At 56.5% G+C, this 57,671-nt stretch carries 48 protein-coding genes and 4 pseudogenes (1 of these 52 running past the window's edge); 24 read left to right on the forward strand and 28 right to left on the reverse strand.

What is annotated here, in order from left to right:
- Positions 1-25: 25 nt before the first annotated feature.
- The gene (locus AMR74_RS18700) at positions 26-304 is read right to left on the reverse strand and encodes a hypothetical protein (protein WP_139043020.1); all 279 of its coding nucleotides are present in this window, start codon (positions 302-304) and stop codon (positions 26-28) included.
- Positions 305-460: 156 nt separating this feature from the next.
- Complete coding sequence (locus tag AMR74_RS15235) at positions 461-1,453, reverse strand: hypothetical protein (RefSeq protein WP_053772915.1); 993 nt, start codon at positions 1,451-1,453, stop codon at positions 461-463.
- 174 nt (positions 1,454-1,627) lie between these two features.
- Here AMR74_RS15235 and AMR74_RS15240 point away from each other — a divergent pair, with 174 nt between their 5' ends.
- Together AMR74_RS15240 and AMR74_RS15245 are read left to right on the forward strand one after the other, a co-directional pair.
- Positions 1,628-1,978 carry a hypothetical protein gene (locus AMR74_RS15240; protein WP_053772916.1) on the forward strand — a complete coding sequence of 117 codons (351 nt, stop codon included), beginning with the start codon at positions 1,628-1,630 and terminating at the stop codon, positions 1,976-1,978.
- Between the two features lie 5 nt (positions 1,979-1,983).
- Complete coding sequence (locus tag AMR74_RS15245) at positions 1,984-2,478, forward strand: zinc ribbon domain-containing protein (protein WP_053772917.1); 495 nt, start codon at positions 1,984-1,986, stop codon at positions 2,476-2,478.
- A gap of 64 nt (positions 2,479-2,542) precedes the next feature.
- On the opposite strand, the gene AMR74_RS15250 is transcribed toward AMR74_RS15245, so the two are convergent.
- The 3 genes and pseudogenes from AMR74_RS15250 to AMR74_RS19965 form a co-directional block, all read right to left on the reverse strand.
- Complete coding sequence (locus tag AMR74_RS15250) at positions 2,543-3,424, reverse strand: hypothetical protein (protein WP_053772918.1); 882 nt, start codon at positions 3,422-3,424, stop codon at positions 2,543-2,545.
- Position 3,425: 1 nt separating this feature from the next.
- Positions 3,426-4,376 (reverse strand): ArsR family transcriptional regulator, encoded by a 951-nt coding sequence (locus AMR74_RS15255; protein WP_053772919.1) that lies wholly within the window; start codon positions 4,374-4,376, stop codon positions 3,426-3,428.
- Positions 4,377-4,546: 170 nt separating this feature from the next.
- A pseudogene (locus AMR74_RS19965) lies at positions 4,547-4,744 on the reverse strand (hypothetical protein); the annotation flags it as partial.
- Between AMR74_RS19965 and AMR74_RS19240 the strand changes: the two are divergent.
- Positions 4,724-5,017: a hypothetical protein gene (locus tag AMR74_RS19240; RefSeq protein ID WP_167551928.1), complete on the forward strand. Its 294-nt coding sequence runs from the start codon at positions 4,724-4,726 to the stop codon at positions 5,015-5,017. The pseudogene AMR74_RS19965 and the gene AMR74_RS19240 sit on opposite strands and share 21 nt — an antisense overlap.
- Here AMR74_RS19240 and AMR74_RS15260 read toward each other — a convergent pair.
- Positions 4,997-6,259: an orc1/cdc6 family replication initiation protein gene (locus tag AMR74_RS15260; protein WP_082356899.1), complete on the reverse strand. Its 1,263-nt coding sequence runs from the start codon at positions 6,257-6,259 to the stop codon at positions 4,997-4,999. The genes AMR74_RS19240 and AMR74_RS15260 overlap by 21 nt on opposite strands.
- A gap of 781 nt (positions 6,260-7,040) precedes the next feature.
- Between AMR74_RS15260 and AMR74_RS15265 the strand changes: the two genes are divergently transcribed.
- Positions 7,041-7,472, forward strand: coding sequence for a TRAM domain-containing protein (locus tag AMR74_RS15265; RefSeq protein ID WP_053772920.1), 432 nt, complete (start codon positions 7,041-7,043; stop codon positions 7,470-7,472).
- 66 nt (positions 7,473-7,538) lie between these two features.
- On the opposite strand, the gene AMR74_RS15270 is transcribed toward AMR74_RS15265, so the two are convergent.
- The 4 genes from AMR74_RS15270 to AMR74_RS17695 form a co-directional block, all read right to left on the reverse strand.
- Positions 7,539-7,886, reverse strand: a complete 348-nt coding sequence (locus AMR74_RS15270) for a DUF6788 family protein (RefSeq protein WP_053772921.1) — start codon at positions 7,884-7,886, stop codon at positions 7,539-7,541.
- 232 nt (positions 7,887-8,118) lie between these two features.
- Positions 8,119-8,283, reverse strand: a complete 165-nt coding sequence (locus AMR74_RS20075) for a DUF7837 family putative zinc-binding protein (RefSeq protein ID WP_449272053.1) — start codon at positions 8,281-8,283, stop codon at positions 8,119-8,121.
- Between the two features lie 1,112 nt (positions 8,284-9,395).
- Positions 9,396-10,169, reverse strand: a complete 774-nt coding sequence (locus tag AMR74_RS18705) for a hypothetical protein (RefSeq protein WP_139043021.1) — start codon at positions 10,167-10,169, stop codon at positions 9,396-9,398.
- Positions 10,170-10,284: 115 nt separating this feature from the next.
- Positions 10,285-10,542: an ArsR family transcriptional regulator gene (locus AMR74_RS17695; RefSeq protein ID WP_240471187.1), complete on the reverse strand. Its 258-nt coding sequence runs from the start codon at positions 10,540-10,542 to the stop codon at positions 10,285-10,287.
- 1,325 nt (positions 10,543-11,867) lie between these two features.
- On the opposite strand from AMR74_RS17695, the gene AMR74_RS19655 reads away from it, so the two are divergent.
- The 3 genes from AMR74_RS19655 (at position 11,868) to AMR74_RS15280 (ending at position 15,638) form a co-directional block, all read left to right on the forward strand.
- Positions 11,868-14,747: a plasmid replication protein RepH gene (locus AMR74_RS19655; RefSeq protein ID WP_240471189.1), complete on the forward strand. Its 2,880-nt coding sequence runs from the start codon at positions 11,868-11,870 to the stop codon at positions 14,745-14,747.
- A 74-nt stretch (positions 14,748-14,821) separates the two neighbouring features.
- Complete coding sequence (locus tag AMR74_RS17710; protein WP_240471191.1) at positions 14,822-14,992, forward strand: hypothetical protein; 171 nt, start codon at positions 14,822-14,824, stop codon at positions 14,990-14,992.
- Positions 14,985-15,638 (forward strand): hypothetical protein, encoded by a 654-nt coding sequence (locus tag AMR74_RS15280; protein ID WP_053772922.1) that lies wholly within the window; start codon positions 14,985-14,987, stop codon positions 15,636-15,638. The genes AMR74_RS17710 and AMR74_RS15280 overlap by 8 nt, the downstream gene beginning before the upstream one ends.
- Before the next feature lie 310 nt (positions 15,639-15,948).
- On the opposite strand, the gene AMR74_RS15285 is transcribed toward AMR74_RS15280, so the two are convergent.
- The 3 genes from AMR74_RS15285 to AMR74_RS15295 form a co-directional block, all read right to left on the reverse strand.
- A complete protein-coding gene (locus AMR74_RS15285) occupies positions 15,949-17,121 on the reverse strand; it encodes a tubulin/FtsZ family protein (protein WP_082356904.1) in 1,173 nt (390 codons plus the stop codon).
- A gap of 426 nt (positions 17,122-17,547) precedes the next feature.
- A complete protein-coding gene (locus AMR74_RS15290; protein WP_053772923.1) occupies positions 17,548-17,964 on the reverse strand; it encodes an HVO_A0114 family putative DNA-binding protein in 417 nt (138 codons plus the stop codon).
- Positions 17,965-18,033: 69 nt separating this feature from the next.
- Entirely contained in the window at positions 18,034-18,315 is a 282-nt protein-coding gene (locus AMR74_RS15295) for a toxin-antitoxin system TumE family protein (RefSeq protein WP_053772997.1), read from the reverse strand.
- Between the two features lie 871 nt (positions 18,316-19,186).
- Between AMR74_RS15295 and AMR74_RS18715 the strand changes: the two genes are divergently transcribed.
- The 4 genes from AMR74_RS18715 to AMR74_RS15310 all read left to right on the forward strand — a co-directional run bounded on the left by AMR74_RS18715 (position 19,187) and on the right by AMR74_RS15310 (position 24,654).
- Positions 19,187-20,149, forward strand: coding sequence for a hypothetical protein (locus AMR74_RS18715; protein WP_139043022.1), 963 nt, complete (start codon positions 19,187-19,189; stop codon positions 20,147-20,149).
- Between the two features lie 571 nt (positions 20,150-20,720).
- Positions 20,721-21,104 carry a hypothetical protein gene (locus AMR74_RS18720; protein WP_139043023.1) on the forward strand — a complete coding sequence of 128 codons (384 nt, stop codon included), beginning with the start codon at positions 20,721-20,723 and terminating at the stop codon, positions 21,102-21,104.
- A gap of 97 nt (positions 21,105-21,201) precedes the next feature.
- Positions 21,202-22,476 (forward strand): IS4 family transposase, encoded by a 1,275-nt coding sequence (locus AMR74_RS15305; protein WP_053772998.1) that lies wholly within the window; start codon positions 21,202-21,204, stop codon positions 22,474-22,476.
- Positions 22,477-23,328: 852 nt separating this feature from the next.
- On the forward strand, positions 23,329-24,654 hold the full coding sequence (locus AMR74_RS15310; protein ID WP_053772925.1) for an orc1/cdc6 family replication initiation protein: 1,326 nt from the start codon (positions 23,329-23,331) through the stop codon (positions 24,652-24,654).
- A gap of 212 nt (positions 24,655-24,866) precedes the next feature.
- On the opposite strand, the pseudogene AMR74_RS19900 reads toward AMR74_RS15310, so the two are convergent.
- The 8 genes and pseudogenes from AMR74_RS19900 to AMR74_RS15345 all read right to left on the reverse strand — a co-directional run.
- Positions 24,867-25,039 (reverse strand): annotated as a pseudogene (locus AMR74_RS19900) (RNA polymerase subunit sigma-70); the annotation flags it as partial.
- 70 nt (positions 25,040-25,109) lie between these two features.
- Positions 25,110-26,459, reverse strand: coding sequence for a DUF790 family protein (locus tag AMR74_RS15315; RefSeq protein ID WP_053772926.1), 1,350 nt, complete (start codon positions 26,457-26,459; stop codon positions 25,110-25,112).
- Positions 26,446-27,858, reverse strand: a complete 1,413-nt coding sequence (locus AMR74_RS15320) for a DEAD/DEAH box helicase (RefSeq protein WP_053772927.1) — start codon at positions 27,856-27,858, stop codon at positions 26,446-26,448. Before AMR74_RS15320 ends, AMR74_RS15315 begins: the two co-directional genes overlap by 14 nt.
- 118 nt (positions 27,859-27,976) lie before the next feature.
- Positions 27,977-28,333, reverse strand: a complete 357-nt coding sequence (locus AMR74_RS15325; protein WP_053772928.1) for a calcium-binding protein — start codon at positions 28,331-28,333, stop codon at positions 27,977-27,979.
- Positions 28,334-28,559: 226 nt separating this feature from the next.
- Positions 28,560-29,651 carry a tetratricopeptide repeat protein gene (locus tag AMR74_RS15330; protein WP_053772929.1) on the reverse strand — a complete coding sequence of 364 codons (1,092 nt, stop codon included), beginning with the start codon at positions 29,649-29,651 and terminating at the stop codon, positions 28,560-28,562.
- Positions 29,652-29,713: 62 nt separating this feature from the next.
- Complete coding sequence (locus AMR74_RS15335; RefSeq protein WP_053772930.1) at positions 29,714-30,499, reverse strand: hypothetical protein; 786 nt, start codon at positions 30,497-30,499, stop codon at positions 29,714-29,716.
- Between the two features lie 13 nt (positions 30,500-30,512).
- Complete coding sequence (locus AMR74_RS15340) at positions 30,513-32,300, reverse strand: SWIM zinc finger family protein (protein WP_053772931.1); 1,788 nt, start codon at positions 32,298-32,300, stop codon at positions 30,513-30,515.
- Positions 32,301-32,391: 91 nt separating this feature from the next.
- Positions 32,392-32,679: a hypothetical protein gene (locus AMR74_RS15345; RefSeq protein ID WP_240471193.1), complete on the reverse strand. Its 288-nt coding sequence runs from the start codon at positions 32,677-32,679 to the stop codon at positions 32,392-32,394.
- Between the two features lie 249 nt (positions 32,680-32,928).
- On the opposite strand from AMR74_RS15345, the pseudogene AMR74_RS15350 reads away from it, so the two are divergent.
- Positions 32,929-33,923 (forward strand): annotated as a pseudogene (locus AMR74_RS15350) (hypothetical protein).
- A 12-nt stretch (positions 33,924-33,935) separates the two neighbouring features.
- Here AMR74_RS15350 and AMR74_RS15355 read toward each other — a convergent pair.
- On the reverse strand, positions 33,936-34,604 hold the full coding sequence (locus tag AMR74_RS15355) for a DUF7509 family protein (RefSeq protein WP_053772932.1): 669 nt from the start codon (positions 34,602-34,604) through the stop codon (positions 33,936-33,938).
- Positions 34,605-34,716: 112 nt separating this feature from the next.
- On the opposite strand from AMR74_RS15355, the gene AMR74_RS15360 reads away from it, so the two are divergent.
- Positions 34,717-35,109, forward strand: a complete 393-nt coding sequence (locus AMR74_RS15360) for a winged helix-turn-helix domain-containing protein (protein ID WP_053772933.1) — start codon at positions 34,717-34,719, stop codon at positions 35,107-35,109.
- Positions 35,110-35,139: 30 nt separating this feature from the next.
- Here AMR74_RS15360 and AMR74_RS17720 read toward each other — a convergent pair whose 3' ends face one another.
- The 4 genes and pseudogenes from AMR74_RS17720 to AMR74_RS15375 all read right to left on the reverse strand — a co-directional run bounded on the left by AMR74_RS17720 (position 35,140) and on the right by AMR74_RS15375 (position 40,671).
- On the reverse strand, positions 35,140-35,583 hold the full coding sequence (locus AMR74_RS17720) for an acyl-CoA dehydrogenase (RefSeq protein WP_077152380.1): 444 nt from the start codon (positions 35,581-35,583) through the stop codon (positions 35,140-35,142).
- Positions 35,580-36,575, reverse strand: coding sequence for a ParA family protein (locus AMR74_RS15365; RefSeq protein WP_053772934.1), 996 nt, complete (start codon positions 36,573-36,575; stop codon positions 35,580-35,582). Before AMR74_RS15365 ends, AMR74_RS17720 begins: the two co-directional genes overlap by 4 nt.
- 760 nt (positions 36,576-37,335) lie before the next feature.
- Positions 37,336-38,637, reverse strand: coding sequence for a hypothetical protein (locus AMR74_RS15370; protein ID WP_053772935.1), 1,302 nt, complete (start codon positions 38,635-38,637; stop codon positions 37,336-37,338).
- A gap of 490 nt (positions 38,638-39,127) precedes the next feature.
- Positions 39,128-40,671: pseudogene (locus tag AMR74_RS15375) on the reverse strand (transposase).
- Here AMR74_RS15375 and AMR74_RS19660 point away from each other — a divergent pair.
- On the forward strand, positions 40,576-40,776 hold the full coding sequence (locus AMR74_RS19660; RefSeq protein WP_240471216.1) for a hypothetical protein: 201 nt from the start codon (positions 40,576-40,578) through the stop codon (positions 40,774-40,776). The pseudogene AMR74_RS15375 and the gene AMR74_RS19660 sit on opposite strands and share 96 nt — an antisense overlap.
- A gap of 74 nt (positions 40,777-40,850) precedes the next feature.
- Here the strand turns inward: AMR74_RS19660 and ddh are convergent, their stop codons facing one another.
- Positions 40,851-41,789, reverse strand: a complete 939-nt coding sequence (gene ddh / locus AMR74_RS17725) for a D-2-hydroxyacid dehydrogenase (protein WP_077152381.1) — start codon at positions 41,787-41,789, stop codon at positions 40,851-40,853.
- 246 nt (positions 41,790-42,035) lie between these two features.
- Here ddh and AMR74_RS15380 point away from each other — a divergent pair, with 246 nt between their 5' ends.
- Positions 42,036-44,195, forward strand: a complete 2,160-nt coding sequence (locus tag AMR74_RS15380) for a dipeptide ABC transporter ATP-binding protein (protein ID WP_053772999.1) — start codon at positions 42,036-42,038, stop codon at positions 44,193-44,195.
- Positions 44,196-44,232: 37 nt separating this feature from the next.
- Here AMR74_RS15380 and AMR74_RS15385 read toward each other — a convergent pair whose 3' ends face one another.
- Positions 44,233-44,994 carry a class I SAM-dependent methyltransferase gene (locus tag AMR74_RS15385; RefSeq protein WP_053772936.1) on the reverse strand — a complete coding sequence of 254 codons (762 nt, stop codon included), beginning with the start codon at positions 44,992-44,994 and terminating at the stop codon, positions 44,233-44,235.
- Positions 44,995-45,322: 328 nt separating this feature from the next.
- On the opposite strand from AMR74_RS15385, the gene AMR74_RS15390 reads away from it, so the two are divergent.
- The 9 genes from AMR74_RS15390 to AMR74_RS15430 all read left to right on the forward strand — a co-directional run.
- Positions 45,323-47,479: an acetate--CoA ligase family protein gene (locus tag AMR74_RS15390; RefSeq protein ID WP_053772937.1), complete on the forward strand. Its 2,157-nt coding sequence runs from the start codon at positions 45,323-45,325 to the stop codon at positions 47,477-47,479.
- A gap of 99 nt (positions 47,480-47,578) precedes the next feature.
- The gene (locus tag AMR74_RS15395; RefSeq protein WP_053772938.1) at positions 47,579-48,817 is read left to right on the forward strand and encodes an MFS transporter; all 1,239 of its coding nucleotides are present in this window, start codon (positions 47,579-47,581) and stop codon (positions 48,815-48,817) included.
- A 237-nt stretch (positions 48,818-49,054) separates the two neighbouring features.
- Entirely contained in the window at positions 49,055-50,131 is a 1,077-nt protein-coding gene (locus AMR74_RS15400) for an isocitrate/isopropylmalate dehydrogenase family protein (RefSeq protein ID WP_053772939.1), read from the forward strand.
- Positions 50,132-50,375: 244 nt separating this feature from the next.
- Positions 50,376-51,056 (forward strand): helix-turn-helix domain-containing protein, encoded by a 681-nt coding sequence (locus tag AMR74_RS15405; RefSeq protein ID WP_053772940.1) that lies wholly within the window; start codon positions 50,376-50,378, stop codon positions 51,054-51,056.
- 204 nt (positions 51,057-51,260) lie between these two features.
- Positions 51,261-53,177: an ABC transporter substrate-binding protein gene (locus AMR74_RS15410; protein ID WP_139043024.1), complete on the forward strand. Its 1,917-nt coding sequence runs from the start codon at positions 51,261-51,263 to the stop codon at positions 53,175-53,177.
- A gap of 22 nt (positions 53,178-53,199) precedes the next feature.
- Positions 53,200-54,183 (forward strand): ABC transporter permease, encoded by a 984-nt coding sequence (locus AMR74_RS15415; RefSeq protein WP_053772941.1) that lies wholly within the window; start codon positions 53,200-53,202, stop codon positions 54,181-54,183.
- A 74-nt stretch (positions 54,184-54,257) separates the two neighbouring features.
- Positions 54,258-55,103, forward strand: a complete 846-nt coding sequence (locus AMR74_RS15420) for an ABC transporter permease (RefSeq protein WP_394324741.1) — start codon at positions 54,258-54,260, stop codon at positions 55,101-55,103.
- Positions 55,100-57,220: a dipeptide ABC transporter ATP-binding protein gene (locus AMR74_RS15425; RefSeq protein ID WP_053772943.1), complete on the forward strand. Its 2,121-nt coding sequence runs from the start codon at positions 55,100-55,102 to the stop codon at positions 57,218-57,220. The genes AMR74_RS15420 and AMR74_RS15425 overlap by 4 nt, the downstream gene beginning before the upstream one ends.
- A gap of 3 nt (positions 57,221-57,223) precedes the next feature.
- On the forward strand, positions 57,224-57,671 hold the 5' end (the start) of the coding sequence (locus tag AMR74_RS15430) for a hemolysin family protein (RefSeq protein WP_053772944.1). Its footprint extends 929 nt past the window's final position; only the first 448 of its 1,377 coding nucleotides appear in the window; its start codon is at positions 57,224-57,226; the stop codon falls past the right edge of the window.

The raw sequence follows: 57,671 nt of genomic DNA on the forward strand, positions 1-57,671 counted from the left end.
TCACAGAACAGTGTCCACACTACCCTCAGTCGAACACGTTCGTAAAGTCCTGAAGAATCTCTTGTGACGATTTTCCATCAGCACGAGAGGGGATCGGATCTTCCCAGCATTCAATCTCGAGTGAGTGGGCAGCCGAGACCGAATCCGGCTCCGTTGTCACATTAAAAATCGCCGTCTGATAGATCGCAAGGATGCGGCGATCATGAACACTAACGTGATCGATGCCAGCTCGATTCAGGACTGCTGGGATATCCGTGGGACCAGAAAGAGAGACTGAGACAGTTGGTGAATCTGAGCCACCCATAGCTTCAGTTATTACATCACACTGATAAACGATCCGTGCGTGAGAAAACTTGTCTCCGAGTAGGCTACCACGCTGCTCGGTAGCTCAGGAACACCCATCTCAGAGCTGGTATCGACCGTGGCGTGTCTCGCCTCCTCGTCACATCGCCGGACCGACTCACCGGTCGGCACTCGAGCGCGTGTGATACGAGTGTCCCGACTTGAATTCGGTCAACTCTTCGATCCGCGATTCGAGCTCTTCAACTTCGTCGCGAAGTTGGTCGGCGTCGTCAGCATCGCTCGCTGCAAGTTGGTCTTTCAGCCCTTGGAGCCGTGTCTCCTTGCGATCTTCGTCCACCTCGGCTTTCCGAACGTACTCGGTTTCTTCAGTCTCGTAGACGTCGCTTTCGGCGACGTCAGTCACCTCAAGAGCATCATCAACCTTCCCACGATCAACGCTCACTACCCGGCTACGGTCGATTCCGGCTGCTTCGAGCGTGTCCAGCACTTCATCGTCGTCTTTGAGCGAGCGATTCGTCCGAGCAGTCCGCTGGACCGAGCCGTACGATCCCGAAACGGGCCGATCGTGATGAAGCCGGTCTAAGAGCGTGTCAGCGATCTCCCTGCGGAGGTCGTCGGCATCCCGTTGGACATCCGAGAGCAGAGTATACAGGTCGATGAGTACCCCTGTCTCCACATCTTCGAGCGTTGTAACCTCGTGGCGTTCCAGCGCGTCGACGAGCAAGAGTGTATCCGCGTAGACGTCGAGATCTGGCTCCGTTCGCTCGTCAGGATCTGGGTCAGGAGAGACACCCTCGTCGAGTAACAGCGAGGTGGTTGGCTCTTCGGTCTCGATGATCACACCTCGGTCGTCGTTCACCTCGAATCGTGGATGGAGACTCAATACCGTCGGGTATAGGTCGGCATCTGGTGGCAGTCTGTCGAGTTCGAACCCCTCGTCAGAATCAGTGACCCGTCGGTACAGTGTCTCGAACTGGTCTTGCTGGAGAGGCCGAGATTCACCGCTATCCACGAACTTGATGATGACACGGTGCTCCTGCACGCCAGTGATCCGAAACCGGTCGTTCGAGAGTGGTGTTCGGAGTGTGGCTCCCTCCGGGAGCTCATCTAACCGCTCGAGAAGATTGTGCCAGCTGACCCGAAACGACATATTCGTACTGAGACAGTCGGCTGCTAAATGTCTGAGGTTGCTCACAGAGATTATCTATCGATTCGTCATCGGAGGGTGATAGTCACTTCTTGATTACGGCGACGGAGATGAGACACAACAGGAAGATACGATTGAGTCCACGGATTCAAGGTATTTCTCCACGAATCGTCGCATATGACCGACGGTTCAGAAACCTCACCTTCGTTTCTCTCGTCGCTTCCGAGCCAACCCATTACCGACGACATCGTGAAGCAGATTGGCGAAAGCGACAATCCAAAAATTCGCGGAGCTATGGGTTTTCCGGGATCATCTCCCGGCACGATCGAAGCGTTCCTGCTGGATATGGAAGCGAAGACGCACGTGATCGTCTTTGATCCTAGTGCGGAGCAATGGCACGTCTACAAATCCTTCGAAACCGAGGGAATGAGTCATCAAGAGATGGTCGATCATGCGAGCGAACTCGCCAACGAGTGGCTCGCGCAAAGTCTCCCGGATCGCATCGCCGCCGCAGAAAACACTGAGTAGGACACATGATTCTCCGCTACTACGCTGATGCGGACGTCCGAGAATGGCACGACCATACGCTGCGGCTCTTTCGAACGCTACATGATACGCACGACATCGCTGTCGAGATCGACCGGATCAACGAGCAGCACGGTCCGATCACGGACTTCCCAGGCGAAATACGATCCCCGACACCCGAGGATGTCTACGAGCGTGACCTCAAACGGAACCGTGCTCTCAACCAAACTATCGACCAGACTCCGTCAGAGGCATTCAAACGCTACGGGAAACTCAATATCGCTGGGAACGTTGCGGTCGTCGATGAGGAGGGGACTGTCCAGTGGGCCTCGACACTGCCAGGCTACGCTAACGGCTATCGGCCAGGGGCTGCGTCACTGACCGCGATGGACTTTCTGGAGGATATCGCCACCGATCCAAGCAACCGTCTCTGCGTTGAGTGCCTCTCTCTGCTGGATGGTGACGAAACCTTCTGTCCGAACTGCGGCTACGAATTTCCATAGCACAGTATAGGGTGTCATAGAAGTATTCCCACACTCAGATCAAGAATCGGTCACTACAGGTGAACTACAGATGGTTCAGACGGGGAGAGTCACTGTCACTGCCTCGTTCAAGGATTTGTTTCTCGATGAGCCGTTCAATTGCCTCTAAGACAGCTTGCTGATCATCATCTGAAAGCGCCCGCACGTTCGAGAGCACAGACTCTTGAATAGACGCGTCATCGTGTAGGCCGTCGTCAATCGCTCCCAGTACGAAGTACTCAGTCTCAAATTCGGTTGCGAGCGAACTGATACGCGTTGTGAATGATGTCGGGAGACCAGAGAGCGACTGGACTGCGGTTTCGATAGCGAACAACGGGTGGGATCGGTCGCGGATGTGGCGTGCCTCTGTCGAACTCGTGTTGAACGGGCGTTGTTCCTCTATCTCTTCGATGATTGCTTCGTACGTCAGGCCGCGTTGCGCGTACATTCGCATGTCCTCGATATCTCGCCGTCTTCCACTTCCCAAGTCACCACCGGACACTGCTTTCAGCAAGAACATGTCTTCGTCAGCAAGTACGTACGCGGTCACGTGCTCACCGGTCCAGAACTCATCTGCTCGGTCACGCATTCGTGTCGTGATCCACACCTTTCCGACGACTTGCCGTTCGAACAGGTCAACCCGGAGGCCTCGATCCGGGTGACGTAGTTCGATTGTTTTCCCGACTCTGTCGAATGATTCGGTTGGTTCGTCAATCACCTCGAAGCCGTGCTGTTGAAGCGTCTGATGAACGTGCTCGAATTCGGTACTGACGGCGAGCGCAAGGTCGATGTCTTCAGTCTGGTCTTTGAGTCCGTGGACCGTCATCGCAGACCCACCCAACAGGTACACGTCCACTGGTTCTGAGAGCCAGCCGTCAAACTCAGCGAGAAACTCCGTGATCGCTTCGCCGCCGGTAAATACGGTCATGTTAGGCAATCCCGTATTGGTCTTTCAACGCGGCGTATTCCCGACTGTTCGGAATACTTGGTCCCCCATCGTCTGTGGCGTCGAAGTCCCCTTCGATGAACCGGTACATTCGTTCAATTTCCTCCTTGATGCCGTACCATATCGAGGTCTCGATCAACTCGGCTTCGCTGATCTGTTCCTGTTCGATGAGAAGCATCGCGTAACTCACTCGCCGTGACCCCGCCTCAAGAACGAGTGTGTGACAGACGACATCTGCAGGAGTGAGTTGGTCATCTGGCGCGTACCAGAATGCCGGCTCCCCTGCAAGGAAGAATTGCAGGTCATACGTGTGGAATGCTGCTAACCCGGTCATGTCCCACTCGGGAGCGCGCTGGAGTGCGTCAGTGTCGTCTGCGGTTTGTACCCGGACGAGTGCGCGGGTTGGGTCGCACCACTCTATCGTGGCACTTGGAGCGAGTGTTCGAACCCGGGTTCGGTGTTCATGTGTGACGACCGCCTGAGCGAAGTCACGTAACGGCTGAAGATCGTCGGTGAGGGCGTATTCTGGCCCGGATGGTGCTAACATCGCTCGGTTCTTGAGTGGTCCCAAGGCTTTGTGAACGGCTTGTCGCGTGATTCCGAGCCGGTCAGCGATTGCCGTAATACGGCGGGGTTCATCAAGGTACCAGCAGACACGAATCGTTGCTGGTGAGAGGAGTTCTGACCAGTCTACGTGGCTGAGTTTCGATGTGAGCTGGCGATACGCTTCGACTACGGCGTCATCAGTTGCACGCACGACGCGTTGATTATGATGCTGCCGAGACTCGTCTACCAAGTTTCCTTCGAGTAAGTCGTCAATGACGCGGTAGATCTGCTTCCGGCTGTGCCCGGTTTCTGCTGCGAGCTCCTTCGCAGTCGCGTCCCGCTGAAAACACAGGACATCAAGTATTTCGAGAGCCGTGCCCGAGAGCATCTTTGTAAACTATATTGTCTGAACACTTAAATTGGTTACGGCAGTTTAGTTTACAAACGCTCTACGCATCGAACTCACCGTGGAACACCATCTTTCGAACTATTTCGAATTTTTCTGTATCGTGGATCACAATGCCGTCGCTGAGGATCTCCTGTCGTTCTTTGGTGTGGTTCGAGATGAGTGAGTACGGTGGCGAGTACGTCACGCCACTCATTTGGATAGTATTCGTTCTCGCCTGGCGTCGGTACATCTGGGGACGGATGGAAGTGTTCGTGTGAGTTGTGGTCATTGGGATGGCGGTCCCAGCGGCACTCCCACGAGTTCCCGGCCCGGTATTGCTCGGAGTAATGGATACTGAAGTTATCAGTACTCATCGGAGTGCCGAGCTGTATAGTTGCTCACAGGCCATCAATGTCAGCAACAGTCGTTGCCATCCCGAGCTCGTGCCACGCCTCGTCGACAACACCGAACCAGAGTCACGTATTGCGGTCACCTGCGAGCGCGCCGGGGTCGAACCTGCCATCGCGGAGATGCTCGACAGTATCGTCGGCCGACTTGATCGTCGCGGATCCAGCATCAACATGGACGCAGCCGTCACAATCTGGCGGGTCGTGTTCGGGTTACATCTCGCGCATGACTGATTCCTTGACAACGGCCGGATCTTTCAGGAGCCGGTGTTGTTTGTAGGTCCCGCCGGCCCGGCCGCCACTTTCCAGCGTCGATTCGACGGTGTCGTTAAAAGCGTGTTCTCGGAGGAGGTCGCGAACACGGTCGATCTTGAGGTGGTCGGCGGCCTCTTGCTCGCACACCTCGACGTAAGCGTCGTAGATACGGGTGGTCCGAAACTCCGTTTCGTCAGTGTTCTGCGTCAACTCCGCGAGTGCCAAAAGCACATACCGAGCGTGGGGTGTGTCGGTCGCGAGGAGTTCTCGGAGCCGATCGACCTCGGCTTTCTTCTGAGCCTCGTTGACGTGGTGTTCCTGCACCTGCTCGGCACCTTCCTGTTCGGCGAGCTTTCCCGCATTCTTCAAGATGCGGACAGCCTTGCGGGCGTCACCGTGTTCGCGCGCCGCGAGCGCGGCTGTTCGCGGAATAATCTCCGGGGCGAGAACACCATCGTGAAACGCGTCTTCGCGGGCGGAGAGGATGTTCTGGAGTTGATCGGCATCGTACGGTGGGAATACCGTTTCCTCGTTGCCGAGTGACGATAGGACACGCGAGTTTAATTCGTCGCCCCACTCGACCTTGTTTGAGATGCCGATGACGCCGATGTAGGTCTCTGTCTTCTCGCTTTCCCCAGCCCGGGATAACTGCATCAGGAGTGTGTTGGCGTCCTCGATCGGTTGGAGTTGGTCAATCTCGTCGAGGATGACGATCCCACCGTCGTAGTGGCCTTCGAGCAACGACCAGATGTACGAGTAGTAGTGGGACGGTCCAAGCCCGGTGATTGGGATCGATTCGGGCTCACCAGCAAGCTCATTCAATTCGCGAGCGATTTTCGATGTCGCCTGCGCCTCCGTGTTGTGCTGCGCGCAGTCAACATACACCATTTCCACGTCAGTTCCTCGAGATCCCGACTCACGGACGACACGCCGAGACGTGTGTTTGCTCACGAGGGATTTGCCCGTGCCGGTTTTCCCGTAGATCATCACTGAGGTTGGTTCCGAGTTTGTCACCAACGGCCCGATATTACTTGCCACGTACTGGATCTGTTCGGTGCGGCCAGCAATCCGGTCGCTTCCTGGGACCGTCGAGATTTCGAGCAGTTCGGGGCGTCGGATCAGTTCCGTTCGGTTGAGCACGCCGGCTTCGGTGAACAGCGGATCCCCACCCGTCGGCTCCCGCCCGCCATCAGCGGGATTACCACGCTCGTCATCAGACATAAATGAGGCTATTAGGGCCATCGACATATATCTACCTCGTTCCGACTGTATCTTGTTGAGAAACTCGTTCTTGGAGGGTATATGATGGGAGAAGTTACAGTTGGAACGGGGTTACACCCCCCTTGTTCCAACTGTATCTAACAGGGTGGTTGGAGGCCCCCTCATTCCGAGTGTATCTTGTGGGTTTCAACACCAATTGTCTGACCCGATTGTCTCCCACCCACCCCTCGTTCCGAGTGTATCCTCGGCGCCGTTACTGTACCCGCTTCTCAAACTGCATATCGACCCCGTAACTTTATGTCAGTATATATTGTTTGTTATCGTGACGCACTTTCAATACACTGGTGAGCCGAGACGGCTTTCGGCGACTCCAATCAACATAAACGCTACGTTCACAACCGCTACAGCCAGATAGTAGCCGCTACGGCATTGTATTCAACACTATCGAGACACCCACAGTCCGGTCGACTTACACTCGGAATGAGGGGAGGGGGAGGTAGAGACGACAAGATTGCTGTCGATTCACTTTTCCTCTCGCCACGGTGTGTGCAGAGGTTAATCATCCACCAGCAGTAGGCCGACATGCGGTTCACGGGTCACTAGATACACAATCACATACACGCTCACTTTGTACGTTATCCAGACAATCGGCGACAGAATCAAGAAGGATGCCAATATCGAGCACTACGAGTTTCCCCGCACCCTGACTACTGAGGAAGCCGTAGCCGCGATCAACACACGGGATTTACGTACTTTAGATAGCCTATACTACTGATACTCGATGACTGAAATATCTGATTCGCTTCGCTCTCTGTTCAGTGCTCAAATCGAAGAACGTGATGGGTCATATGTCGTGGATATTCCGGCGAGTGAAATCGAGCATGACGCGCTCGCTGCCGACGAAACCTATCGTATCGCCATTCTTGCGTCGGAATCTCCGACAGAACAGAAGACCCAGCAAGACCAACACCACTCGACTGCACAGGAAGCAGCTCCGATGTCACAGGGCCCCCCTGTGGATGAGGGAGAGGTACGCGACGTGACGATCGAGACGACCGGTGATCAAGGCGATGGCATCGCGAAGGTTGAGCGGGGGTACGTCGTGATCGTTCCTGGCGGACAACCAGGTGACGAGCCGACCGTCGAGATCGAGCAAGTCCAAGAGAACGTCGCGTTTGCCAGCATCGTCGAACACGACTCAAAAGCTCTGTAACGTCGGTTTACTGGTGACCGACTGTTGGCCGGCGTCGTCGAGATACTGACCGTCTCGATCCATCCCCTACTCACTTCCCGGCTTGCCGATGTACTCCGATTTCATCGTCCCGTTCTCACGATAGTAGCGATAGAGATACGGGCCGTGCATATCCGCCGGATTCCCGCTGGCGCACTTGCAACTGTCGTCGCCACAGGTGACTTTCTCTTTGACGACGGTCCCGGTGCCTGAACTATCAGGTTCGTCGACGGGCTCGGCAGTCTCGGGAAGGTCATCGGTGTCAACCGACTGTTCGCGGTACTTGACGAGTGCCTCAACGTAGCTCTGTATCTCTAGGAGTGTTTCCGTATCCTGTTTTGGGAGTCCCTCTGTGAGATACTTCGGGAGCGAGGTCGGCGCCGACGGCTGCTTCATACCTTATGTAACAATTGGAGCCACTTTAGCGCTCGTATGATACATAAGGTATGAGATCTTCTACGCCAGTAGTGAGCGACTCAGCGATCACTCAAGATCGTAGACCGCAATCTCGTGAGATCCACACTGTGGGCATTCATCGACACCCTTCTCCACGCTGTATCCACAGTAGCGGCATTCGTGGTGTGTTGTCGACGGGGGCTTGGGCCTGACGATCTGCTGGATGAATTCTTTACTGAGCATCCATGGGATCGACGATTTCGCCACAGCCGGGACATTCGGCCCACACACCCGGTTCATCGCCAGCGGTCTCATACTGGATGATCGCGTGCCGGCCGGTGACCGTCTCGCCACAGAACGAGCAGGTGCCACGGACCGTCTCTGGATTAGGAGTCATTCTCACGATCTTGGTGGCTGATTTTAGGGGGGAGGGAGCGTGTGACACTGTTTGGGAGTGGTCCAGTCGTAAAGACTAGTCCAGTTTTGCTCCCTCATCTCGGATTACGTACTCTGTGACTTATAGTTCGGGTGAGCGGAGTGAAAGTACTGTTCCATGCCGCTTGATCGTGGTTCGCAAGTGGATCATCTTGTAGTTGTGGTCACCAGCGTTGATCTGTGTTCGAACTCTGTTGATCGACTTTGTTGGTGAAAAGAGCATCATCTCGACCTGAACTTCGCGGTGTATTGGCGTATCGACTGTTTCAATATAGTTACCTTTTCTCCATTCTCCTAGACAGTACCCGGTTCCGGAATCGGATGTTGGTATAGGATGGGGGGAGGGGGGGTCTATGAATAATGGAAGCGGCCAAAAAGGTGGGGTGGGGGGGTCGCCAGAAACTCCCGCTAGACCCCGCCAAACCTCGATATCGCACGCTAGACTCCCCCAAACCCTCATATCCCGAATCTTATCTTTAAAACTAAGGGTTTTATATAGGATTCGAGCGAACCATATCCGCGATGAGGTGTAATCGGGTTGTGTAGTAGACAACGCGATTAGTGGTTGACAGGACGGCCGACCCGTGAGATCGGGTTCGGTCTTCTCCCGTGGTCTGTAGCTACGGTGTCTCTCCCGTGGTATCTTCCGTGTTTACTGGACTCGCTCTCCCGTGAGGGGGACACCTTCTGAGCCCGATCCATTATTCATAGACTCCCCCCCTACCCTTACCGATAATATCTGAGATTGTGTGTGGAATTTCTGTGGTTGGATGGTCGATAGTTATTCCAAAATATCGATAGGTGCCATTGACTGTATCATCTTCTTTTTTTTGATCACCAAGATGTTGGCCGTCCCAAGTGCTCCACGATGAGCAGTGTGGCTGTACTCATCACACGGTTTCACACCGAATCTAAGTGCGGATACAGCAGTGTCGAAGCAGCGCGACAGCTTGTTTCGCCTCAGCTGTCTGGACCATCTTTCAATCAACGTTGCGCAGCGTCAAGAGTCCCAGCTAGGTTCGGCAACTACTGTAAACACCTGGATTCTCTCATAGTAGAAAGATAGTTCGTGTCCTAGCTGGAGTTTTTCACATGGAAGGGAAGGTATTCCCACTGTTGTGATTTCGTTTTCCCTGGAATAGAATAGAGCGCAGCTGGGGTGTAATCTGCGCCATCTTGGGAGTGTTCAGGATCATTCCCTACTGTGGGGTTACTGTCCAACCGAGATGAGTAGAGGGCGCCGATTCCAACTTCAGTGTCGTACTCGTGTCGCTTAGCCAGTCGCCAGGCTACTCTGAGTATCGACTCACTACAGGAGTGCTCGATCTCAGGGAGGTACCCTTTCGACGCAGCCCTGCGAGCACCCTCTGAACGGCCAGTCCGGAGTGGGTCATTGTTTTGGCGATTATGGAATAAATGACCGAATTCTGAGTAATTTGTTGCGATTAAAACAGCGTCAATCGATATATTTGAGTTATTTAACAAATAGATATCGTCGCCTGAGGCTAGCCCTCGCCAGTAGTCTATAATTCTAGGAATTGTATCATAGACCAGACTCCCATTATCTCCAGGCGTGAACTTCACTAAGTAGGAATTTGAATTATCGCACACAAGCAGATCCGGCTGATACTTCGACTTGGCGGAAAACTTTCCGTGTGTGTAGTTTTTCTTACTTCTGGAGAATACCTTAACACCCCTTGTGGCTGAAAGCCACCGTGACAACTCCTGTAGCTGTAATTCACGTTCAGATAGATTCTCCTCTGAGTGGCCTACATCTTCCTCAGAGGGGCCTATATCCTCCTCTGAGAGACCAATACCGAAATCGGATAGATAGGATCGATCGGCCATTATGGGTATGGACTCCACGAGTCGATATATAGTTATCTTCAACTGATAAAATTATTGAGCCAATCATATTAGCTAAATGGTATTTTAGGCTCTACCGTTGGCTTGTGGAGATTAACTACAATTTATTATCCTCGTCACGGGCCATCAGCTCAGTAGCATCAAGCTTTTCATCAAGATATTGTTCTCCATCAGATGTTATGATATAGACACCGTTACCAAGGTGCTCTAATAGACCGTATCCAGCCAATTTTTTTAATCTTTGAGAAATATGTGATTTCTGAACATGAATATAGCTATGCTCAGAAAGTGGAGTTGGGGACCCAGATCCTTCTTCTCGTATAGCTTCTAGAATCCGGTCATCCCAGATAGTCATCCAATTAGCACTTTTTCTCATACAAACACAATTTGGTTTATCGTACTTTGTTTCATCGAATGTATATTTCTCATAAATTTGTTTGGTATGGAAAACACAGTTATCTTTAACACACACCATGTTCTACAGGGTGGTACAGAGCCCGAGCGACGAACCCTTGGCTCGTGAGAAAGTGTAGAACCCCCGGCCGCGGTGTGACAGCACCCGACCGGGACGGGTTCTGTGCCCGAACACAGAACCATGCTAATGCTGGCAACTGCAGGGCTTAAGCCCTGCGAGACGACTAGCGAACCGAGCGATCATAACCACGGCTGTCACCTCTGTGAAAACGCAGCCGACGGGTACGATGCTGTCTTCGAGGGTCCACTCTGTCGTACCTGCGCGACCGCATTCAGAAACTTCTACGAAGCTGTCATGGAGGGCCGCGATGAATAGCCCACACAACGACACCGTCGACTCAGTCGCTGATCTCTCAGCCTGCCATCGCGATCTACTCTGGGTGCTCTCACAGACGGGCCCCAGCGAGAGTCTCCCACTCAAGCGAGCACTCAGCAACTACTACACAGACGGGATTGAGTCCCATCGTCTCTCTACCATTCTCACTGAGCTCGTTGAATACGATCTCGTCGCCGAACACAGACGGGATCAGTATCTCAATGAGTACCGTCTCACCGAGACGGCTCGCCGAGCACTCTCCGCGCGGCAAGCATGGCAAGCTGGGAGTAGTGACGACACCACCGTGGGAGGCCGCAACTGATGTCGAAAGACACCACCGACGAGCTGATCGCCGATAGCCACCGGCTCACGCGTCTCACACTCACTAAGCACCTAGCGTGTCAAGTCTGTGGCCACCCGCTTCACGAGGGAGACGACGTCACCGCCTACGCCTACCGAGCTGCGGGCGAAGACACGTACGAGATCGGCTACATCATGTGTGGGGCCGATATCCACGAACACCCGACGGTCTTCACCCGCGGCGTTCGCGAACACGTTGTCAGTGGCCACATTGGGACCTGTTCGAACACTCGAACCCAATCGACATCGTCGGTTCTGCTCGATCCAACCATCGTTGTCACCAGTCCGACGACGACAAGTGAACCACACGTCCATCCAGACGCCCCCACTGAGCGGCCATCCGGAGCGCAGACACACCAAGGGCCAACACCCCTCCTCACTGCTGTGCGCGGGCCCACTCGCCCGGCTGGTGGCTCCCCAGACGGAGGCTCACCGTGAGCCCTGTGATCGGCACCCACCAAGGGAACACTTCACGGTGATCGCTGGTGACGAGACACCAGCCTGCGACCCGGAAGCGAGGGGTTCATCTCGTGAGTCGCGAGACCACTGTCTCCACCGAGGGGATCGTCTGTGCAGGAATCTCTCCCCGGCTCACCGAGTGGCTGCCGGAGTTGCTCGCCGATCTCCGGTCGCACACCGAGCGGACTGTCCGCCACCACGTTTCAGCCGAGGATCCGTGGCGAGCAAGCGTGGAGATCCTCTCGAGAACGCTGCCTGCATGGCCTACGCTTGACCGGCCACCGAGTGATGACGCCGCAGAGGCCGTCGCATACACACACGCGATCACGGCGCTTACACGTACCTACGGGAACACAGCGGTCGACGCACTCAGTCCGTACCACCACCAGCGCCAGACCGACCTGATCGATACCGTCGAGTCAGTTGGGACGGGGCGCGGTCCCGTCAACGGCGGCCTTGGCGCACTCGCGAAGGGCCCAGTCGCACTCCACCGTGAACTCGACGAGCAGCCCCGTGTCGTCACACTCCTGCTTGACGGCCCTGAGTGGATCAGCCTCGGGGATCGCCGGACTGGCGTCCGTGCGCTCGCCGCGATCGCCGTGCTCGCAGATGCGTTCGATGTCCGGATCGTCGCGTCGCCGGGGCTGCGCCGAGAACTGGTCAAACGCTACCCACGATGGACCAGCGTCCATCTCGATCTTACTGCCAGCCGGGAGAGGTCTCACACCGAAGCCCGCCACGACGACCACCCCGCATGGACGGCGCTTGCAGGATTGGAGAGTACGCCCCGCAAGCGACAGCTCCTCGGCAGCCTCACGACTGCTCGCGAACGCACGTATCGTGACCTCGAGCAGGATCATGAGGTGGACATCGAAGCCGGAACCGTCAGCCGATATGTACTCGATCTAGCGGACCGCGGCCTCGTCACTATCAGTCGAAATGGGGAGTACAACACCGTTCGGCTCACTCCGCTTGGGGAGACCGCCACAGAGCGGTTCCTCACGGCCGAGAATGAGCTCATCCACCCGGACCAGCGTCGCCTTGATGGGTGTCTTACTGCGACCCCTCACGAATCTACAAGTACAGTGTCTCCCCGCCGGGAGGGGCCACCGGGAGCTCCGTCGATCGATGGATGTCTGGCAGCGACTGGCGAGACAGAGACCGCTGCGGAGTACGTCCAGTGGCTCACTGGACCTGAAGACGTCTCTGCCAGCCAGCTTCACCGTCGGTTCGCCACTGTAGCGCACGACGACAGCGTCACGCTCGTCGACGATCATCCACATGCCTTCGAGGACGGCCGCGTCGCGTACCTCAGCCACACGACTGACGAGACGCTCGTTGTCCTCCAGTGGGGTGGACCCTTAGCCACCCTAGGACGTCTCGCGGGAGCCTTACTCAGCGACATCGCACTCTCGAAGATCCTGACGCCATCGCGGTTCGGCCGCGAGTTCGAAGCGATCCATGACTCCGCCACGGATTACGACGCTCCTCGTCTCCTTCGTCGCGGCCACCAAGTCGGATGGTACAGCGATGACGAGGAAACCTACGAGGCGTGGCGCGATCGGATCACGACCGTTCGCGATCGTCTGCTCGCCCGTCTCGCCAAACTCACGGCTAGCGATGACACGGCTGCCCGTCGCAAACTCTTTGAGGATCTCCACGGGCTCGTCGCGTCGGCGACCCACCTGTACCACGCGGTCGGCGTCGATCTCACGACGACCATCCGAATCCCGGATACCGACGCCCTCACACGAAACACCACTCGACTCCAGAACCTCTGTGAGTTCCTCGCCAAGACCGTTCCCAAACAGTCCGTCTACGGGATTCACTCAGGCTACCGGATGCTGTTTGAGGATCGACCCGAAAAACTTCGTCGCCGCCTCCCTTCTCAGGTCGAACCCGACATACAACTCGATCTCACGATGTCGTGGGTGGTTGCTGGTCCGACGGCCACTGCGCTCCAAGACGCCATCACCACGGCGCTTCAGGAGGAACTCACTACTGTTCGGGAGGCGATCGCTGACGGCACCGAACAGGCACCCACCCTGGAAATCCCCGTCGTCGACGGGACGACATACCCCGCCATTCGGCGGGTGATCGACGAGATCGCGATGATCCACGACGTTCAGTGGACACCGCACGAGCGACAGCGGCTCGTGCGGCTCTGTCTGCGCTCGTTCGGCCCGTCAGACACCACACGGCGGGCGTGTCCGTACGACGTCGTGGTGAGCCTCCTGCGAGCGCTGAGCGAGTCACAGCATCCACCGCCTGCTACAGTTGAACGAGCGGCAGCAACCCTGCCGGCCACACGCTTCCGGCCCGATCTCACGCCGACAGCAACGAAACTGTACGCCACACTCCTGCAGGCTGATCGACCACTTGGTCGCACCGACCTGATCGACCGCGCAGGGATCTCCGCGAGCAGCTACGACCGCAGAGTGAGTGACATTCAAGCTCTCGAGCGCGTGCGAGCCGTCCAGGTTGAGGGACGCCGACGGTGGACAATCGATGACGCGACATCCCAGATCCCATCCATCTCGTGGTGGCCAGCACACGTCGGAGCAACGTATCCCTCTACGCCGCTGCTCGCCCTCCGAGACACGAACGCTACTGGGGACATCGTCGTGAACAACATCATGTGGTCACCGAGGCCACAGCGCGTTCATAGACCCGTCGGTGCGCTCAGTCCGCGTTCCACAGCGACCGCCAGCCACAGGATCCGAGACACCTCGTTTCCTGTGAATGTGTTACAGCGTCTAAAACACCAATACATGTTACAGATCTTAATACACCAGAATCTGCGATTGCGAGTACCGGATCGACAACACCGCGACGGACAGTTCGCCAACCAGCCCTCTGACTACTCAATGAGAGACTCACCACACTGGCCGACAGCTGTACCGACGACACAACCGAATTTCCAGATGAAAGACAGGGGTGAGATACAATGACACGACCAGCGATCGATCTCGAAACACGCGTCACACGCGATCGTCCCGTCACACAAACCGAGGGGGCTATCCAGGTGAGCCAAGACGAGGTCGACGCGTCGCTGATCACGCTCAGCTTCGGTGGCACTTGGGGAACGACATACGCGGAACTCACACCCACAGAAGCACGAGCGATCGCGACAGCGCTCGAACACACTGCAGTGCGGGCGGCCGCCGCCCGCTCGGAGGACTCACAAGATGAGTAACCTCAGAGACGATCTCCAAGCACAGATCGACGCATTGGGTGGCACCGACGACCGGGTCGACGTCGATCACGACCCAACAAACGGCCGGTGGCTCGAGAAAAGGTTCGCTGAAACACTCGAAGAGTGGGGCTATCACACAGCTCGCAATGAGTATCTCTTCGGGCTCGAAACGGACGTGATCGGGCGGCGAGAGCAACTCCAAGGCGATCCGGATGACTTCATCGTCGCCGAGTGCAAAGACTGGCACACGACCCTGGTCGGACGTGAGACCGTCGCATCTATCTCGCATCGAGCGCTGCTCGCTCGGGCAATGCCCGTCTTGGTCGTCGCCTGGGGCGTGACCACACCGGCGTGGTGTCTTGCCCAACAGCTCGACGTCAGAATCGTCACCATTGATGACCTGTCTAACGCCTCACTCCCACCGCTGACCGCACATCGGCCGCCCAAGGGCACGTTCCGGACCCGCCGAGAACCACGCGTGAGCGAACTCCGGAATCACATGCCGCACCTGCTGGAGCGACCGAGCGAACTGGACATTGAGGCGCCCGTGTTCTTCGGTGGCGGACACGGGCCATGTTACGTACCCGACCGGACAGGTAACAACGAGTACATCAGCGCCTTTGACAGCGACTACGACTTTGGGTAGTCGAGAATCTCAGTCATGCGAAAATAAGATCTTCAGTGACATGGGACTCAATCTGTGTCTTCAACGAGTTCTTCACCACGAGATCGACTTCTGCTCTTTGTTGCGCTTATTGTCTATTGCATCCTCACTAATATGAATAACAATCGGTTTACTCTAGGTCTTCAATCTTATTGAGCACTTTCTTTTGGAACTTTGTCGTTTTACGGGGCTGGATGTCGATTTATGTCTCTCAATATTCTCTGAAACTCAAAGAATACCTTGACGGAGTTGTTTTCAAGAACATTACCGACAGCGTGAGCTATGTATATCCTCAAAACAGCGATTCCAACTCACCGTCGCTATCCATCAGCTCCGAGAACTTGTCCTCGCTTTCACCGGTGATCTCACCGATATTCTGCTGTGCTTCGATCGCGACTTGCTGGAGTTCTTTCACCCGCGGGACATTCGTCACACCGCCGAGCAACACGATCGCTGCGACTGTCCCCTCTCCGCGACGCGGGTAGTCACCACCCCGAACTTCCATCGATCCGGTCTGCTCTTCGAGCCATTTGCGCCCGTGTTCGATTCCCTTTCGGTTGAGATACGCCGGTGGGCCGGCAACGACCAGTAGCGCCCGCTCGGTACCGTTCACCTCACACGGGAGCGTAAGCCGACCGAGCGTCGCCTTTCGGACAAGACTCGTGATCCGGTTGGTGGCCTCTGTGCTGTCGATCCCGTCATCCGTATCGCCACGAAGCCGCGAAAGCAACCCTTTCCGCTCTGGCTCGTCCACCGCGACGTCGGCGTAGCCCAGCGAGGAGATCCCGCCGCCTTTGAGCGTATTGATGATCTCTGAGGAGTCAACGACACTCTCGGCGATGTCGCTTCCTTCTGTCACCTCACCCGCACTGAAGAGTACACCAAATCGCTGGACAAGCTCTTCGTTGATCGCGTCGAACCCTTCTTCAACGGACTCGCCCGAACTGCGCCACGCATCGTTGTCGAACAGCATGAGGTTGTCCACCTCATCGACGAACGTTTTGAGCGACCGGGCGGCATTCAGCGTGTAGATCCCACCCTCGTCGCTGCCGGGGAGAATGCCCAGTCCATAGACGGGTTCGGTGTAGATCCGTTTGAGATTCTTGGCGATCACGGGCGCCCCACCCGACCCCGTCCCACCACCGAGCCCGGCGACGACGAGGAACGCATCGATCTCGTGGGTCGGAACCGAGTCAAGCGACCCGAGGATCTCGTCGATGTCTTCCTCAGCAACCTCTGCGCCCAGTTCATTGTCTGCACCCACGCCGTGACCCTTCACTCGCGACTGCCCGATCAGGATCCGGCGGTCCGTCGAGAGGTGATCAATGCCCTGGAGATCGGCTTTCGCCGTGTTGACAGCGATCGCCCCACGAACAACATCCGCACCCGTTCGTGCGTCGTAGGCCAAGAACTCGTCGACCACTTTCCCACCCGCCTGCCCGACCCCGATCAGTGCGAGTTTCATGTGATTACACCACATGACACTATGCGGATTGGGGTGATAAAGGTTCGAAGAACACTGGAAAAACGGTGTGGGGGAGATGGAGCGATTGACCCGAAGAACGCCCGCAAATGGAGTCCTCGATCATCGTATATCTGGTCAAGCATCGCAAGTACTGACTGAAACTGGACGTAGTACTCACACGGGTATTTTGCTCTCTGAACCGAACAGGTTCGTTGATGGCTGTGTCAACCTGCCGGTACTCCCATTTTCCAACAGATTCGATGAACTCGGAGAGACGTTTTGCCGCGCTCTTCTGTAGGAGATGGTTGATACAGTCCTCATCAAAGCTCTGTTGAAAACCGATTTTAAACATATTCTCGCAAAACACCCATTCGATGAGAACTGCGAAATGATCACTGAGAATTCTGCCAGTTTGAGACGAACCGACTACGCACTCGCAGGGGCGCTGTCGGCATCGCCGTTATCGATGAGCGGGTAGTCGATGTGAACCTCTATGCGGTCGAATGGGACAACCGGTTGGATCGCGCCGCTCGGGCCGCCTTCTTCGAGCGTAAGGATACCCAGTACTTCCAGCTGCTTCAGGTCAGAGTGGACGTCGGACACGTCTCGATCGACGAGCCGCGCCGCTTCGCGCATGCTTTCGGGAGCTTCCTCGGCGATCGCTCGGGTGAGCTCCAGGCGGAGCGGGGTGAGATTGCTGACGAAGTCGTCGTAGGCCCCGAACTGGAGCGTCGCCTTTCCATCCTGATCGTCGAGATCGTCGGCCTCGACGTCCTGGACGAACTGGAGCGTATCCTGCCGGAGCTGTTCTCGGTCGCCGACGGTGATGTGGAGTGTGGTCATGGTCGGGGTGGCGGTGGGTCGGGTAGTGTTCGGTCAGTGCGGGTGGGGCGGGTCGCCGCCGACAGCGTCCTAGTACTCGTCTGCGCTCGCCCAGAACTCGACGAGTAGCTCCTCCATCCCAGGGAACTCGATGCCGTCGGCATCACCAACTGCGGTGTGATGCTCGTGCCCCTTCGTGTCCTCGTGGGAGTTGTCGTACCGGACGAGCGTGAGATCGTCGAGGGTGCCCAGATGGAGCGTGTACTTCCAGCCCGAGGGGTACGTCTCGGTGTCGTCAGTCGGTCGAAGCACGACGTTCTCGACGAGACCAGTTTCGACGTGCGTGTACTGGAAGAACAGTTCTGAGGGCATCCCGTACGTGTTGGGACACATCCCAACGTCATATGTGTTGGGCAGAAGTCCAACATCGAACAGAACCCCCGCTGGTTGGCGACATCCTCAGCGGATGTCAACTTGTCCGTTGGTTATTGAGAAGGTACATCCGTCTTTAGTTAATACTCTCAGTAATGCTGTCTTGGCCCGAGTTCTGTTCGAATTCTGCCGATTTACTCCCGCTACGGCGAGAAATTCGTGTTTCTAGAGTCGGTATATTGCTTGATTTCAGTGGATACAATGTTTGGCTCGGTTGATCAGTGTGGTCCAACACTACCAAGCATATTTCTACCTAAGTATATTACTCCCAAGCTTAACTAAAGACGAATGACTCAACGACCTCTGGTGACGGCGGTTGTCGCCCACCAATCTGAACGTGGATATCCCTGTAGTGGCCGGCGATCTCCGGCTGGCGATTTTTCAGAATATGTTTGTGTGCCGTCTGAAGGACATTGTGAGTGAGTTTGTGTTGCTGTCGGAGATACGCCCAGGCGTCGAAACTATCAGAGAGAGCGCTTTCGCTGTGAACATCCTCGATCGGTTCGACTCGGTGAGGAATGCTTCGACATCAACCATTGGCGTTGGTGTATCACTACTAAGCCACCATGAAAGCACGTCGGTGATTATGTTCCGGAACGTCCGCTACCAAGGATACTCTTCTTTGAGGTCCTTCCTTGTCACAGTTTGCCGAAAGAGATGGGTCGGTTCGTTTTATTACCTGCCAATATGAACAACATTTCCCAGTGATACGACATTATCTGGAAATATATGGTTCATTTTCCGTTTAAATACGATATATTTCAAATTCTGACCGGGTTGTTTATCATAGCAGAGTGTACACCTAAGACTAATGACCGGACTCAAACTCCCAGACAGAATCGTAGTAAATGGCGTCGACTTGATAAAGAGTGAAAAGCGGCCTGAACTCCTGCTCTCGTACGCGATCGCTCTCTGGTATAACGGTGTTCCGTTTCTGATCGACGGCACGCTGAATCACATCGGCTGTAGTCCCCCTCCCAAACTCCGAACGCTGATTGGCTGTTCAAAGAAACGCTGGGACAATGAGTATGAACCAGTGTTGAAACGGTTCCAAAAGGCCGGAAACATAAAAGAAGAGACAATCCTGCGGAGAAAGGTCAGATGGAGCCCGCAAAAGAAGTACCGACGAACGCTTGGGGAGGCCTTTGGACAAGTGATGATAGACCATGGACTCCAGAGCTCAATCAACGAAAGCGTTGGCCTTGTTGGCGATTGGAATGAGTCTCTCAGACACCGGATGGGCGTTGAAAGACTACAAACGATACACATGCGCGCTGACCACTCTGTGACTCCGTACCCTGACGTCACGAATAAAGTTGCGCCAGATATCTACTGGAAATCAGTTGATTCTGTAGAAATGGTTGGTACGTCTGTGACGACCACGTTTGACACTTGGGGTGGAGAGGTCATAACCAACCACAATAACTACAAGATGTTGTCACGCAAATACAATTCATTCGCGTCCAATCCAGATTGTCGCTACATCTGGGTATTCGACGATCGGCATCACGCGGCGAATGCGCTTAACCAGTTAGATCATGGTGAGAAACAGGGCTGTTCGCTGATTCATGCGCCGTATAGCAAACCGTGGAATTACTCGATCAAGACACTCAACGAGTACATCACTCGAAGCCAGAATAACCCAGACTACGAGTGTACAGGCATCGACCAAGTCACAACGCTAACTGCGCTCCAAGACCAGATTTCTGCATCTGACGGCAGTCACCAGACCATGTATCCCTTAACTGAGACTTCTCCAGTACGAGTCAATTGACCAAATAACCCCATTTTTCTGTGTTTAGGTTCTATTCCCCTACTCTAATACTACTACTGGAAGTGACTGAATTCTCCAAGTGACGATTACGCACAGGTACGAGGGCTACAGGTTGTATCTAGAAGATTGAATGTGCGTACTCGTTTACGCACATTATGCGGATTATATTGCTGGGAAATGACCGTAAAGTGAATTTTACGTGATAATAAAAAGGCGTTTACGCAGTCCATTTTTGCACGGCTCCCAAGATTTTACGCAGTTTTATGACAGATATATTTTATACAGTGTGATTCCGAACGGACCAGCCTCTCCCGAATCGAACTAACAAGATCGACCTAATCTGAAGTCTGCAACTGTCAACCTTCTCATCCCACTTCGCTCAGGTAAATGACCCGGCACTCGCTCGTGGAAACTGAGGCTTGTCGGTGGACATCCACTCGATCTCGACAAACCCTCCGGACGGTGAAGCAGTATGAGCAGAGACAGGTGAACTGTCTCGGGGCTCGGCTCTGAGGCGCTCTGGCTTGAGTTCGGTAGAAGGTTTTTTTGAGAAATGTAATCACAATACGGTATGACCGAGAGCGGCACCGAAAGTGACGACTGGGGGCCACCGCGAAACGTGGTTGAACGTTTCCTCCGGAATGAAGAGTCACTCCGTCGAATATTGGATGAAGTTCACGAGAAACAGATGTTGGGAGACTATGAGGCGGCACGGGAGCAGCTCCGCTCTTTGGCTGGTGAAGAGAACAAAGTGTTTCAGGTCGCAGTCTTCACTGTACTTGAGATAGAACGGTTTTACGACGACCTCAAAGAACAGTACAAAGATGATTCCGCACCGATAGAAGAACTCGAATTGTTCGGTAAGCGATATCAATATCTATCTTCTGAGCTTGAACTTGTCTTCGCTGAGTCGACGTATAGCTACTACAATCCAAGCCTATCCGTCTTTAGTTAAGCGAGAAACCGCGTGACAGCGGCGGCTTATCGAGGCATCTTTCGGAAGGAATGAGGAAGCCGAGTCTGTGTACGACGACGGCTCCTCATCCCGAATTATGCGTCGGCTCACTACACTGTTTCCCTCTGAGTTCCTCGAAGAGCACGCCGAGGAACTCGGCGTGGTCGAACGTGACCGCAAGCTCCAGATCCCAGCCTTCGTCTGGGCATTCGTGTTCGGCTTCGCCGCAGGCGAAAGCCGAACACTCGCCGGGTTCAGACGCTGTTACAACTCTACTGCCGATGAGACGATCTCTCCGGGCGGATTCTATCAGCGGTTGACTCCGACGCTTGCGGAGTACCTCCGCGACCTCGTCGAGCGCGGTCTCGACGAGGTCGCTGTTCCTACCGCTGGTGACGCTGATATCGACCGATTTAGAGATGTAATGATCGCTGATGGAACGGTGTTGCGGTTACACGAATTTCTCTCAGATCAGTTCGAAGCCCGCCACGAGGAGCAGGCTGGAGCGAAGCTCCACCTGCTCCACAATGCCACGGAGCAGACGATTGAACGGCTCGATACTGCTAACGAGAAAACGCACGACAGCACCCTGTCCAAAACAGGGCTGTGGCTTGAGAACCGCCTCGTGTTGTTCGATCTTGCCTACTTCAAGTACCGCCGGTTTGCGCTGATCGACGAAAATGACGGCTACTTCGTGAGTCGGCTGAAGCAGAACGCGAATCCGGTGATTACGGCGGAATTACGGGAATGGCGCGGCCGCGCCATTCCCTTAGAGGGCAAGCAGCTTCGAGCTGTTCTCGACGACCTCGACCGGAAGTACATCGATGTAGAGGTCGAAGTAGAGTTCAAACGAGGGCTGTACAACGGGACACGATCGCTGGATACGAAGCAATTTCGCGTCGTCGGCGTCCACGACGAGGACGCCGACGACTACCACCTATACATGACGAATTTGGCGAGAGAGGAGTTCTTTCCGGCAGATTTAGCGGAGATCTACCGCTGTCGGTGGGAAGTTGAGTTGTTGTTCCGCGAGCTGAAGACGCAGTACGAACTGGATGAGTTCGACACGAGTGACGAACACGTGGTGAAGATCTTACTGTACGCAGCGTTGCTCTCGCTGCTTGTAAGCCGTGATCTGTTGGATCTCGTCACCGAGCAGGCGGATGATGAGCTCGTCTTTCCGACAGAGCGCTGGGCGGCGACCTTCCGGTCGCACGCCCAGCTCATTCTCCACGAACTCGGTGAGTACCTCGGCTACTCACCACCGCCGCTGCTCGAACGGCTGATCGAAGACGCTCAAAAGATCCACAAGCAACGACCGATCTTACAAGAGACGCTCGCTACCGCTACACAACCGAGGTGTGAGGCTTAACTAAAGACGAATGATGCGGAGGGTCACCTCTATCGATTTGTTCAGTGGGAAGTCATCGACGGAAGACCGGTATTGAACCACTGGAGCGGAAATGCCGAAATTGAGTAGAGAGGTGGCTATAGACGTGATCAGATGCATCTATCGCGGCCGTGTCGGCAGGACCACACACCCACCCCTATCGATTTGTTCTGGCGAGAAAGGGTGAGGAGGGGAGAGTTAATCAAAAGGAAATCACGTGAAAATGGCACGTCAGGATGAGGTTCTTCAACAGGATCGGTCCTTATCACCTCGATTCCTACTGTATTCGGTATACTGAAGGGGTATAGAACAAATCGATAGGGGTGAGTGTAGAGTAAGTAGCTTGGGAAACAGCGGGAATAACAAGACACCTCGCCATGGCACCAATAAGCTCTCTGAGTGCGCTCTCCGTCCCCTGATTCTACGACCAGTTTTAAGTATTTGATTAGGTGAGAAAACGATTGCAGGAGTGAAGTTAGAACAAATAGATAGAGGTGCGTTCTACTAGCTAGCTAGTAGCTAGAACTAGAAAGAAGAGAAAAGGAAGATGTATGCAGCTCTCGATCCTGTGTTAATCGTGGCGTAGATGGAGCGTTAGTCCGTTCGGGAATTCTCTCACCCCACCCCTCCTTTGTGGTTAGAACAAATCGATAGGGGTGAGAGGGTGTTCGGGAGTTCTCCTGGATCGGTCGAGACGAGGGAGTTCCTAACAAATCGTCGGAGGTCACGGAAGATAATGGTGTAACCCTCTGATATACTGGTTCTGAATGCCGTACCGGTAGAAAAGAAATCGACAGGGGAATCTTTTAGTGTCCTGATAGAGTGAGATGCGGTATGCCCACGGATCCTGGTCCCGAGGAAACCCCTGAGTCCACGGGTTCTATCAAAGATCTCATTCTCGAGCAGGAGGAAGCCGCGAGTCTCATCGAGAACCGGTCACTCCTCGAACCGAACGAGATCGTCGACGAGGAACGTATCGTTGGTCGCGACACCCAACTCACCGATATCACCCAACATCTTCGCGTCGCGATCAGTAACGAACGACCGCCGAACCTCTTCCTCTATGGACCGTCTGGGACCGGGAAATCCCTCATCATCAACGCCGTCTGTCAGAACATCGTCGAACTCTGCGAAAGTCGTGATATCCGGTTCGGCGTCATCCAGATGAACTGCCAGAACGTGGGAACCCTCGGCGCAGCCGTCTACGAACTCGCACGGAAGGTAGCGAACGACATTGGAACGACTGTCGACGTCCCGGAGCACGGGGTTCCAAACAAGAAAAAATGGCGCGAACTCTACCGACTCATCAACGAACACTACGATACAGTCGTATTCATTCTCGATGAACTCGACATGCTTGTCGGTCGTCGCGATATGGACGAGCCAGCTTTCTCCCGCCTACTCTATCAGCTCTCTCGTGCCGGAAGCACCGATGAGATCACCGCCCAGGTCTCCGTGACCGCCATCACAAACGATACGAAGATGATGGAGAGCGTGGGGAGTCGCGCTCTCAGTTCGTTCACCCCTGAGGACGTTCACTTCAGTGACTACGACGCCAACCAGCTCCGGGAGATCCTCTGGGCTCGGGAGGACGCCTTCCACGAGGATGCGCTCAGTGACGACGTCATTCCACTCGCAGCGGCATTCGCCGCCCAAACCAACGGTGACGCACGGAAGGCGATCGACCTGATGCGAACAGCGGGGTCGATCGCAGAAAAAACAGGAGCGGACAAAGTCCGTGAGGAGCACGTCCGAGAGGCCCAAGATAAGGTCGAGAAGAACCGCGTATTAGAGGTAACGCGTGGGATTAGTACGCAAAAAAAGCTCTGTCTGTTCGCGACTGCAGCTGTGGCCCGTGAGGCTGGAACTGGTGCAGCGAGAAGCCCAATCGGATACCGAGTGTATCAGTACTTGACGGGTACCCTGGATTCGGACCAGTATCATCAGGAGACGTACGTGAACAAGATGAAAGAACTCACGACGTATTCGTTGGTCGAGACAGAGCGGAAGAGTCAGGGACCACACTCGGGCAGCTATCTCGAATTCACGTTTGGTGAGAACCCGGAAACCATTATCGAGACGCTTCGGGAAGATTCGCGGCTGGACGATGTCCACGATGACGAACTCCGTACTGTCGTGAACGCACAGCTCAACCAGTAGGCTGTATCTCGAACAAATCGATAGGGGTGAGGGTGTTCTCGATGACTCAGCATCATCGCTAACTGGAACAAGTCGATAGGGGTGGGTCTACACACTGTGGTGGCCGCTCACACAACAAATCGATAGAGGCGATTGTCCAAGAGTTCGTGTCACCGATATTCTACAGTTGTTGTGGCACTGGGCTCTTCGAACTGGTCGACTTCGTCGAGGAAGACGACGGAGAGGCCGTCGCCATAGGTAATGTAGCCTACGTCTTCGAGACGGTTCACGGCCTGTTTCACCGTCTCCTACGGCGTGTGGAGGTGTGGGCGACACGGCGGATGGAGTCACCACTCCCGATAGCGAGGATGACCTGCGCCGCCGTATCGTCGAGCATCTCGTACATATAGTAGTTGCCAATAATCTATCAATAGCTAAAAATATCACCCGACTGTAGCCTTCGATGTGCTCGCTGTTCAATCAGAAGGATGTGGCGATACCGCAAACTGCTCAGCCAATTCAACCACATCGTAGACATGTACTCCGGTTTTGAACCACAACAGCCGATCAGAGGTACCCCCAAACTCCTCACTTGCGCAATCCAGCCGCTCCGAGACAGCCAGCACGAAATTGTCGGCCTTCACCTGTCGGATCTTCTTTAGCTTCGCGTCCAAGTACTCGGGCGTCCAGAAGCCGACGATCTCGAGAATCGCACGCCTACCATCAGGATGTTCGATCGCGAAGTCGGGAATCATCACCTCAGCACCAAGGTCGAAGACATCGTCTTCCCGCACCAACTCCCAGTCCGTATTCGCTCGCTCCCACTTCTGGGTGAGCGTCCGCTCGACGTCGCTATCGAACTGGTCGCCCGCGCTGTAGTGTGAATCGAGGCCTTCGGTATGATCAAGCTCCAACTGTCGGGTCTCGCCGGTCGTCTCGTCGATGAAGATATCGGCGGTCATCTCCCACCGATTACAGAGCGGCAATGCCGGCAGGAAGTTCGCCATACGAATCCCGTACTTCTGCGATTGCGAGAACAGCGACGCCGGCCCGTCCAGTACGGCCTCATAGCCGGCGGCTTGGTCCGTGCTCGTGACACGCTCGCCGTCGGCGTCGATCGGATAGATCCGGTGCATTAGCCCGAACAGCTTCACGTAGCTGAACACCGTCCCGAAGTGATCCCACACCCGAATCCGCATCTCTGTCGCATCGTAGAGGACTGCCTGTGCGAGCGCGAGATTGTAGCGCGTCAACAGCCAGTCCACGGTGAGATCCGTGTGTTCGTACTCGTCGTCGCTGCTGCCGGTTAGGTTGGTCGTCGACGTCGACCCATCGCCATCATTGGCGTACTTCTCGGCCGTCCGCGTGCCGATCCGGACGAGGCGTTTGTTATCGTCGAGATCAGCGTACATTCCCCGATAGCACTCCTCAAGCGACACCCCGAGGTCGTCGGCGACCGCGCTGTACACCTCCAGTTTCTGTGTATCCTCACCGAGCGTGGGCTGGCGAACGATGGGATACCGATCGTTGGCTTTCTCGAAGAGCCGCCGGCGTATCTCACGCGGTTCGACGGTGGCAACGATCTCGAATTCGCACTCGTCTTTGAGGAGTTTTGCGAGGCCCTGGACGATCTTGTAGTCGGTATCCGAGACGGTCAGTTCGTCAATCGCGTCTTCGAGCTCACCTTTCGACTCGTCGAGATGGTCCTCAAACAGCTGGATGAGTTCCCGAGCAGTCTTCCGGTAGCGCTCTTCGTCGGGATCGATAAATAGCGGCGTCACCGTTTCGTCGGTCGTTTGTGATCGTGCGAGATTAGCCGTCAGCACTGGTGGTCACCCCCTCGCGGCGTCGCTGGGAGACGTACGTCTCCATCGTGTCCTCGGTAATGATCTCGTAGAGACGAGCCGGCTCGCGGTCGTCCGTGGGCCGTAGGATGCGGCCGAGTCGCTGCGCATACTGGCGTTTCGAGGCGTTCCCCGAGAGGATGATTCCGACGTTCGCCGCTGGGACGTCGATGCCCTCGTCGAGGACCTGCGAGGTCACGAGCATCGAGTACTCCCCGCTGCGGAATCGTTCCAGAATCTCGGTGCGTTCGTCGGTCTTCGTCTGGTGGGTGATACAGGGAACGATGAACTCTTGGGAGATGTCGTAGGCGAAGTCGTTATTGGCGGTGAAGATTATCGCGCGGTCGTCGTGGTGGCGCTTGCTGAGATTGTCGAGCGTGTCGAGCTTCTTCTCGGCGGTGCGGGCGATCCGCTCAGCGCGTTGCTTGGCGATGAGTGCCCGTCGCCCCTGTGGATCGTAGGACGTGCGCTTGAGGAACTCCGCATAGCCGTCCTCTTTCCAGAGGTCGAACTCGTGGCTGTCGACGTAGTCGCGATAGATCTGATACTCCTCGTCGTATTCCGAGCGTTCGTCGGCCGTGAGGTCGACCGACATGTGGATTGTCTCGTACTCGCTGAGGTACTCGCCAGCGAGTTCGTCCACGCCCTCCCGATAGACGACGGGACCGAGGAGGTCCTCGAGAAGTTCGTGCTTGCCATCGGGCCGCTCGTAGGTCGCCGTGAGGCCGAGGCGATAGGGGGCGATCATCATTTCGGGGATCTGCCGGTAGGTCGGAGCTGGCAGGTGGTGTTCCTCGTCGACGACGAGCAGGCCGAACTGGTCGCCGTACTCGTTGACGTAGCGATAGGCACTGTCGTAGGTCGTGACCGTGATCGCGGTGACGTCGTGACTGCCGCCACCGAGGACGCCAACCGACTCGGAGAGCTGGTCGCCGAAGGCGTTGGTGAGGGTGGCGTGCCACTGGTTCATCAGGTCAATCGTCGGCGTTACGACGAGCGTGCTCACGCCGGCGTCGGCGATGGCCTGGAGACCGAGGAATGTCTTCCCGCTGCCCGTGGGGAGGACGACACTCCCTCGGCGGTCGTGGTCGATCCAGGCGTCGAGGGCGGCCTGCTGGTAGTCTCGTGGTTCGATGTGGAGCGCCGGCGTGAGGTCGAAATCGGGATAGGTTCGGGCGGCGTCTTCGAGTGCGTGAGCGAAGCCGTCTTGTAACGTTGCCTGCTCGTTTCCGTCCGTCCACGAGCCGGCCCATTCGAGGAGAGATCGATATCGATACGCTTGGGCGCGATACTCGTCGACGCGGTCGTCCCACTCCGCAAAGGGCACGTCGTCGGGGGCATCTTGGAGCAAGAGAGTTCCGTCGTCGAATTCGATTCGCATTCAGTATCGGCACAGAAGTCCCCGACTGGATTCAATATGTGGGTTCTTGGAGTTTCGTTGCGGCGCGGCGCTGTACACGTCTGCGGATGAGGATGGTTCTATCGGGGATTTTGCGTTGTTAGCGGTCGAGCCAGTACTGCCAGTCTGCGATCGCTTGTTCCGTGTCATCACTGGCTTCGACAGGCTCCAGTTGCTCCAGTGGCACGCCAAGCTCCCTGCCCATCCACTCTATCGTCACGAACATCTGGCTGAGGGTCGGATCTGTCGGTGACATTCCAACCACGCGTATCGTTTCGCCTTCCTCTAGAGGTGACTCCTCCCGCTCGGTGACACAGCGCGCTTCGAATGGGAAGTCCATCGTATCTCCCAGATAGGCGGACCATCCCCATGCTTGCTCTTCAGGGCTGTAAGTGTCGACGATGATCCGCGTCTTGATGCGCTCTTCCCGTTCGTTGTCTTTCTCGACTCGTGTCATGCTTACCCGTACTTATCCCGACCTCAAGATGCTCGGGGTGGCCGAAATCACCCGCCGACCGATTTAGGGGGCGCTCAATCCACCCGCAGAACGGCTCTGGGGCACTGGACGAGATTAACCAACAAATACGCGACAACGCTGTTTTGGTGTTGGTTAAGATGATAGTTGGGATTGTCTGCTGACGAGTGGGGTTCGCTCACGGCGTAAACCAGCCGACAGGGACTCCCTATTTCTCTTGTGCCTCGGACGTGTCCACATCAGCTAACCGCCGTTCGAGGTCGCCGATCCGGTCAGAGACGGTTGCTGGCTGTTCGAGGGAGCCTTCGGCATTCAGCGCCTGCTCGTACAATTTCACGGCGCGTTCCAGCTCCTCGGCTGTTGGCTCGTCAGCTCCCTCCCGCCAGTAGCTATCCGCGAGTTTCTTGTACGCCCACGGATCCTCGGGGTAGTCTCGAATGAGCGTCTCGAACTCGCTTCTGCTCTTGACCACTCGTCCTAGCTCTGTCAGCGAGTCAGCGACGAAGTGGCGGAAGTCAAGGAGGAACTCGTCGGGTGCATCCGGAAATTGGGTACAGACCTCGCGACAGAACTCGAGACGTCGCTCGTGATAGGTTGGGTCGTCCGCTGCCAGGGTGGCAAGGTCGTTGTCGAGTGATCGCAGGAATGCTTCCAGAGAGAGTACATTCGGGAGGTAATCGTCAGCCGCTTCGATTGTCGTGATGTCGTCGGGCGTGACGGCGACGATGACCTCCCAGGCACTCAGCCACTGTTCGCAGGCTTCGGCGTCGTCGTCCTGCTCACGGAGTTCTCGACCGTCCTGTACCAGATCGTAGATACGTTCCCGATAGGGGAGATCGGGTGCCCACCGGCTCCAGAGCACTTCAGCTGCCATCCAGATGAAATCCTGATCGTACCCCGACGTGTCGACGTCGTGGTCGTCCTCCCACTGGTCGGCGAGTACCATCGCCGAGTCAACCGCGGCCGCACGGTCACGGAACGACGCTTCGGTCGTGTCGATACCGTGCTCGGCAAGCTTGTCCGTGATCTCCCTCGTCGATAGCGCTTGTACGTCATGTAACTCCCACCGCTCATCTGACTGGCGGTTGGTCGCCGCGGTCATGCCTACCGCTTCGTCCGTGTCTTGCTGCGCACGGGTGGCATCGTCGTCGCTTTCTTCGAGGTCGTGGTCGTCGATGTACTGCTCAACCCGTTTGGTGTCGATCCGACCGAGTTCGTCGGACTCGTGGTCTTCATAGAGATGCTTGCGGATCTCGGATTCGTCCGCGAAGGATCGCTCACAGTACGGGCAGTCGGTCATTGACTGCGCGTTCGAGGAGTGCAGTGAAAAAGAGCGGGGCAACTGTCCGCTCGTGACTATTGTTAGGGTCGTTTCTCGTCGATGATCGCGGCTGTCTCGGTCGCTGCGATCGGGTCACGTTCTTCGAGGAGTTTCTCGATCTCCCCTGGATCGTACACCTCCTTGACGATACAGTAATAGCGCGAGGGGGTTCCAAAATCGTAGACCATGCTGAGTTTGTCGCCGTCCCAGAGTGTCGCACGTTCGGCGACGTCAGCAATCGTTACCTCGCTTGCGTTCGTGTATGAGGGGTCTCTAACCTCGGTAAACTGCTGATCCGGGATGACGTTGAGTGTCGAATCCATGTACTCGTCTTCGAGACCGTACATGCGAAGATGGAGGTCATCGAGCGTGGTGAACCGACAGACGAGCCTGTCGAGTTCCGTTATGGTTGTTTCGGGCCGGACGACGATGTCGTACCACTCTTCGCGGGCACGCCCCTTCTGCTTCCATCGGAGACGGTAGCCGACTGTCCCGATACGGTCGTCGACGTCATCGCGTTCGCGCTGTTCTCCTCGCTTAGCATGTTCGACTACCGCTGTCCAGCAATACGAACATACCTCGTCCGGCGCATCACCTTCGAAGGCCGTCTTGTCGAAACCTTTCCAGTCGGCGTAATCTCGAAGTGTGATGTACTCGCTTGCGGGTGAGCGTGTACTCCGGTCACACAGCTTTCCGCCCGGCAAGTCCTGTCGAGGGGCGTACGGCGACCCGTCCGCTGAGTCCGCTTCGAGGTCGACGATGTGGTCGACAGTGCCCACTTGGCTGACTTCGATGACGAATCGATCTGTGCTATCCGTGTCAGTCATGATCTCCGTTGGGCTATCGATCTTCGAACTCCTCGAGTAACTCTTCCAACATCGGTCGGAGCTTGTACTTTTGAGAGTGTGCATCCCGGAGATCCTGTACGTAGGCCCGCCACCCGTTGAGCTCGCCCGCAGCGTCGGCCGCATTTCCGGCTGCCGCTAGCCAGTCTACGGCGTGTCGATACTGCTGTGATTTCCCCTCCTCGATGATCGGTTCGGCCTGTGCTTTGTAGGTGGCGATCGTCCACTCCGGACGCTCCTCGAAGACGGCGTCGGCGACCGGTTCGACCACCATGTCGTCCGAAAACCGGTCCGCGATGGCGATAGCTTCGTCGTACCGCTCGGTGTACAGGAAGATCCCGACATGTCGTTGCGCATTCCGCTTGGTCGTGTCTCGGTTCGCAAGCGATTCCAGCATCTCCTCGCGAACAGCCGGCCAGTCGTCACCAGCGAGTTCTTCTGTCGCCTGGTAGGCCGCGAGTGTGGGTGCGACTTCGAACGCGGCGACGGCCGCCTCTAGCGCCACCTCCGGTTCGTCCAAGCTGGCGGCTCTGTCGCGGAGCCACTCGGCCAGATCTGCCTTCCCGTTGCCGTCCAGGGACAATCCGTACTGGGCTATCTCCAGGGCTGCCTGTGGTCGGTCGTGTTCTTGGAGTGCTCTGGCCAGCATGAGTGCGTTGTCGGGCACGTGCAGGTTCTGCTGGCCATACTCGATCGCCTCGTCGATACGGCCCTCCTCGACGAGCATCGTAGCGTACGCGTCGATCTGGTCGGTGGCGGCCGCCAGATCCAGATATTCGTCGACGCGGTTCTGTTGTTCGAGGACGTTGAGTCTGGCTTTGATGACGTCCTCGGCATACCACGGCGAGTTACCGTCCCAGAGGGCAGCGTACCTACTGTTTGCTCTCCTCTCTCGCTGGACGACGTCGAGGGCGACGCTGTACGGTGGTCGGTCCGTATAGCTCTCCATCTCACGCTGCCACGTTTGCAGTCTCACCTCCCAGTCATCGCGTTCGGCGTCGGAGAGATCAGCCGTGAGTAGCGCTTCGGCCAGCGCCGTGTCGACCTCATCAAAAAACTCGAAAATGGCCTGGGAATCGTCGTAGGAGAGTGCGAGCCACGCTTCGTTCATCAGCTCATCTGCGAGTGGTTCAAGAACGTCCAGGGCCGTCCCGCCGTCATCTGCTTCGATGGCCGCCCACGCTTGATCGAGTAGGTCGCCAAGTTTCTTGACATCGGTTTCGACTGCTGTATACGGGTCCTGCGTTCGGCCTCCACGCCCCTTTGGGGGCTGGAGGACATACTGAACTTGCTGTCGAATCGAGTCCCGATTTATGTCTGGGCTCTGGTTACCGGAGCTGTCAACAGTGGCGTCCGACTGGGCCGTCTTGAGTCGCGATTCGATCCATTCTTCGAGGTCGGGTTGGCGTTCGACGAGATCAACGAGGAGGTCTCGGAGTTCCGCTGGATCTGTGTCGGCGACCAGTTCGGAGATCGGTGGGCGCTGGCTAACCTCGTCGGGGTTGCGGCTGTATGTCAGGAGGACGGCGACACGATGCTTACAGATTCCGCCCTGATCGTACGGGCAGGAACACGTCGTGTCCACGACGCCAGTCTCATCCAGATTGACTTGGACCTGATAGGGCTCGTACTGACTGCCGTCGACAGTCGCTCCCAACCGGTCGCCTCGACGCGTGATGTCACGGACAGCCCCCTGCTCGTAGTAGTCCTTGCCTCGATCGTATGACTGCGGTCGAGCGAGGGCGCGGACAGCTGCCTCGGTAATCGTCGGTGTCTGTGCCATCGGACCCTCTTCTGCTTCCCTTCTACGATGTCGCTCGATAGAAAAGGCTAGGACATCGCGCTCGATGATAGTCTTCCATCGTCGACGGAATTCAGGACTCTGTGCGAACTGTATCGGTGGTTGCCAGTAGTTCATCGAGGAATGCTGTGACGAGATCATCCGGGTCGCGCGGAAAGCCGTCCGGCGGCTCTTCCCAGAGTTCGACTGTAAATTCCCGTGTTTCTGTTGCCTGTCCCTCACTGGCGATAACCATCAGAATCGCGTGCTGATAGATCACGATCGTCCGCTGGTCGTCGACATCGAGATACTCGATTGCGGCCGCCTCGAGTGCTGTTGGAATATCCCGGCTCGTCCACCGTGCAATGGTGGACCAGCTCATCCTCGTCCGTCATGGCCGATGCTACCACCCGTTCGTACAAGTATGCGCGGACGGCAAGATTTCGGTAGCCGTTCGGCCCGCTTCGCTGTTGATGCGGTCACGCGCACCGACAGTATTGATGAGCTGTTTGGGGGGCGTGGATCGCTTTCGGAGGGTACGCCAGTTTGTCGATCCTCTGTTGACGGCTCTGTCAACACTGCAATCCAGACGAACTGGGGATTTTAAGCTCTCAGCAGTGGGAGTATAGATATGTCGTTCAGCGGGAACTGGCACACGCTCCTCGAAGCGGCCGAGGAGCTTTCTCCGGATGCCACTCTCATCACACCGCTTTCACACACCCAGTTTCGTATCACCGACACACAGGAACACCGCGTCATCATCGAAATTCTGGACTCGGATGATTCTCAACCGCTCCAGCGCGACCAGTTTGAAACGCTATATCGTCGTGTCCAGGATGCGAGCGGCGGCTTTGAGCTTGACCGACTTCCGCCGGATGCCGAACCCTATGCTGCCGTGCTAACGCTTCATCCCCAAGTCGAGATTGACGAGGACGCCGGGATACTCGTTGAAACGGTCGATCCAGCTTCCACCCAGGTGATTGATGAAGTCCCTACCGAGACTGACGATAGAACTGAGCCGGATGTCGGCGTCTATGCTGATGCGCTCCTGTTGATCGACGCATTAGAACGCCACGATCCGACCAGTATGGACACCCTAGATACGGAGACCCTCATCGACCTTTACACACTGCTCTCGGACGTGCAACGTGGCGCGAACGACCTTCGGAAAGATATCGCCGACAGCTCCTTGATCGCGTCCATCACGACCAGCCAGTTCATGCCCAGTACGGCTCCGTCCAGAGAACTTCTCGCCGCTCGAAGTTACTGAAGGACGATACAGAGGTCCTCGCTGCGTTGGAGGATGCCGGTCTCGATCGGGATCGTGTACTCGGCGTTGACCCGGACAAGGTCAATGACGCACTTGACGTGACTGACCTCCACGAGCAGGACGTCTACGACATTGACGAGCGGGCGTACGTCAGGAAATCCGACATCAATGGGGACGTGAAAGAGACACGGTTGTAGGGATTGAAGGACCGACTCGCGGCCACTGAAAACGAGGAGGTAGACGCACTCCGCAGCGAGATTGAGGACTTGGAAGATCGGATCGACGAGCATCGCTGTCGGGTGATTCTCGCAGCAAATCTGGTGGCGACAGCCCCTCAATCGAACGTCCCGGGCTGACTGCGAGTCCGATCAGTCCAAACGGTCAAGCGAGCCGTACAGCTCCCCGTTCTGAATATGGGTGCAGAATTGCGCGCAGAGACGACAGCAGTCCGCGGCATCGGTGAACGTCCGGACGCTGGCGTCCCACCGCGTGTGGACGGCTCCAAGCATTGCACTTCGAACCGATGGTTCGGTCGCGACCATGACCCGCCGTGCGCGCTCTGGTGGCGTCGCGTCGGCCGCCGGCCCCTGCATCCCGTCTGTCGACAGGAGATCCTCGAGCACGCTCCCGATTTCGATCCCGACGCCGAGGTTATCGCCGACCTGTGGGGCGATAAAAATCGTTGCATTACTCGCCTGCGCAAAGGCGATACTCTGCGTGGCGGCATCCATCTCATCGAGCGGGATCCCAACGTCAATAGCTAGGAAGGCATTGAAGCCGCGGTCGCGGAGGCAGTCCCGCGTTTCCTGTAGGAGCCGCAACACCTCGTCTTCGGCGTACTCGCCGCTGGTCTCGTCCCACGTTGCAAATGACGGGGCATCGGTTTCGATATCGGCGTCTGCCGGCAGCAGCGCGTCGACGTCGAACGTCCGGTATGGGCCCATCAGATAGACAAGAAACTGTTCCCGCTGGACTGGAGCGAGCGCCTCCGAGTCACCGACGGCACGGGAGAGATTGTCGATAATCCGTTGCCGCATTCGAGTCGTTGATTCAAAACGGTAGTATATAAATATGGGTATTCTCAGAGATATTCTAGTCGAGAATGACTAAGTACGTGGCGTCCTAACCTGTGGTCTGAGGCGCCCCCAAATGTCCGAAACTGATCGCCCGCCAAAAGAGGACGTTCGTCGGCCGGAGCCGCCGCTTCCCAAGGATAGCGGGCTGACCCTCGAGGAGTATCTCGCGATGCAACAGGCGATCGGCCACCCGACGCGGTTTCGGATCCTCCGCACGCTCGTCGCCAACGACGAACTGAGCGCTGCCGATCTCAAGGCCGCGGTCGACGTCGAATCCCACAACTTCCACTACCACCTCGACGAACTGGTCGGTGTTGGGCTCATTGACAAGCGCCAGCGACGGACCGCTGACAGCCAGGGCTTCTATACGTACTATCGGCCGACAGCGATGGGGCGCGGTATCCTTGAGCACGGTGTTGAGGAGCTGATGCGCCGTGAACAGGAATTCAACGACGCTTATTCATAATATCCTCTTCTGCGTAGTCGCAGGAGGAGGTCAATCGAGGGCACCAAACCCCTCGTTCCGCATCAGTTCAGCGACACGCTTGGGATGGTGAAACGCGGCGAGAAGGGCGAACTCTCGAGCGTCTGTTTTCGAGATCTCGTTCACTCCAAGCTGGTTGGCAAGTGTATTTCGGAATTCAGTTTCCTGATCCGCTACTTTATCTCGAACATGGATTTCGAGCCGTGTGTCGCGTTCGTCACCGACGTTGTTCCGCCGGACAAAATACGGATATTTCTCGGGTGGAGAACCAGCTGCTGCCTCTTCTGTGGCTCCTTGTGTCGGTGCGGTTGAAGAGGTCTGTTCCCTCGGTTTCGATTCAGGCTTTTCGTCCTCGGTTTGAGTCTCCGTTGTTTCGGCGGGAGTTTCGTCTTCTTCGTCAGTTTCGTCGCTCCCCCCGAAATCAAGATTCCCTGAACCGGATTTGAAATTGTTCATGCGGTTGTCACCTCCGTCGTATCAGCCTCTCGTAGGTTGATGATCTTCTTTTTGTGATCCTGAATCTCGAGTTCCAGTACTGGGTTGACGTCGGCGTCGAACGTGTCGGTCGCGATGAACCAGGCGAGTTCATACAATTTCTGTAGCGTCTCTATTTCCCTGTCACGCACCCGCCGCTGACCGGGTTCACTCACCATCTTACCATCCTTCTCGAAGGTTTTCCATCGCTCTTCGATCACCTTGAACGCCGATCCTCTGGCCTCCCACATGGCATCCATGAGACTTTCTCGATTCCCGATGGTGACGGGGGTGGCGAATGCCTCGGTGTCCTCGAACTGTTGCTGGTATTGCCGGTGAGCGTTCGTTTGACCAACACCTGATGGAACGACACAGGACAGTCCAATCTCGATATCCAATTGGCTCTCCATGTTACCGACGAGTTCCTCCAGTCCCTCCAAACTCAGATTCCCCTTCCCAGCTGGTTTGACGGGTGCGACGAGTGTCCGTAGTGCGAAAATGGCGTTATAGAGTAGGTCCTCCGCTCGTGCGTTTGGATCGATAAGGACAGCGTCATATTCGTCGTGTAGTTCCTGCTTGTTCCAGAGCAATTCATATAGCAGTTCATACCGGGGATACTCTTCGCGGCTCATGTTTTGCATCCCTGTTTCGTAGGATATCTTCTGCTCTAGGTTGGATGTAAAGTCGCTGAGCATATCGTGGCTCGGGATGATATCGACGCCTTCAGCAGTTGTTTCGATGAGATCGTGGAAGTCTCCGTCTGGCATGTCGAGGATGTGTTTGACCAGATTATCCGCATCTGGATCACCCCGGCGCTCGCCGACATCGAAGAGACTGGTCAGATTCCCTTCCTGCGGATCAAGATCCAACACGAGGGTGTTCTGACCCATGCGCTTGAGCGCGACTGCGATATTGGCCGTCATTGTCGTCTTGTACGTTCCACCTGACTCCGAGTAAACTACGGCCGTAATCATACGCCTCGTAATCTCACCTCCTATAGTATAAATCTGTGTCAGACATCTGTGCCATATATCTGTAATATATTTCTGCTACAGATATCTGTAATGGATTACTGTAATTGTGAAAACTCCATGATCCGCACCCACTCAATAATTACAGATAGTTGTTATAGATAACTGTTACAGAATTCTGTAATGATGTCCGTGGCGAACTTGGTGAGTATGTAGCTGGCATCTACCAGATTGTTACAGACGGCTGTTACAGGCGTTTATGATGGACAAATAATAGATCGCGATTGATTCCGGGCTTGTATTTGATGGGATGAGACTCTCGTAACTCACGCCGAATCCTATCCCTATGGGACTCCTCCGGTAGAAGATGCGACCGAAGCCGGCTGGGTACAGCTTCTCGAAGAGGTCGACTACTCAAATTCGGTCGTTTCAGCGACCATAGATCTGGTTCGCGAGTATATTTCTGCCGCCACCGACTGTCTCCGAGCACACGATAGAGCAAGCAGATGCGGAAGTGAGTGGGGGGACAGCAACACTCCTCGAACAGGGACGGACAGAATCGATCGCTATCTACACGAATGACTTACCGGCGGGATTGAGCGCGCCCTTTCACAGCATGGCTATGAGGACGCAGTTCAACTCGTCAAGGTCTTCGATTTCGTCACGTTCGTCGAAAATTGGCACCAGTTCTCTGGATGATTCCTTTCTGACGGACTGACCGCAGAGGATATGATCATCATTCGTCGTTGATCTCAACAGGGCTCTACCGGTCACTGATCCGCTGGTCGGTCTGTGAGAACGCCTCGGTCGCCATGTCGGCACGTTCGGCCGCCTCGATGTGCTGGTAGGCCTCACGGACCTGTTCCTCACTGTTATCGAGGTACCGCGCGGCCGCGGCGTAGCCGAATTGTCGAACGAGAACCTCACCCACCCCACGCCGACCGCCGTGGAGTTCGAGATAGTTTCCATCGAGTGAGAGATCCAGCTCGTCGCGACGCTCCACAAGCGCGTCGTGGGTCCAGAGCCGCTCCATTATCGACCGTGCACCGTCCGTGGTGAGTGGCTTTGGCGCGTCGAGGTCGTGTTCGGCAGCGACGATCAGGTCCGGAGCGCCCGCTCGGATGCGCTCGATCGCGTCGTCGTCGAGACCAGCGTCGGCAAGCCCCTCCGTAACGTGCGAGGCGAGCGAGGGGCGGTGAAGAGTCGTGAACACCGGCCACGAGTCCGGGATGTCCAGTACCTCGGCGTACCGTTTCAGCGGCGTAATGATGGGTTCAGGCAGCGACGCCTCCTTCCACTCACGACTCTTCCGGAACACGGTGACGCTGCTGTCCGCGAACGACACGTCGCGCCAGCGGATGCCGTTGCGGCCCTCACGATCCTCTTTCGGCGCAGAAAGGAACTCCGAGCCGCGCAGGCCCGTATAGGCGATAACATATACAAGCGCCTGCTCGCGACACCGCTGGTAGGCCTCGAACCGCGCTCGCTGTTTGGCCTGCCACAGCTCACTCTCAGGGTCACCGCGATCAGTGTGGGGAACTTCGATAGCGCCGAGTTCGTCGAACGCCTCAGAGACGCGGCGGTCGACGAACTGCGTGATCAGGTCGCGGTGGATCGGCTCCCACGCCTGCTGGTCACCTGGACGTCGACCGTCGTTCTCGGGCAGCGGGTCTTCGGCGTCCGATTCTCGAGCGTAGTGACGCGGAAGATACCCCTGTGCGTGCGCCCAGCCGCACCACGACGCGACGTGCGCGTAGTAGGTGAGCACGGTCCCCGCGGCGTAGCCGGCGGTCGAGAGGTACCGCGCGTAGTCCGAGAACACCGTCGTGTCGAGATTCTCAAAGCGGACGGTATCGCCGTCGACGACGCCGGCCCACGACTCGGGCGGCGCGGCGTTCGCGGAATCGGCGGTCTTCCCGAGACACCAGCGGCGGAACCGCTGGAGTTCGCGCTCGGCGTCGGTTCGGTACGTACCCTCCTCGCCGGCGTCGCCCTTCCCCTTGTCCGTGAGGTATTTCGTGAATGTGTCCTCGATCGGTGTCTCGACGGAGCGACGGCCCGTCATTGGACCTCCGGAGTGTGGGGGTTGTGCCGTCGGATCACCGCTGTAGACGCGGTGATCCGGCTGGAGCGACTGTTTGGGGAAGCGTCGGCCATAATTCTGAATTTGCCTTGGTTGGGGCAACGGGTGGCGGTCACTAAGAGTTTACTCTGTCTTACTCAACTAAGACAAAGTAAGTTATTTCCCGTTATTCGCTCGACTGAGAGCGCTCATCGGTCGTTTTCGGACGTTAGAGGGCGTTTATTCGGTATGTGTCCATTTATATATTTTATAACGCTATACGGAATCTGCGGGCGGTCACCACCACAGTTTCGGAGGATAAGCTAGTTTTGGATCGAATCGCCATCAAGTCGTGGTGATTCCCAGCGGTTAGGGATCGATTTTGAATCCTTACTCTCGAACTACCGGACGAGCGTACGAAATTGCGTGGATTTTGGCGCTGCTGAATACGGTTGTCACTCTTGAGCGGCGGACCCAGCGAGAGCTCAGCCGATTAGTCGTGTGGAATCAACGCTGAGGCAACGAGCTCAACACACTCACCCGCAGTAATCACAGGTGCGTAGTCCATCTCACCTCCCACGCCCGCTTTCAGCAAGAAGTCGGTGAGCCGCCAGATATTGTACAAGAGGACCGCGAATATGAAGTAGAACAATCGAACACGGTAGTCTTTCGAGGAGGTCTTCGCGAGAAAGTCGCCCTTATCGATTTGTACTCACTCTCGATCTGCCACCGGCGGCTGTAGCGCTGACAGAACGTCTCGGCTTCCCCGGGACCGACTCGGAGATTCGTCGCGAAGACGGTTGTTCCCTCACCACTCGTCGACGGCACGTACAGGAACCGCATTGAGTGGGAACCCGTTTCGACGTGGACAGAAGACAATTCCACAGCTACGTCCTGACCGTCTTCGTCCATCAGGTCAAACACCTCCCGTTCGGAGCTGGAGACCCGTTTTGGGATGAGATAATTCACACCGAGATTCGAAAGCGTCTGGAACACCCGCATCGAGTCGAATTCCCGATCACACAGCACAGTCTCGATAGGAACGTGTTCTTTCGCTCGTCGAACAAGTCGGCGCACAGTGCGATGAATCTGATTCGGCCGGTTCTCATCCCATTCAGAGCTCTCTCGGACTGGCTCAACGGCGAGAACGAGCGGGATATTCTGTCCGATAATCGAGAGCGTCGCGAATTTGAACGCATGGCCGTCTCTTTCTTTGGTCCCGCTAACCATCGGCATCTCCTCGGTATCCCCGTAGTAGGGAATGGTCGTAATATCGATCGCCGCAGTAACTGGCCTTCGAAAGGATATCTCTGAGGCGATCACGGAGAGCAAGCGGTCTGTACTCTCATTGAAGCCGTTCACGAGTTCTTCGGGATCGAACTGCTTGACAGCGCGGAGGTGCGTGTCGCCGTGGGGACCGTACTCTTCACCACGACGATATTGGAAGCGAGTAGCGCCCTGCGCGGTGCCACAGCGGACCATCCCCATGAACGTCTGTAACTCGAAAAATTGCGTGTCCTCGTACGAGGCGTTCGACGCTCGACCAGAGTCGAAGTGACCGAAGGCGTGATCACGCGCGAGGCGCGTCGTCTGGACAATCTCCTCTTGTGAGAAGGATTCGTCTTCTATTGAGTCTGCGTCTTCTTGCGTGTCGTCGACGATCTCTGCCTTTGGCCGCACCTTCGGAGCTGAGATGTCGCGATCGTGGACTTCTTTAACAACGAAATGGGCAGCAGCGTGGACGTATTCGTGGGCTGCGTCGTCGAATCGACTTCGCCATGCCCGCGAGAACGCTGATTCATCGGGTACTCGACTGAAGCCGAGGATAGTCGCTACTTCCGGTTGCCGGGTGAGTCGTCGAGAAAACTCGGCGTACGAGTCATCCGTTATCTCCGTGAACACGAATGAGAGGATTATCGCGCGAAAGGAAAGTGGCGCAGGATGCCACGCTGGATACCCGTCTTCGATCGTGTCTATCGAGTGATCGAAATTCTCGAACGCGGTGACGAGATCGGTTTCTTTGAGTTTGTTCCGGATGGCAATCCCGAGTTGGTACGCTTCGCACAAAGAGCTCTTTCGCGGATGCTCACCGTGATCCGGGGCGTCAAAACCATTCATACGATTGGTGGGGTAGAGACGTGACAAAGAGACTAACCCACTCTATCCCAGCCATATAGAAAAATTATATAATCTATATTATTAGGTGGTGAAAATAATCAAACGACGCGGTTCCGAAGAGGCTCACCAGACTGGTGTTGGCGGAAGATTTCCTTGGTCAACTCCGCAAGATCGCGATGATATTGGTTTGTAGTCGATCCTTGGTGAGGGGAGACAATTACTTCCTCGAAGTCCCACAGTGGGGAAGACTCCGGAAGCGGCTCGGTGCGAAAGACATCGAGTCCGGCGCCGGCGATAATGTCATCTTCTAGAGCTGAAATTAACGCGTCTTCGTCGACGACGGATCCACGTGCGACATTTATAACGTAAGCGTCAGAGCGCATACACTGTAGTTCCGCAGTGGAGATCAGGTCCTCCGTCTCGGGAGTATCGGGAACCGCAAGGATGACGAACCGGACATCGTTGATTGCCTTCTGGAGGCTATCCGGAGAATAGACAGTCGAAACGCCAGGTACTGACTCGTTTGATCGGCGGACGCCGACGATGTCTACCCCCAGTGTATTCGCGCGGGTCGCGATACCTCGTCCGATCGTTCCGAGTCCGATGACACACGCTGACTCTCCCTCAACGGTGAATGGCCGATCGTAAGACGGTTCGTACCATTGGTGGCGGGTTTGCTTGTCACGATAGACGTGGTGCCGTCGTGCAAACATTAGCATGTACCCGATAACAAGTTCACTGACAGTCGTGCCGTGAATGCCTGTACTATTTGTCAGTGGCGTGCCAGCGTCCTCGTATGCTTGGGTGTCGAACTCATCGTAGCCAGCCCTGATACAGTGGACCCAACCCGCGTCGAGGAATCCATCGCGTGGTCGATATGATGTGATCACGTCGGTTTCGTTAAAACTAGCGTCGTCGCCAACAATCTCGACGGGAACTGAAAGGTCATCGAGTGTGTTGACAAACGATTCGATCGGAACCTTCTCATCGATACTCTCGTGGACACAGAGTCGCTCTGGTGGCGCAGTATCGGACACAGAGGACACACGTCTATATGGAATATTTAATTTTGGTAGGTGGCAACGTGATAAACTCGGTCCGCTCACTTCGGAACATAAATCCACAGACTCTTCGACCGGTACAACCCGAGGGTTCTTAACATAGAATAGGATAAACCGTGATAGAATGGGACAGATTGTCAGTAAAGACGTTCTCTCAACGAATTTCGACCTCCAAGACCGGTGTACGACCGGTCGTTGGGTGACGGATGCTTGGACGAACGGATGACGCTCCTTGAAGTTGAGGACCTCGTAGTGCGATACGAGACGGGTGACGGTCCGCTCCACAGCGTGAATGGCGTCTCGTTCAGCATCGGTGGCGGGGTTAACTATGCGCTTTCTGGCGAGTCGGCGTCAGGCAAATCGACGACCGTGAAAGCAATCCTTGGGCTCTTGCCCGATCACGGCGTTGTCGAATCTGGCCATGTCAGGTTTGATGGGCGGGATCTACTATCGTTGACACCCTCCGAACGTCAGGACCTACTCTGGGAGGAGATCGCCTTCATCCCGCAGACGGCTATCGATGCGCTTGATCCCGTGATGTCTGTTGGCGCACAGATCAGGCAGGCAATTCAGACACACCGGGATGTCTCCGAGCGTACTGCCGACCGCCGTACCCACGAGCTGTTTGAGACAGTCGGGCTCAATCCCGCGCGGGTCGGTGACTACCCACACCAGTTCTCCGGTGGGATGCGCCAGCGTGTTGTCATCGCAATGGCGCTGGCACTTGACCCGAAATTGATTATCGCCGATGAACCGACAACAGGGCTTGATGTCATCGTCCAAGACAAGATTATCGACAACATACTCCAAATCCAAAAGGAGACTGACAGCTCGCTGTTGCTCATCACGCACGACGTGAGTGTGATTGCTGAAACGTGCGACGAAATGTCTGTACTGTACGGTGGGAAAGTGATGGAACAGGGCTGTACCGACAACGTTCTACTCAATCCGACACACCCGTACACGATGGGGCTAAAAAATGCGTTCCCATCGCTTGATGACAACCGGGACACCCTCGCATCAGTGCCGGGGAAGCCCCCTACCCTCGACACCAAGCCGACTGGATGTGTTTTTGAGCCACGTTGTCCGTTCGCGTCCGAGGAGTGTACAACGACTGAACCAGATGTAGAGACGCTTCCGTATCGGAATCACGGCGTTTCGTGCCACAACGCTGATCAAGCAGCGCGGATGCGCCAGGACGCTGAGGACACTACGACATGGGGGGGGCTGACGGAGGGGTCGCGGTCCGACTCGGATGAAATCCTTCTCGAAGTCGACGGGCTATGTAAGTGGTATGAGCGCTCAGAGTCACTGTTAGGAAAGCTCCCTATCGGTGGAGTTTCACCGACGGTGACGGGTGTTTCGAACGGTCTCCGCCGGTGGTACGAAAAGCGAGGTGAGATATTCAGCAAGGTATTGAAAAACGACAGGTCACATGTCCGCGCGGTCGACAGTGTCTCGTTTTCGGTGTCTCGCGGCGAGATTTACGGCGTTGTCGGTGAGTCCGGCTGTGGAAAATCGACTCTTGGCCAGACACTCGCACTCTTAGAGGCCCCGACCAGCGGAGGGTTCACGTTTGACGGGGACTCGCATGAGTTCTTCCAAGGCGATAACCTACAGGAGTTCCGGAAGAATCTACAGATTATCTTCCAGAACCCCTACGACTCCCTGAACCCACGAATGACTGTTGAGCAATTGGTCAGGGAGCCGCTAACGATTCACAATCACCGGCTTGAGGACCGCGACGAAACCGTCCATAAGACACTCGAAAAGGTCGGAATGGCGCCTGCAGACCAATACTTGGATATGTACCCGAATGAACTCTCCGGTGGCCAGCGCCAGCGGGTTTCCATCGCTCGTGCGCTCGTCATTGACCCCGACTTCCTCATCTGCGACGAGCCTGCCTCAATGCTTGACGTGTCACTCCAAGCAGAGGTGTTGAATCTGCTACGGGGATTGGCTAATACCGAAGGGATCGGTGTCCTCTACATTTCTCATGACCTCGCGAGCCTCACACAGGTTGCCGACCGACTGGCGATCATGTACCGTGGACGGTTCGTCGAACGTGGCAGTACCGAGCAGATCGTTTCAAACGCGAAGCACCCCTATACCGAAGCCCTGCTCGCAGCAGTTCCTGAGACAGATCCACGTGGTAGTCGTACTCGTGTGACGCTCGAAGGAAAACCTGCCAATCCCGTCGGAATAACGGGAGGCTGTCGGTTTGCATCACGTTGTCCGAAAGCGACCGATCGCTGTCTTAGTGAGAGTCCAGAACTCGACACATGGACTGAGGGTGACCACAATGCTGCGTGTTTTCACCCGGCAGAATCATCTGATTCCGATAATATTGCTCAATTTGATAATCTAGTTGAGACTGGGTGACTGGTTTTGGTAGAACGATTGCTCGGATCCGAACCATTCACCGAGTCGCTTTGACTAACAGTTTGAGGTTCGCAAATGATTCCACATTGCCGTCAGATTCCACAATTTCGAACGTTTCGGCCGCACCAAGTGGATGGTCAGAAAATGCTGCTTGTAGTCGCGCTCGTCGATCGACCGGCGTATTGACGTTTTCGACCCACTCGTCGAACTCGAGAGTCTTCGTGACGACGCGTGAAGCATCGATCGTCAATCCCGCGCCTGTGAGCCAGGAAAACCAGTCATTGACGCGGTGTGAGCGGACGTGCGTCGGATCGCGGATCCTCTCGATCTCGTTGAGGAACTCGTCCAGCGTGTCGTTGTTGGGTGCGATATTATCCTCGAAGGCGAAGGTACCGCCGGGTTTGAGGACGCGAGCTACCTCTTGGACAAACGCCTGCGGGTCGGGAAAGTGATGGGCTGCGATACGACACGTCACGGCGTCGAACGATTCGGAAGTAAACGGGAGTTTCTCAGCGTCGCAGACGGCTCCAGCTGCATCCGGAAACGCCCGCGACGTTGTCGTGATCATCCCTGGCGCGATGTCAGTCGCCACGACGCTGTTTGCGTCTGCCTCAAGCAGTGCGCCTGCGGTGTGCCCAGCGCCTGTGGCCACATCTAGTGCTCGGTCGGCCGTTCCAACCCACTCGACGAGTTGATCGAGATCGCGTCCCTCACGGTGGATGCGACTCTCTAAGTATGCCTCGGCCTGTTCGCCGAATAGTATCGCCGCAGACTGTTTGCGGTCCAGCCCCTCGTCCATGTTTTCATGTTCGGCCGATTAGACAAAGGTTGTTCGACCAGTTTACTGTCCAAGCTCTCTCGCACAAAGAGTAGTGGATGGTGCCCATTGTATGAGAAATAAAGGTTCACCTTAATAACGGACGTGTATTACGGATATCTTACCAAACCACCACATGTTGGTTGACACTGTTGTTTAGTATTGAATAACTGACAATACGGCTAAACGGATATTCGTTCACGACGATATCTCTTCGCCAATTTATCTACCCCGATATAAATGATGAAGCTCATTGCCCCGGTTCGGGAGTATGATATTATCGGTTCCCGGAGTACGCACCGGCACGCACATGGACGATCAACTCGACAAAGACGAACTGACCTACGAGTCTGTATCGAGTCCCGACTTGGATCCATTGTTCGATCCGGGATCGGTTGCAGTCGTCGGAGCGAGCCCCGACTCATTCTACTCGGGTAACCTTGTGGAGAATCTCCTGGCGTACGGCTTCGAGGGGACACTCTATCCCGTCAACCCAGGACGTGATGAGGTTTGGGGACGGCAGTGTTACGACGACATAGCAGATATCCCCGATGCGGTGGATCTGGCAGTCGTTAGTGTTCCCCGAGAGTACGCCGTCGACGTCGTAGCATCCGCTGGCGAGCGCGGTGTCCCCGTCGCACTGGTGCTGACTGCGGGCTTCTCTGAGGCCGACGAAACCGGTGCCGAGTTGGAGGCGGAGCTAGCTGTGACTGCCGAAGAGGCAGGCATTCGCGTCGTTGGACCGAACTGTATCGGTGTGATGGCTAGCGAAGGAGCCACACTTACCTCAACGTGCTCGCGGAATCCTCAACCTGGCGGTATCGGTCTCGTCAGTCAGTCAGGTGCACTGGCGTTCACAACGTTCTTCGAACGGGCGGCCGATAATGACGTACACTTCAGCCACATCGTCTCGACCGGAAACGAAGTCGATCTGACGGCTGCCGATCACGTTGCTTACCTTGCCGAACAAGACGATGTCGACGTTGTCTGCACTTATATTGAGGGTGTGGAGGAGCCGGAGCGGTTCTTACGGGTAGCAGAAGCGGCAGTTCGGGCCGGCACACCGGTCCTCACGGTAAAAATCGGCTCCTCGGAGTTATCAGAGGCGGCGACGCTCTCCCACACCGGATCGCTCACCGGTGACGACGACGCTTGGAAAGCCGCCTTCGATCAGACGGGCATTGAACGTGTTCCAGACATCCCAGACTTGCTCGCGCGGGCGAGCGCACACACCGCTTATGCTGAGCCGGACGGCGACAGTGTCTGTGTCGCTTCGACTAGCGGCGGCCTAGCAAGCCTGCTGGCGGATATGGCCGCCGAGCGGGATCTTTCGCTTCCCGAAATCGAAGGTGAGACTGAGCGGAGGCTCTTGGACATCGAAGAGTTGCTAACATACGGGGGATTCAACAATCCAGCGGACATCCGTGGGTACGGTGCCCACGCTCTCCCGGAGATAGCGAGTGCAGTCTTAGATGACGATTCCTTCGACGCTTACGTATTCGCCATCGGTCTCCCAGGAGTCGACGAACGTGCAGAGACTATCGCTGAGGATCTGGAACAGATTGCTTCTGAGGCTGATGATCCGGTTTACGTACTGTGGACCGGACGAAAAGAACCCGATGACCCAACCGAAACCCCGCCCTACGCCCGTCTAAGGGAATCAATTCCCGTCTACGAGGATCCAAGTCGGTGCATGGACGCCGTGATGTCAACGGCGGATTTCGTCACTGCTCGTGACCGCCTAGCAGACCGATATTCGCGCGATAAACTCGCCCCTGACGCGCGAGGACCAATTACAGACCTCCCAGAGGACGGGCAGGTGCTCACCTGGACGGAGTCAGAATCGCTGCTCGATGCTTACGACATTCCCGCCGTTGAGACGCACTTGGTGACCACAGCGGACGCGGCGGCTTCGGCGGCCGAGGAGGTCGGTTTCCCGGCCGTTGTGAAGATAGACTCACCGGCACTTCCCCACCGAACGGAAGCTGGTGCGGTGCAGCTCGACATCGGTTCGACAGACGCGGCTCGCAAGGCTTACGAGGAAGTGATAGATGCCGCATCGACTGTTGTCGACGTGGAAGAGATCGAGGGTGTACTGGTTCAACCGATGGTCGATGACGGCGTTGAAGCCATCGCGGGCATCGCTCCCGACGACGTGTTCGGGTCGCTCGTCTCGGTCGGGCCCGGCGGAGTTCTCGTCGAAGCACTTGACGAAACGGCCACGCTCGTACCTCCGTTTTCACGGGCCGACGCACGGACCGCCGTTGAGGACACAGCTCTCGCGGCACTCCTCCAAGACCGTCGTGAAGGCCCCGCCCCAGGGATCGAACCATTCATCGACTTTCTCGTACACGTCGGCGACTTGGCGGCGGGTACCGATGACGTTGCCGAACTGGATCTCAATCCCGTCGTCGTCACGGCTGAGGGTCCTGTCGCTGTTGATGCACTCGTCCGGACCGACCCGTGATACATCGATGGAGATCACAGATGAGCTCCAACGTCCGAACGCACTGGGAGAAAGGCGGCGAGTGGGACCCAACGGTCCCGACCAACAACTGCCAAATCGATGAGGGGAGAGGGTCTCACTGCCGGGTGGCCGGTTTCGCTTCCGGATCTCCGTCGCTACGACGCGCTGGCACTGACAGCACTGGTGTGGTTCCTCGGGAAGTTCCTACGGTATGCATTCCCACCTCTGTTTGGCAAGTTCGAGGTGATCTACGGTGTCTCGAGAACGGCCCTCGGAGCTGCGTTCTCCGGTCTTATGCTGGTGTACGCCGCGATGCAGTTACCTTCGGGACTTATCGCCGACCGGTACGGGTCAGTGGTCGTCATTATGTTCGGTGGGGTGATAACTGGCTCCGGCGCGCTCATGCTCGTGGTCGACGGTCCGTTCCCACTGTTAGTAGTCGCGATGCTACTAGTCGGGGCGGGATCCGGGACCTACAAGACTGTCGCGATAGAGCTCCTCTCGCGTATCTACCCGTCGGAGACCGGACGATCACTGGGCGTGTTCGACACGGTCGGAAGCCTCGCCGGAGTCGCAGCACCTGCGTCGATCGTCGCGGCGACGGCGCTTCCAAGTGTATTCGGTGCCCCGTGGCGGACGCTGTTTCTTGCCGGAGGGCTGGCCACGATAGCGGTCGCCGCGGCGTTTGCTGTCCGCGTGCCACGTCACTTGCCCGACCGTTCGATCACTCCCGATGGACCCGACAGCACTCCGGCGTTCCGCGAGCATCTCGACTTATTCAGTCAACCACGGTTCTCTGCCTTTGTTGCCGTAACAATTCTGTTCTCGTTCACGTACAACGCATTAGTAGCGTTCCTCCCGCTATATCTCACTGCCGCTGGGGAACTCAGTTCAACGACTGCAAACTTGCTGTTCAGCATTCTCTTCGCAGTCAGTCTGGTCCAACTGGCCACCGGAGAGGCGAGCGACCGCATCGGGGTTCTCCCAATACTGGTGGTAACTCTCGTGGCAGCAACTGTCGGCCTCATCGGCCTCGTCGTGCTCTCAGGACACGTAGGAGCGATCGCCCTCGGTGCCTCGATGGTTATCCTTGGTCTTGGGGCACACGGATATCGACCGGTACGTGGCGCTTACCTGATGGAGGTGCTTTCCGGAGATGTCGCGAAAGGAACGCTCGGTGTGGTCCGGACACTACTGGTCGGCGCGGGCGCCGTCGGCCCCGCCGTAGTCGGCTACCTCTCAGATGTTACAAATTTCCGAGTGGCTTTCACCGTTCTCACGGTCGCCTTTGGCGCTGCAACCGGGGTAACGGTCATCCTATGGGTGACTGACCGATGACGGCGTGGCCATTCGGAGCCCTCGGCTGTCGGCTGCCGACTCTGTTTGAAACGTACCGTCAAACACATCGATATCTTCCCGTCACCGATCACCAACACATCCACGTGAATTCGAGCGACATTCGACAATACCGGCGATTATCGTGGAGACGGATCGACGAAAGTCTCGATGAGACGTTATCAAGAGCACAGCATCGAGCAACTACCGTCCCTGCGACGAAACTCAAACTTCAATCCCATGACTTCAGACAAACCATCCAAGACGTACGACATTGAACTGATCCCCGGTGACGGTATCGGCACGGAGGTCGTCAAGGCCGTCATGCCTCTCGTCCGGACAGTCGCCGATCAGCATGGTTTCGAGTTCGAAACCACCCGCCGCGACTGGGGAACGGAGTACTACCTCAACCACGGTGAGATGATGCCAGGCGACGGACTCGACCGCCTTACCGACGCCGACTCGATCTTCTTGGGAGCAGTCGGCCACCCGGACGTCCCCGACCACGTTACACTACACGGACTCCTGTTACCGATCCGCAAGGGTTTCGATCAGTACGTCTGTAAGCGTCCAAACGTCCTCTTTGAGGGGATTGAGAGCCCACTCCGTGGCTACGAGAGCGGTGACATCGACTTCGTGGTCTATCGTGAGAACACGGAGGGAGAGTATGCCGACCTAGGTGGTCGAGAACACCGAGGATTGGCTCATGAGACTGCGATCCAGTCGGCGCTGTTCACTCGTCGCGGGACGGAGCGAATCATCCGAGCGGCGTTCGAGGCTGCGGCCGAACGAGAGAGACATCTGACTAGCATCACCAAGTCTAACGCACAGGCCTATAGTATGGTGTTCTGGGATGATATCGTAGCAGAGGTCAGCGAAGAATATCCCGGGGTGACCGTCGAGCGCCTGTTAGTTGACGCCGCGTCGATGGATCTTATCCGTCGACCACACGAGTTCGACGTACTCGTTGCCTCGAACCTCTTCGGCGACATTTTGACCGACATCGGTGCCCAGATCACCGGAAGCATGGGGCTTGCGCCGTCGGGGAATATCCATCCGGGAGACGAGTATCCCTCGATGTTCGAGCCCGTCCACGGGAGCGCACCAGATATTGTCGGTAAGGGCGTCGCGAACCCGCTAGCGACCGTGTTATCGTGGTCGATGCTATTCGAGGACCTAGGGGAGACGGATGCCGCCGACGCTCTCTGGGATGTAGTCACTGACCAGCTCGCAGACGACGCGGCTCCCCGAACCCCTGACCTCGGTGGGGATGCCAACACCCAAACCGTCGTCGGCGATCTCAGCTCCCGGCTGTGACCCGTCCTTGGATTCGTTCGCACAATCCGAGCGCATCAAGTAGGGCGGCACCAGCTGAGGGTTCCGCCGTTCGATTCGAGAGAACGGCCGTTAGTTATCCGGTCTTGGCGTCTCTGGAACGCCATACCGGTCGTTTAGATGAAAACAAACGCTTATGAGTCGAGGGGAGACTGAATGAACAACGATGGGTTCTGGGTGATCTGATATTCTCCGTATTAAGTTCCAGACGGTGTCTTCAGGCGTCATGGAGACACTCGAATCACACCTTCCGAAAGTCCGACGGATTGAGCTTGAGAACGTCTTCTATGCAGACGAAGGCGACTGGATCGAGTCGCTGCTGATCACATCAGACAGCTCGTTTGACCCCGAAACGGTACTGGAGCCGCTCTCTCAGGTCGAGCTGTTTCATCACGAGCGGATTTCGGATGATCAAGCCGATCATCATGTCCACCGGCTCACGGTGATTGCACACGAACCCTATCCGTTTCTACTGGGGCTAATTCTCCGGGTGAAGGCGATTCCAAACCGTCTAGTACTGTCCCAGGGCCGCTTTGATGGGGTTGCCACCGTCGCCGAGTGGGAGGACTTTCGGGCGCTTGCCGATAGGATACAGGCACAGTTCGGCCGGTTCGAACTCTTGAGCGTCAATCAGGTCCAGACAACTGGTGCGCCACTAGGCAGCGGACAGTTGGGTCGCGTCGTCAGAAACGAACTCTCTCCAGATCAACTGATCGCCCTCCGAACAGCCCACGAGATGGGATACTTCGGCACGCCACGCAAGAGTTCCGCTGACGAGGTCGCAACGGAACTAGACATCGCCCAGTCGACGTTCAGCGAGCGCCTCCGTCTCGCAGAGAAGAACCTGCTCAATCTGATCTTCTCGGCCGATGATAATGGTCTCGAAGTCGACGACCGGCTTCAATAACCGGCCCCGATCCATTTTGTTCGCCAACACACATTAATTTGTACTAAAATTTATAAATAATATCGGATGATAGGATCCTCGACAATCTCAACCGGCCTGGTTAGCCAAAAATACCCTCTGAAAACTCTCCCATATAAAGCATGAACATGATAGATCATTATCGGAAGTAGGTATAGGCATATATGGGTGAACATAGAAGTTGCAATGTCGCAAGACAAGCATTTCGAGATCGAGACAGGTACGGCATCGCGGCGACGATTCATCTCCATTACGGGGGCGGTTGGCATGGCCGGATTGGCCGGCTGTGGCGGCAACGACGGCAGTAGTGGTAGCGATGGCAGCAGCGGTAGTGGCAGCGGAAATTCGATCGAGACCCGGTTCTGGGAGGAGTGGCCGGTCGAGACGAAAGGCGTCGACGTCAACGACGAGGCGATTCAGTTCGAGTACACCGCTGTCGAGGGCGAGGCAGTACCGGAGGTCGACACTCAGTTCGCGCAATCAGAAACCTCATGGATGCGCGAGTTCGCGTTGCAGGTTCAGCAGTCGCTGAACGATATCGGTGTGCCGGTCAATCTGATCAACGTCCAGCCGAGCACGCGTTACGGTGAATTCTGGCGAGCCGATATCGGGCACCCGGTTCCGATTGTAATGAATCTCCACGGGCCAGACCCCCAGCGTGGACTCGACCCGAATCCGTTCCTCATGCGTGCGCACCCGGAGACAGGTGGGAACTACTACAACTACAAGAACGACGAGATTACCGAGCTGCTCGACGAGCAAGCTCAGATGATCGGCGATACGGAGGGACGCGCCGAGGTCTGCCAAGAGATTCAGCGGAAGCTCAGCGAAGACGCCTATCTCATCGCGGCCAACTTCCCAGAGGTCATCACGGTGGCCAACACCGCAGACTGGGAGGGATACGTCCCGATGCCCGGGAACGGGACGACCCGGGACTCATTCGTCTGGACGCAGGTGAACCTTCAGCCGCAGGGCGACTCGACGACCTGGGTCAAAGGTGTGACCACGGGAATGCAGGGAACGAATCTCCCGTTCTCCACTGGTGGTCTGGAAGAGAAACGCCTCCAGAACGTATACGACGGACTGTTCGACGCCTCACCAGAACTAGAGATCGTCCCCGCGCTAGCAACCAACGCCGATGTTGTCGACGACACGACCATCGAGATGGACCTCCGTGAGGGCGTTGAGTGGCACGACGGCGAACCGTTTGGGCCCGAAGACGTAAAGTTCAGCGTCGAGCTGTACAAGGAGAACGACGCGCCACAGCAGGGGGCATTCGTCCGGACCGTCGACAGCGTGGAAGTACTGTCCGAGAGCGGTGGCGGGCGCGTGCGATTCAACCTCACTGAGCCCGACGCCGCATTTCTCACACAGCGGGTGGCCCGTAGCGCTATCGTCCCGAAGCACCGCTGGGAGGATGTCGACAGCCCCGGTGAGTACAACCCCGACAATCCCGTCGGTACCGGCCCGTTCTCGTTCGTCAACTGGGAACAGGGCTCCGAACTCAGGCTCGAGAAACACGAGAGCCACTGGATGTGGGACGACGACATCCGTGAGGAGCTCCTCGGCGACTATTTCGCCCCCGGAGACGGGATCGACGAGATGGTCCACGCCAACGTCGGGAACGTCTCGACACTCATCGGGGCGATGCAGTCAGGTGATATCGACGCTATCGGAACGACAGTCTCGGGCCAGCAGGCCGAGCGTGCGGCTAATGCCAGCGGCGTCGAGGTACAGACGGCCCGCAACTACGTCCCTACGGACGTCCACCTGAGCCATCTCGTCCCACTGTTCCGAGACAAGACGTTCCGGGTTGCGCTGAGCCACGCCTTCGACAAAGAGGGATTCGTCGAGAACACTCTTGCTGGCCGCGGCGAGGCGATCCAAGGGCAGAATCTTCTCACACCGCTGTTGACTCCATTCCACAGCGAGACCGAGCCGTATGAGTACGATGTCGAACAGGCCCAGCAGCTGCTTGAAGAGGCCGGATACACTTACGACGGCGACACCCTCGTCTGGCCGGAGGGCGACGCTTGGAGCGCCTTCGAAGAGCGTGTCGAGCACGGCCACGCGACCCACACAGAACTTGAACAGGACATCTAGCGATAGTACACACACAGAACTCATGAGCTTTCGACGCTTTCTGGTAAAACGTACCGCAATTGCGGCGTTGCTGACACTGATAGCTGTCAGCATCATCTTCGCCACATTGCGGATGTTGCCCGCCGATCCGTTCAGTGGGCTCGTCGCATCCGGGGCACTCACACCCGAGCAAGTCGCGGAGGTACGCGCGATGTACGGGTTGGACGAGCCGATCTATGTCCAGTATGTTAAGTACATCCAGAACTTGTTCACGTTCAACTTCGGGGTCTCCCTCACCCAACAGCGACCGGTTAGCGAAATAATCACCCCGGCGTTGATGAACACCCTCGTCCTGCTGTTGCCCGCGCTCATCGTGACCGCGATCATCAGTTCATTGGCCGGCATGTACGCCGGTTGGAACCGTGGGTCGTGGTTCGAACAGTCGAGTATCGTCGTGAGCACCGTGTTCCGCTCCGTCCCGAACTTCGTGACGGGGATCTTCCTCCTCATCATCTTCTCGTACGGGCTGGGTTGGCTGCCTGCGTTCGGAATGCGTAGTCCGCTCGCGAACCCGTCCGGCTACCTGGATACGTACCTCTCCTGGGACTTCCTGAAGCACTACACTCTTCCATTCACCGTGACGGTGTTGTATTACAGCGGCGACTTCCTGATGCTCGCCCGCAACTCCGTCGTCGAGCGGATGGGCTCAGAGTTCCTCATGCTCCACCGCGCCAAGGGGCTCTCAGAGATGGAGCAACTCGGTCGCGCCGGCCGCAATTCGCTGCTGCCGCTAGTGACCTACTTCGCGCTACGAACGGGTATGCTCTTCCAGGGTGTTGTTACCCTTGAGGTGGTCTTCGCATGGCCAGGTATCGGCCGTGCGCTTGTTCAAGCCATCCTCAACCAGGACTACCCAACCGTCCAGGCGGCTGTGTTTATCATGGCGCTTGCAGTAATTGTGATGAACCTTGTCGCGGATGTCGCATACGCGAAACTTGATCCTACCGTAGAAGCAGGTGATGTCTGATGTCGGGATACAATATCGACACTGAGACCGCAAGGGATCGACTCAGTTCCGAGTACGATCGGGCAAAGCGAACGATGGCCTTTGTGCTGGAGGATAACGGTGCCAAGGTCGGTTTCACCATCCTCGTCGCGTTCGGATTCCTCGGTGTGTTTGGACCGTATCTCGCCCCGTTCCATCCCATCGAGGATACACTCCGACAGGGTGGTTCAACCATGCGACTACAGAGTCCCGGTGGTAAGGCACTCCTCGGGACGACCTCCTACGGAAAGGACATCCTCAGTCAGTTCCTCGTGGGTGCGCGGCCCACGCTCATCGTGGGCTTATTCGGTGGTGTCGGTGCCGGCGTCTTGGGGTTCCTCGTCGGTCTCACGAGCGGGTACTCCGGTGGTCGAGTCGACGAATTCCTGATGCGACTAACCGACTTGACGTTCGCGCTCCCGTTCCTACCGATGGCGCTTGTGATCCTTTCGTTCGTCACCCCGAACATCTGGCTCATAACTGCCGTGCTGGCCGTCTTCCTCTGGAAGATGCCTGCTCGCGTTATCCGGTCAGAGGTGATGACCGTCAAAGAGCGGACGTTCGTCAAATCTGCCCGTGCAAGAGGGGCTGGTCACATGCGAACGATGTTCCTGCACGTTGCACCGAACGTGTTGGGTATTGGCTTCCTCTACACCGCGTATGCGGTCGGTTGGTCGATCGTCGCGGGAGCCTCACTTGCGTTCCTCGGCTTCGGTGACCCGACGACCACCTCATGGGGGCGGATGCTCGAGCAAGTGTTTCGTTCGGGATCCATCCGCACCGCGTGGTGGTGGGTTCTACCGCCGGCACTCGGTATCGGCGCCGTAACCACGTCCGTCTTCCTGGTGGGACGGGCGTTTGAGGAGCTCGTCAACCCCGATCTGCAAACGGAGCAAGAATGAGTTTACTCGAAGTCAACAACCTCGAGATCACGTACCGGACTGCGGAGGAGGACGTCCACGCCGTAAACGACGTTTCCTTCTCCATTGGTGAACAGGACAACTACGGCCTTGTGGGCGAATCTGGCTGTGGGAAGTCGACGATCGCGAAGACCATCCTCGGCTTGTTGGATGACAATGGGGAGATCGAAGCTGGCAATGTTCAATTCAAAGGCCGAGACCTCGTCGATCTCTCCGAAAAGGAGTGGCAGGACGTCCGCTGGGAGGAGATTGCCTACATCCCACAGAGTGCGATGGACTCACTAGATCCTGTCATGACTGTCGGCGCCCAAATCCGACAAGCCATCCGGAAACATCGAGATGACTCCAAATCGAAAGCCGACGAACGCGTCGCAGAGGTGTTCGAGATTGTAGGCCTCGATCCAGCCCGGACGAGCGACTACCCCCACGAGTTCTCCGGCGGAATGCGCCAACGCGTCACGATCGCAATGGCGTTAGCGCTCGATCCAGATCTCATCATCGCTGACGAGCCGACGACAGGGCTTGACGTTATTGTCCAAGACAAAATCATCAACAAACTGCTGGAGATCCAGGACGAAGTCGACAGTTCGATGCTGCTCATCACCCACGATGTCGGGGTGGTAGCCGAGACCTGTGACGAGGTGTCAGTCCTCTACGGGGGGAAAGTGATGGAGCAGGGCGCGACGTACGACGTGTTCCAGAATCCCACGAATCCCTATACGATGGGGCTACAAAACTCCTTCCCAGAGGTGGACGAGTTCGACAAGCAGGCCATCTCCATTCCAGGTTCGCTTCCAGAACTGACTGAGGAGCCGACCGAGTGTGTCTTCCGCAATCGGTGCCCATTCTCGACGGAAGAATGCGCTGACGGCCATCCACCGCTGACCGCAAACGAGGGACAGCTGTCCGCCTGTTACCACACTGACGAGGCAAGGGATATGCGCGAGGCAGCCGACGATGCCGAGACATGGGGCATCGATATTGCGGAAGACCGCGAAACGTCTGGTGACACTGGTGACGTTATCCTCGAGACCAACGGCCTCGAAAAATGGTTCAAACAAAGTCAGTCGATCATCGACAGCTTCAGCGGCACTGAACCCGACTACGTTAAAGCTGTCAACGGCGTCGATCTGACGGTTCGTGAAGGTGAGATTCTCGGGGTCGCTGGCGAGTCCGGATGTGGCAAGTCCACCCTCGGTGAGGTTATCGCTGCGCTTCAACCCCGAACAGGCGGCGACATCCACGTCGATGGGACGCCGGTTGATGACCTGCTCGAGGAGAGTACCAAGAAATTCCGCTCACAGGTACAGTTCATCTTCCAAGACCCGTTCGACTCGCTGAACCCGCGGCAGCGCGTCAAGGACGCCGTTTCAGAACCCCTCAAGATTCAGGGGCACGATAAAGAAACGATCAACCGTCGGGTTCGAGAAACCGTCTCCGACGTAGGCCTCAATCCACCCGAGAAGTACCTCGACAGGAAGCCGGCCCAGCTCTCGGGCGGGGAGCGCCAGCGTGTCGCGATCGCACAGGCGCTCGTATTGGAACCGAAGCTGCTCATCTGCGACGAGCCCGCCTCGATGCTCGACGTATCGCTAAAGGCTAACATCCTCAACATCCTGCGAGAGATGGCCGATGAACGCGATATCGGCATTGTCTACATCTCACACGATCTCGCCAGTCTCACGCAGATCGCAAATCGGCTGGCAGTGATGTACCTCGGTGAGGTGATCGAGATCGGGAAGACCCGCGAGGTTGTCCAAGATTCAAAACACCCCTACGCGGCGTCGCTGTTAGCTGCGTCGCCAAAAACCGATCCCAGCATAAATCGTCAACGTGTGTTGTTACCGGGTGAACCGCCGAACCCTGTCAATCTCCCTGAGGGCTGTAACTTTGCGCCGCGGTGCCCGAAGGCGAGTCAGGAATGTCGCGAGGCAGATCCTGTCCGGTCAACTTTCAAAGACAGCAACCACGAGGCTGCCTGTCACTTCCCAGTGGAGGATGTGGAGAATGAACTGCTAGCGTCTTATGCTCGCCAAGGGCGGCCGGAAATACAGTCAGTCGAAGAGGAGGCAATCGAAAAATCAGGTGAGGAGGCGTAGTCAATGCAAGGCCCCCCGTTTGGTGAGGCGTCGTTCGAGGCGGTGATTCTGGCCGTCAGAATCGGCGGCGTCGATATCCCCGATAGCGTTGTTGCCATCGGTGGGGCCGTTCTCATTGGCGCTCTAATCGCGCTTTCCGCTTTCTTTTCGTCCTCGGAAATCGCGATGTTCTCGCTGGCTGACCACCGGGTCGAATCACTCGTCAACGACGCGGTTCCCGGATCCCAGACGCTCAAAGAGCTGAAGGATGACCCACACCGGCTGCTCGTGACTATCCTCGTGGGCAACAACCTCGTCAACATCGCTATGTCCTCTATTGCGACCGGCTTGTTGGTAATGCTTGGAGTGGGGCAGGGCCAATCGGTCGCATTTGCGACGTTTGGTATCACTGCTCTCGTCTTGCTGTTCGGTGAGAGCGTACCAAAATCCTACGCCGTCGAGAACTCGGAAT

It is taken from the genome of Halorubrum tropicale, from assembly GCF_001280455.1.
Taxonomy (GTDB): Archaea; Halobacteriota; Halobacteria; order Halobacteriales; family Haloferacaceae; genus Halorubrum; species Halorubrum tropicale.

Excerpts from the sequence above, each read along its gene's own strand:
- AMR74_RS18700 (WP_139043020.1), bottom strand. The coding sequence starts at position 304 with ATGGGTGGCTCAGATTCACCAACTGTCTCAGTCTCTCTTTCTGGTCCC.
- AMR74_RS15235 (WP_053772915.1), bottom strand. The coding sequence starts at position 1,453 with ATGTCGTTTCGGGTCAGCTGGCACAATCTTCTCGAGCGGTTAGATGAG.
- AMR74_RS15240 (WP_053772916.1), top strand. The coding sequence starts at position 1,628 with ATGACCGACGGTTCAGAAACCTCACCTTCGTTTCTCTCGTCGCTTCCG.
- AMR74_RS15245 (WP_053772917.1), top strand. The coding sequence starts at position 1,984 with ATGATTCTCCGCTACTACGCTGATGCGGACGTCCGAGAATGGCACGAC.
- AMR74_RS15250 (WP_053772918.1), bottom strand. The coding sequence starts at position 3,424 with ATGACCGTATTTACCGGCGGCGAAGCGATCACGGAGTTTCTCGCTGAG.
- AMR74_RS15255 (WP_053772919.1), bottom strand. The coding sequence starts at position 4,376 with ATGCTCTCGGGCACGGCTCTCGAAATACTTGATGTCCTGTGTTTTCAG.
- AMR74_RS19240 (WP_167551928.1), top strand. The coding sequence starts at position 4,724 with ATGGATACTGAAGTTATCAGTACTCATCGGAGTGCCGAGCTGTATAGT.
- AMR74_RS15260 (WP_082356899.1), bottom strand. The coding sequence starts at position 6,259 with ATGTCTGATGACGAGCGTGGTAATCCCGCTGATGGCGGGCGGGAGCCG.
- AMR74_RS15265 (WP_053772920.1), top strand. The coding sequence starts at position 7,041 with ATGACTGAAATATCTGATTCGCTTCGCTCTCTGTTCAGTGCTCAAATC.
- AMR74_RS15270 (WP_053772921.1), bottom strand. The coding sequence starts at position 7,886 with ATGAAGCAGCCGTCGGCGCCGACCTCGCTCCCGAAGTATCTCACAGAG.
- AMR74_RS20075 (WP_449272053.1), bottom strand. The coding sequence starts at position 8,283 with ATGACTCCTAATCCAGAGACGGTCCGTGGCACCTGCTCGTTCTGTGGC.
- AMR74_RS18705 (WP_139043021.1), bottom strand. The coding sequence starts at position 10,169 with ATGGCCGATCGATCCTATCTATCCGATTTCGGTATTGGTCTCTCAGAG.
- AMR74_RS17695 (WP_240471187.1), bottom strand. The coding sequence starts at position 10,542 with ATGACTATCTGGGATGACCGGATTCTAGAAGCTATACGAGAAGAAGGA.
- AMR74_RS15280 (WP_053772922.1), top strand. The coding sequence starts at position 14,985 with ATGAGTAACCTCAGAGACGATCTCCAAGCACAGATCGACGCATTGGGT.
- AMR74_RS15285 (WP_082356904.1), bottom strand. The coding sequence starts at position 17,121 with ATGAAACTCGCACTGATCGGGGTCGGGCAGGCGGGTGGGAAAGTGGTC.
- AMR74_RS15290 (WP_053772923.1), bottom strand. The coding sequence starts at position 17,964 with ATGACCACACTCCACATCACCGTCGGCGACCGAGAACAGCTCCGGCAG.
- AMR74_RS15295 (WP_053772997.1), bottom strand. The coding sequence starts at position 18,315 with ATGCCCTCAGAACTGTTCTTCCAGTACACGCACGTCGAAACTGGTCTC.
- AMR74_RS18715 (WP_139043022.1), top strand. The coding sequence starts at position 19,187 with ATGACCGGACTCAAACTCCCAGACAGAATCGTAGTAAATGGCGTCGAC.
- AMR74_RS18720 (WP_139043023.1), top strand. The coding sequence starts at position 20,721 with ATGACCGAGAGCGGCACCGAAAGTGACGACTGGGGGCCACCGCGAAAC.
- AMR74_RS15305 (WP_053772998.1), top strand. The coding sequence starts at position 21,202 with ATGCGTCGGCTCACTACACTGTTTCCCTCTGAGTTCCTCGAAGAGCAC.
- AMR74_RS15310 (WP_053772925.1), top strand. The coding sequence starts at position 23,329 with ATGCCCACGGATCCTGGTCCCGAGGAAACCCCTGAGTCCACGGGTTCT.
- AMR74_RS15320 (WP_053772927.1), bottom strand. The coding sequence starts at position 27,858 with ATGCGAATCGAATTCGACGACGGAACTCTCTTGCTCCAAGATGCCCCC.
- AMR74_RS15325 (WP_053772928.1), bottom strand. The coding sequence starts at position 28,333 with ATGACACGAGTCGAGAAAGACAACGAACGGGAAGAGCGCATCAAGACG.
- AMR74_RS15330 (WP_053772929.1), bottom strand. The coding sequence starts at position 29,651 with ATGACCGACTGCCCGTACTGTGAGCGATCCTTCGCGGACGAATCCGAG.
- AMR74_RS15335 (WP_053772930.1), bottom strand. The coding sequence starts at position 30,499 with ATGACTGACACGGATAGCACAGATCGATTCGTCATCGAAGTCAGCCAA.
- AMR74_RS15340 (WP_053772931.1), bottom strand. The coding sequence starts at position 32,300 with ATGGCACAGACACCGACGATTACCGAGGCAGCTGTCCGCGCCCTCGCT.
- AMR74_RS15345 (WP_240471193.1), bottom strand. The coding sequence starts at position 32,679 with ATGAGCTGGTCCACCATTGCACGGTGGACGAGCCGGGATATTCCAACA.
- AMR74_RS15355 (WP_053772932.1), bottom strand. The coding sequence starts at position 34,604 with ATGCGGCAACGGATTATCGACAATCTCTCCCGTGCCGTCGGTGACTCG.
- AMR74_RS15360 (WP_053772933.1), top strand. The coding sequence starts at position 34,717 with ATGTCCGAAACTGATCGCCCGCCAAAAGAGGACGTTCGTCGGCCGGAG.
- AMR74_RS17720 (WP_077152380.1), bottom strand. The coding sequence starts at position 35,583 with ATGAACAATTTCAAATCCGGTTCAGGGAATCTTGATTTCGGGGGGAGC.
- AMR74_RS15365 (WP_053772934.1), bottom strand. The coding sequence starts at position 36,575 with ATGATTACGGCCGTAGTTTACTCGGAGTCAGGTGGAACGTACAAGACG.
- AMR74_RS15370 (WP_053772935.1), bottom strand. The coding sequence starts at position 38,637 with ATGACGGGCCGTCGCTCCGTCGAGACACCGATCGAGGACACATTCACG.
- AMR74_RS19660 (WP_240471216.1), top strand. The coding sequence starts at position 40,576 with ATGCCACGCTGGATACCCGTCTTCGATCGTGTCTATCGAGTGATCGAA.
- AMR74_RS15380 (WP_053772999.1), top strand. The coding sequence starts at position 42,036 with ATGACGCTCCTTGAAGTTGAGGACCTCGTAGTGCGATACGAGACGGGT.
- AMR74_RS15385 (WP_053772936.1), bottom strand. The coding sequence starts at position 44,994 with ATGGACGAGGGGCTGGACCGCAAACAGTCTGCGGCGATACTATTCGGC.
- AMR74_RS15390 (WP_053772937.1), top strand. The coding sequence starts at position 45,323 with ATGGACGATCAACTCGACAAAGACGAACTGACCTACGAGTCTGTATCG.
- AMR74_RS15395 (WP_053772938.1), top strand. The coding sequence starts at position 47,579 with ATGAGGGGAGAGGGTCTCACTGCCGGGTGGCCGGTTTCGCTTCCGGAT.
- AMR74_RS15400 (WP_053772939.1), top strand. The coding sequence starts at position 49,055 with ATGACTTCAGACAAACCATCCAAGACGTACGACATTGAACTGATCCCC.
- AMR74_RS15405 (WP_053772940.1), top strand. The coding sequence starts at position 50,376 with ATGGAGACACTCGAATCACACCTTCCGAAAGTCCGACGGATTGAGCTT.
- AMR74_RS15410 (WP_139043024.1), top strand. The coding sequence starts at position 51,261 with ATGTCGCAAGACAAGCATTTCGAGATCGAGACAGGTACGGCATCGCGG.
- AMR74_RS15415 (WP_053772941.1), top strand. The coding sequence starts at position 53,200 with ATGAGCTTTCGACGCTTTCTGGTAAAACGTACCGCAATTGCGGCGTTG.
- AMR74_RS15420 (WP_394324741.1), top strand. The coding sequence starts at position 54,258 with ATGGCCTTTGTGCTGGAGGATAACGGTGCCAAGGTCGGTTTCACCATC.
- AMR74_RS15425 (WP_053772943.1), top strand. The coding sequence starts at position 55,100 with ATGAGTTTACTCGAAGTCAACAACCTCGAGATCACGTACCGGACTGCG.